The following is a 57,671-nucleotide window of genomic DNA, read 5'->3' on the forward strand; positions in this document are numbered from 1 at the left end:
GAAGTCCTGATTCACCCCGAGCAGTTCGATGTCATCGCCACGCTCAATCTCAACGGTGACTTTCTGTCCGATGCGCTGGCCGCCCAGGTCGGTGGCATCGGGATTGCGCCCGGCGCCAACCGCGGCGATGCCGTGGCCATGTTCGAGGCCACCCATGGAACTGCGCCGAAACTGGCTGGCCAAAACAGTGCCAACCCTGGATCACTGATCCTCTCGGCGGAAATGATGCTGCGCTATCTCGGCTGGAATGAGGCAGCTGCACTGATCGTCAGTGCCATGGAAGCCACGATCCAGCGTGGTGAGGTGACCGGTGACTTCCATCAGGTCATGTCAGAGGCGACGCTGCTAAGTACCTCGGACTTTGCTGACGCCGTGGTGCGCAGCATGTCGGCCTGAAAAGCCTTCCAACAGGACGTCCAGTGTCATGCAGGGCTGTGATCAAGCGGGATGACAGCCTGCATGACATGATGGATAACGCTCGACTCCCGTGTCACCGTGATGGCATGAGATACTGTTTTTATCGCCGCACGCTTGCATCGGCGGCAGGGCAGCACCATCTTTAAGGGGAACACTGAGGCTTGTTAGCGCTCAAACTGTTAGCTCGATGAGTGCATTCAATCATCTTTCCGCTTGTTTTCATCGATCCGGGCACATATGTTCAAGATAGATAGTGAAGCACTTCACTACGATTTTCGTAATACGGTTACTCATGCAGGCATGACACCTCCCGATTCCGATCCTGATCATCAGGAGCAGGGCGATGTGGCCGAGCAGACGAGCGATCCAGAGCTTGAAGAACCGCCACTTTACAAGGTGGTGCTTCACAATGACGACTACACGCCCATGGAGTTTGTCGTCGAAGTACTTCAAACCTTTTTTGCCATGGATCACGAGAAGGCGGTACAGATCATGCTGGCCGTTCATACTCAGGGTAAGGCGACCTGTGGCATCTATACCCGTGATATCGCGGAAACCAGGAGCCAGCAGGTCAATCAATACGCTCGAGAATGCCAGCATCCACTGCTGTGCGATATCGACCGGGCAGACTGAGCTGTCTGCAGCGGCCAAGAGGGGACTGCCATGTTGAGCAAAGAACTTGAATTGACCCTGAACACCGCATTTACCGTGGCGCGTTCAAAACGCCATGAGTTCATGACTGTGGAGCATCTTCTGCTGGCGTTGCTGGATAATGCCTCGGCAGCAGACGTTCTGCGTGCCTGCGGGGCAAATCTTGACAAGCTTCGCACCGATTTGCAGGATTTTATCAATACCACCACGCCACTGATCCCCGAAGATCAGGATGACCGTGAAACCCAGCCAACCCTGGGCTTTCAGCGTGTGCTTCAGCGCGCGGTCTTTCACGTTCAGTCTTCCGGCAAGTCGGAAGTCACTGGCGCCAATGTGCTCGTCGCCATTTTCTCCGAGCAGGAAAGCCAGGCGGTCTATTTCCTCAAACAGCAGAACGTGGCGCGTGTTGACGCGGTCAACTACATCGCCCACGGCATTGCCAAGGTGGCCGGGCACAATCAACAGCAGGGCCAGCATAACAGCGGTGGAGAATCGGAGGATGGTGATGAGGCATCGGGTGATGCCAGCTCACATCCGCTGACCGGCTATGCGACCAACCTGAACGAGCAGGCACGCATCGGCCGTATCGACCCGCTTGTTGGTCGTGATCAGGAGCTGGAACGTGTGGTACAGATTCTCGCGCGTCGGCGCAAGAACAACCCGCTGCTGGTGGGCGAGGCCGGTGTCGGCAAGACCGCCATTGCCGAGGGGCTTGCCAAGCGCATCGTGGAAGAAGATGTCCCGGATGTCATCAGTGACGCCGTTGTATATTCGCTCGATATGGGCGCCCTGTTGGCAGGGACCAAGTATCGGGGCGATTTTGAAAAGCGCCTGAAGGGGCTTCTCGCCGAGCTCAAGAAAGAGCCCAACTCGATCCTGTTCATCGATGAAATTCATACCATCATCGGCGCCGGTGCTGCGTCCGGTGGCGTCATGGACGCTTCCAACCTGCTCAAACCCATGCTGTCCTCGGGTGAGCTGCGCTGTATCGGGTCGACAACCTTCCAGGAATTCCGTGGCATCTTTGAAAAGGATCGGGCGCTGGCCCGTCGTTTCCAGAAGGTGGATGTACTGGAACCGACGGTCGATGATGCCATCCGTATCCTGAAAGGGCTGCGCGGTCGCTTCGAAGAGCACCATCAGCTCAAGTATACCGATGCGGCCATGGAAGCCGCCGTGCGGCTGGCATCACGCTACATCAATGACCGCTATCTCCCCGACAAGGCGATCGATGTCATTGATGAAGCCGGCGCGCATCAGCGCCTGTTGCCGGTCGAGGCTCGTCTCTCGCAGATCGACGTTGAGCAAATTGAGTCGATCGTTGCTTCTATCGCCCGCATTCCGCCCAAGAGTGTCTCCAGCTCGGACCGCAAGCTGCTGGCTGATCTGGATCGCAATCTCAAGATGCTGGTCTTCGGCCAGGATGAGGCCATCGACAGCCTGTCATCGGCCATCAAGCTGTCACGTGCCGGGCTCGGTTCACCCGACAAGCCTGTGGGCAATTTCCTGTTTGCCGGCCCGACCGGGGTGGGCAAGACCGAGGTGGCCCGACAGCTGGCCCAGATCATGGGCATCGAGCTGGTCCGCTTTGACATGTCCGAATACATGGAGCGTCACACCGTATCGCGGCTGATCGGTGCGCCTCCGGGCTATGTCGGCTATGACCAGGGAGGCCTTCTGACCGAGGCGGTCACCAAGAACCCGCACTGCGTGCTGCTGCTCGACGAGATTGAAAAGGCGCATCCGGATGTCTTCAACCTGCTGTTGCAGGTGATGGATCACGGCAAGCTGACCGATAACAACGGTCGCGAAGCGGATTTCCGCAACGTGATTCTGGTCATGACGTCCAATGCCGGGGCAGAGCTGGCCTCACGTCGCTCCATTGGCTTTCAGACTCAGGACCACTCCACCGACGCCATGGAAACCATTCGTCGTACGTTCACGCCCGAGTTCCGTAACCGACTGGACAGCATCATTCAGTTCCGTCATCTGGACATGGACATCGTGCGTAGTGTCGTTGACAAGTTCCTGGTGGAGCTGCAGGCGCAGCTGGACGAAAAGCGTGTCCAGCTTGACGTTGACGAGGATGCTCGTGGCTGGCTCGCCGAGCATGGCTATGATCCGCAGATGGGGGCGCGTCCCATGGCACGCCTGATTCAGGAGAAACTCAAGAAGCCTCTGGCCGAGATGATCCTGTTCGGCGATCTGGCGGACCATGGTGGCACGGTGCATGTCACACTGGAGGATGGAGAGCTTCAGCTGTCAGCGGCTGCCGAACAGGTCGCCTGATCGGCATGCCATGCCAGTCGTTACTGACGCCCTGTCTTCGGACGGGGCGTTTTTTCAGGCGCGAAATGGATGGCGGTTCAAGGGCTATCCATTGGATAACAGACTGTTAGTCGGCCTGAAACAGCCAGGGCGTCATGAAATGCCGAGAGACGCAAGGAGGGGGCGTGCAAAATAAGGACGCATGGCGTCCTTAGCGGGAGCGATAAACGATGCGGCCCTTGGACAGGTCGTAAGGCGTCAGTTCTACCTTGACCTTGTCGCCGGTCAGGATACGGATGTAGTTCTTGCGCATCTTGCCGGAAATATGCGCGGTCACGACGTGGCCGTTTTCAAGCTCGACGCGAAACATGGTGTTGGGAAGCGTATCGACAATCACGCCTTCCATTTCAATATGATCTTCTCTTGCCATATGATGTAGTCCCCGATAATCGTAATATGAGCACGCCATCTGAGCAGTCTTGCTGACCCAATGATCAAGCAAGGCGAATGATGGCGGACTGAACGTGCGATATTTTGCCTGATACCTGCCTGAAGCGCAAAGCCGCTGGACGTTCCCGGCACGTTAATGATGCGTCTGGGTCACCGGAATGCCTCGGCGCCAGCGATGCCCCTGCAGATACTCCAGCGGTTTGAAGCGCTGCTTGTAATCCATTTTCTGACTCTTGTGGATCCAGTAACCGAGATAAACGTGCTCGAGTCCCAGCGCCTGCGCGCGACGGATCTGCCAGATGACGGCCCAGCTCCCCAGGGATCTCGATCGAAAGACGTTATCGGGTTCAAAGAAGGTGTAGATAGCGGAAAGCCCGTGGGTCAGAAAGTCCACGGCAGCCACGGCCAGAAGACGGCCCTCCTGGCGAAACTCGACCAGGCGTGAAAAATCGTGCGCGGTGCTTAAAAAGGCCCGGTACTGCTCAATGGCCGGAGGATACATCTCACCATCGCTGTGGCGTGTCCTGATGTAGCGCTCGTAAAGCGCATAGTGCTCTTCATCAAACAGAGCCGGTCGTTCAATGACCGTCAGGTCCTGATTGTTGCGCTCGGTACGCTTGAGAGAACGATCGGGCGCGAAATCGTTGACGGGCACGCGTACGGACACACAGGCATTGCACTCCTGACAATGCGGGCGATAGAGATGCGCGCCACTGCGTCTGAAGCCCATCAGAGTCAGTGCACTGTACATGTCATGGTCCACAGGCGTATGCGGGTCCATGAACAGCGTTGTGGCCTCATGAGATCCCAGATAACTGCAATCATGTGGCTTGGTCAGGAAAAACCGTAAATCCTGAAGGGGTGAATGCATGCTTGAGTTGTTCAACGGGGGCAACATCCAAAAGGGCGAGTCATGGCTTGTGACATGAATGGTTTGATGATGTTTATCGGCGTGGTATCACGGTTTCTTGAAAGTCAGCAGGTATATAGCGCTTGAGCAGGGCATTGAACTGATCACGCGATATATCACAAGCTCCCATGCTGGCCAGATGCGATGTATGCATCTGACAGTCCACCAGTGCCAGATCGTGATGCCTGGACAACCACTCTACCAATCGAACCAGTGCAATCTTGGAGCTGTCGGGGCGTATGGAGAACATTGATTCGCCGAAAAACACTCGTCCCAGCATGATGCCGTAAAGGCCTCCTACCAGCATGTCACCTTCCCATACTTCAACACTATGTCCATGGCCCAGCTGATGCATGGTCACATAGGCGTTGATAATGTCGGACGAAATCCATGTGCCTTCCTGAGCCTGTCGCTGAGCAGCGCACTGGGTGATCACGGCCTCGAAAGCCTGATCAAACGTCGCTGTCATGCCCGAATTGCGAAGCCGTTTGGCCAGGCTGCGGCGCACGCGAAGCGACTCCGGGAACAGCACCATCCTGGGGTCGGGTGACCACCAGAGTATGGGATCGTCCTCATTGAACCACGGGAAAATACCGCGTTGATAGGCTGCTAGAAGCCACTCCGGGGTGAGATCGCCACCCGCTGCCAGCAGGCCATTGGGTGTTTCAAGCGCGTTTTCCAATGGCGGAAAATCAACGGGCCATGGGGCCAGCCATTCAATCATGGCCGCACCCTGATGTTGTACAGCCTGACCCTTCATTTCCGGATGCCCGGTAAAACATTCAAGACCTCTTAAGTTTTGCCTGCCATGGCCGACATTGATTTTCAGGAAGGTTTGCCAGGTACTGGCCGCCAGAAAAAACGACACATTACCGGATATCTACCATGGGAAACTATTTTCGGCGGATGAGCATTGGTTCGCGTCTGGCGCTGATCATCGGTCTGGTGGCCATTACTGCATTTGTTGCCCTGAGCTGGGGGCTGTCGGCATCAAGCGCCCGGGCGCTTCGCGAGCAGGCAACGAACAGCATGCAACAGCAGACGCAGCAGTTCACCGATTCGGTCGCGCTTTTCGATGAAAGTCTACAGCAGCAGAGCGCGCGTTTTTTAAAGCTGTTTCAGACCGAGGGTCTGGTCCCGCCCTTTGCGCTGGATACCAACCAGACCATGGAGATTAATGCTCGTCAGACGCCGTTGCTGATGGATCAGCGCGGTGCGCTGAATATGGATACTCAGCGAGTGGACAACTTTACGCAGCGTACCGGAACACCGGTGACCATTTTTGCCCGTACCGGTGACGACTTTGTCCGTATCAATACGTCGCTCAAGGATGGTCAGGGCGAGCGCGCTGTGGGCACCCTGCTGGATCGCAACGGTGCAAGCTACCGCGCCCTGATGGAAGATCGTGTCTACTCTGGACTGGCCACGCTGTTTGGTACGCCTTATATCACTCGCTACGAGCCCATTCATGACGCTCAGGGGCGCGTTATCGGTGCAAGCTTCATCGGGGTGGATATTACGGCAGATCTGAAAAACTTTGAGGCTCGCGTCCGTTCACTGACTATTGGAAACAGCGGCTATTTCATGATCGTGGATGCCGATAATGGCAAGGTACTGGCTGGTGGCGAGAACGAAGGGGCTTCCCTGCGCGAGCTGGCCGATGTCGAGGGCAATCCTGCCTTTGCGCCCATTTTTGAGAGTCAGCGCGGGCTTTTCGAGTATCAGCTGCCCGATACCGAGCAAGCTCATCGTACGACCTATTTCATGCAGTATCCCGACTGGCACTGGGTCGTGACTGCCACAGCCGTCAACGCCGATATTGATGACCAAATTGCCGCGGCACGTAACCGGTTTTTGCTGATTGCGCTGGGGCTGGCACTGGCGGCGGCACTGGGGGTTTATTTCATGATGCGTCGCAGCCTGAGCAGCCCTCTGGCCCGTGTGCAGGGAATGGCCGGTCATCTGGCCAGCGGTGACCTCAGGCAACGTCTTGACAGCCATCGTCAGGATGAAATCGGCTCGCTGGTAGGGGCCATGAACGGGATCAGTGACGGTCTGCGCGATATCGTCAGCCGCGTTCGCCAGTCGGTGGAAAGTATCGGCCATGCCTCGGGTGAAATTGCCAGTGGCAATATGGATCTGTCACGTCGGACCGAAAGCCAGGCCGCAAGCCTTGAGCAAACGGCGGCCAGTATTGAAGAGCTCACGGCCACCGTGCGCCAGAACACAGAGCGTGCCCGTCAGGGCGACACCATGGCAGGAGAAGTGGTGGCCTCTGCCCGGGAAGGGCAGCAGCGCCTGGGTCGTGCCATGACCACGTTGAAAGACCTTGATGCCACCGCCTCGAAAATGTCCGACATTATCGCCACCATTGACGGTATCGCCTTTCAGACCAACCTGTTGGCCCTTAACGCCTCGGTCGAGGCGGCACGTGCTGGCGTGCACGGTCGCGGCTTTACCGTTGTAGCCGACGAGGTCCGGCGTCTGGCCGTTCGCTGCAGCGAGGCGTCCGCTGACATCGGTCAACTGATTCGACATACCATCGTGGAAGTAACAACCGGAAACGCCCATATCCAGCAAAGCGGTGAGCAGATCGAAGAGATCACCACGCGAATGGAAAGTCTGAGCGTCATTGTGACCGAGATCAGCCGCGCCAGCGAAGAACAGCTCGAAGGCATCGAGCAGGTCAGCAGTGCACTGGCGTCGCTGGATGAGACAACGCAGCACAATGCCGCTCTGGTCGAACAGTCGGCTGCTGCATCAGGGCATCTGGACGAGCAGGCTCGCAAGCTCAGCGAAGTCGTGAGAGTCTTTCATCTGCCCGCCTGATATTTCTCCAATTTCCCGGCTGCAATTGCCGGGTCTGTGCCGTACCATCATCTCCAGGTATGATACCTGCCTCTGGCAGGGTGTGACCCGATGTCATTACCCTGCCAATATGCCTTTATCAGGCCTTCGAATGCTTCATCAGAGTACAGCCATAACACTCGCATGAGTGCAGGGGGGATGGCCGTTGAGCGCCAGCAAGACCAGACAATCGCAGTCGCAGTCACAGGCCCGTCGCAGCAAAAGCGGCGCCAGCCCGCGAACAACGCGTAAAAGCGCCACCATGCAGCGCTCTCGACAGCGTGTGACCAAAGCCCGGGACAACGCCCGCCACTTCAGTGCCAGACTTCAGGGTGCCGCCAAGGAAGGGGTTGCCATCATCATGCTGGCGCTTTGCGCCTTCCTGCTGCTGGCCCTTTTCAGCTATATGCCGGCAGATCCCAGCTGGTCGCATAGCGGCCCGGATCAGGAGGTCACCAACTGGATGGGGCCTGTTGGTGCGTGGCTTTCCGACGTTCTCTATTCTCTCTTCGGTGCCAGCGCGCTCTGGGCACCCGGCATGCTGGGCCTTGGCGCCTGGCGTCTAATGCGCGCCAAAGAAGCCCATGTGGTCTGGGACCCCATGGCGCTGGCCGTGCGCGGTGGCGGGCTTTTGCTGGTTATGGTGGCGACCTGCAATGTAGGGGCGCTGCACTTTCACGATGCCAGCAATGATCTGCCCTATGGTTCGGGCGGCATTGTGGGAGAAGGCGTTTCAGCGGCGCTTGCATCACTGGTTGGCAAGCACGGCACCACGTTACTGTCGCTGGCAGCCTTCCTTTGCGGCATGCCACTGCTCACCGGCATGTCCTGGTTTTCCATCATTGACGAAGTGGGCAACGGCATCTGGCGTGGTGTGCGCTGGTGCGCCCGTCGTGTGGGCATGGCAGGTGCGAGCATTGGCAGCGCCGGCTCAAGGCTTCAGGAGCGTCGTCGTGAAATGGCGCAGGAGCGCCGTGAGGCGTATCTCGCTGCCCAGTCGGAAGATGAATTCGATTTTGGCCATGACGACGATGATGAGGCCGATACCGGCCTGCGCGCGGAGGCCGAGGACGCACGTCCCCGTCGCGAGCGCAGCAGCCTGTTGGCACGGCTGGTGCCCGGCCGCCGGCGGGAAGACCATGGCGACGAAGCGTTCCTTGATGATGCCAATGAGCCGGTAGGCTCAATGCGCCATCCGCACGAAAGTGAGGCCGACGAGACACGTGAGTCAGTATCCGGTATGCGCACAGGCGATGACGATATTCCCTGGGAGCGACCCTACGAGGCACCGTCTTCGGCGCGTGATACACGTCATGACGATCGCGTGCCTGTCGAGCCTGCTCTTTCCACGGCCGGGACAGAGCGCGCTCATGATGTGAGCGTTCGCGATGCCGATACGCCGGCGGCATCTGAGCGACAGGCTGCAGGCCTCGAGCGTCGTGAATCCCATGCTGGTGCAGATGTCGCAGCAGCGTCTGCGGCAGTCTCTGTCAGGGTAGCGTCACCGCAAACACCGCCAGTTGACGAGCCGCTGGTCCGACCGGCGGAAAATAGCGGGGATGTTTCCAGCGCCGCAGAAGAGGCTACTGCCAGTGAGGCGCGTGCAGACGATGTTCCGTCACCGGCGCAGCCTTCTCAAAAGCCGGTGGAAACATCACGGACTGCCGAAACATCCTCAAGCAATGTGACGCGTCGACGGATTCCTGAAGTCATTCCCGAGCCACGGTTGGCCGAAGATGATGAGGACAGCTTCGAGACACCGGCTGCGCCAGCGTTTGAGCGTGCCGAACCGGTACGCTCTGCACCGTCTTCCGATGCGCCGCGCGAGCATGACGTGCCTTCGTCGGCACCGGCTGCCTCCATGGCATCGACTCCGGACGATATCGGCCAGCCCGAGCGGGAGGAGCCTCTCCATGAGCGTACGACACCGCTGGTAGATGACCTTCAGGACAGCGATCGCCCGGTGTTGAGCTGGGAAGACGATGAACCCGAATTCTCGACGCCCTTGAGTGCGCGGGATGAGGCAGAGCCGCCCGGGCGTGCTCCCTCGGCCACCGCGCTGACGTTCGAGGAAGACGAGGAGATGTCGGGCGCGGTCCCGGAGGCACCTGTGCCTTCAACGCCCCCGTCAGCTCGGCCGCCCCATGAGGCGCCTGCCTCGACCGCCTCCCCGACGGCAGAAGAGCGGGCACAAGAGGCGCCGCCTGCCGAGCGCATCGACCCGGTGCCGACCGAGCGTGCTGAAACGCCAGCGCCGCGCCCTGAACCCGAGGTCGATCCGGAAGACAACAGCAGTCCTACCGTCTGGACCGTGCAGCAGATGCAGACCCAGCGTCCGGTGCACGAGTCCGACGGTGAGCCGCTGGGTAAACTGCCTTCTCTGTCGCTTCTGACGCCACCGTCGTCTCACGAGCCGACCTATACGCCCGAACAGCTTCAGGACATGGCAGAACTGCTGGAAGTGCGTCTGCGGGAGTATGGCGTCAAGGCCGAGGTGGTCGACACCTGGCCCGGACCTGTCATCACGCGTTTCGAAATCAAGCCGGCGCCTGGTGTGAAGGTCTCCAAGATCAGCAATCTGGCCAAGGATCTGGCGCGCTCGCTGATGGTCAAGAGCGTTCGCGTAGTCGAGATCATTCCCGGTCGTCCGACGGTGGGCATCGAGATTCCCAACCCCAACCGGGCCATGATCCGACTGCGGGAAGTCTTTGACTCCGATGTCTATCAGGATGCCCGTTCCCCGGTGACGGTTGCTCTGGGTCAGGATATTGGTGGCAATCCGGTGGTGGCCAATCTCAACAAGATGCCGCATCTGCTGGTAGCCGGTACCACCGGCTCGGGCAAGTCGGTCGGCGTCAACGCCATGCTGATCTCGATGCTTTTGAAGGCCACGCCCGATGAAGTGCGCATGATCATGGTGGATCCCAAGATGCTGGAGCTGTCGGTGTATGACGGCATTCCACATTTGCTGGCGCCGGTTGTTACCGACATGAAGGAGGCCGCCAATGCCCTGCGCTGGTGCGTGGCCGAAATGGAGCGTCGTTACAAGCTGATGGCGGCCATGGGGGTACGTAACCTCGCCGGTTTCAATGCGCGTATCGATGAGGCCTCCGAGGCCGGTGCCCAGATTGCCGATCCGCTATGGGAACCGCAGCCCTGGGAGATGCACGAACAGCCCCCGGTGCTCGAAAAGCTGCCCTATATCGTGGTGGTGATCGACGAGTTTGCCGACATGTTCATGATTGTGGGCAAAAAGGTTGAAGAGCTGATTGCCCGTATTGCCCAGAAGGCACGTGCGGCCGGCATTCATCTGATTCTGGCCACGCAGCGTCCGTCCGTGGATGTGGTGACCGGTCTGATCAAGGCCAACATTCCCACGCGCATGGCCTTCCAGGTCTCTTCGCGAATCGATTCGCGCACGATTCTGGATCAGGGCGGCGCCGAGCATCTTCTCGGCCACGGCGACATGCTGTATCTGCCGGCCGGGGCCGGCATCCCCATGCGTGTGCATGGTGCCTTTGTCGATGATGATGAGGTGCATCGCGTGGTCGATGACTGGAAGCGCCGCGGAGAACCCGAATACATCGATGAGATCCTCTCCGGTGGGGTGTCTGCCGATGCGCTGACAGGGCTTGAGGCCGAAGGCGAAGGCAGCGACGACCCGGAACAGGACGCGCTCTACGATGAGGCCGTGGCCTATGTGACCGAATCACGCCGGGCATCGATCTCCTCTGTCCAGCGTCGCTTCAAGATTGGCTACAATCGCGCCGCACGACTGGTCGAGGCGATGGAAATGGCCGGCGTGGTCTCTTCCATGGGCAGCAATGGTGCAAGAGAGGTGCTGGCGTCGCCGCCGGCACACTGATCGGAATTCGGGGCAATGCCCTGATATCGCTCGACAAGTCTTAAGTTTCAGCTGGGGCTTGTACCGAACCTGCCACCCGGTGGCAGGTCAAAGGGACACCACGGCATGCTCTCTGCCGACAAGGACAGGATGTTTTTGATGACAATGATGACCAGGAGTCGCAAGAGCCTGACCCGTACGCTGGGACTGGCCGGCGCAACGTTGATGGCGGCCTGCATGGCCCTGCCGGCACAGGCCGCGTCCGAAGATGCCGAGCGACTGACGTCACTGCTTGAACCGCTTAAAACCTACTCTGCCGATTTCAATCAGCAGGTCGCCAGCGGCGGTGGCAGTCTGCAAAATGCCAGCGGTCACATGTGGCTTTCGCGCCCCGGTCGCTTTAACTGGGAAGTTTCCGATCCCTATCGCCAGACCGTGGTCTCCGATGGGCAGAAGGTCTACCTCTATGATCCCGATCTCGAGCAGGTCAGCATTCGCCCGCTCGATCAGCGGGTGACTCATACGCCGGCGCTGTTGCTTTCCGGCCAGGCCAGTGAGCTGACCGAGAACTACAACGTGTCGCGACGCCAGCAGGGAACCACCGAGTTTTTTGCGCTCTCGCCGCGCTCCAACGATTCCCTGTTTGAATCCCTGGAGCTGGTGTTCAACAACGAGCGCCTTTCAGGGATCGATCTGACCGATGGCACCGGCCAGAGTACGGAAATCTCGTTTCGCAACATTGAGGTCAATCCTGACATCAGTGCCTCTCACTTTCAGTTCAAGATCCCCGACGGGGCGGATGTGATGCGCGAAGGTAACTGATAGCGACCGCGTAATCTGCCATGATGAAGGCATCATCTGCACAAGGGTGCCTTTCTCATGAGTGACCTGTTTGATCGTGACGCGCCGCCCGGACAACCGCTGGCGGCGCGTCTGCGTCCTGCCCGACTTGAAGACTATATCGGGCAGTCACACCTGCTGGGGCCGGATCGTCCGCTGACTCGGGCGCTGGCGCGCGATCAACTCTACTCGATGATCCTCTGGGGGCCACCTGGTGTCGGCAAGACCACCCTGGCTCGCCTGATTGCCGGCTATACCCGTTCGCATTTCGCCACGCTGTCGGCCGTCTCGGCGGGCGTCAAGGAGATCCGTGCCGCTGCCTTTGAAGCGCAGCAGCGCGGCCAGAGTGGTCAGCGCACACTCCTGTTTGTCGATGAGGTGCACCGCTTTAACAAGGCGCAGCAGGATGCCTTTCTGCCCTGGGTCGAAGAGGGCGTGTTCACCTTTGTCGGCGCCACCACCGAAAATCCTTCCTTTGAGCTCAATAACGCCCTGCTGTCACGGGCGCGCGTGCATGTGCTTAAACCGTTGAGCGTGGAAGAACTGCGTCAGGTGATCGACCGGGCACTGATCGAGCCGGCAGGGCTTGGCGAGGCCGGCATTGAAGCACCTGACAGCGTGCGCGACCTGCTGGCACAGGCCGCCGACGGCGACGCACGCCGGGCGCTCAACCTGCTGGAAATTGCCGCTGATATGGCCGAAGCCGGCGGGGATGGCAAGGCGCCCACCCTGTCTGAAGCAGTGATCGAGGAAGTGCTGGGTGAAAGCACGCGCCGGCTCGACCGCGGTGGCGATCTTTTTTACGACCAGATTTCGGCGCTGCACAAGTCGGTTCGCGGCAGCGCCCCGGATGCCGCACTCTATTGGTACTGTCGCATGCTCGATGGCGGGGCGGATCCGCTCTACATCGCCCGCCGCGTGGTGCGCATGGCAAGTGAAGAGGTTGGCAACGCAGACCCTCGTGCCCTGCGTCTGGCGCTCGATGGCTGGGAGGTTCAGGAGCGTCTGGGCAGCCCGGAAGGCGAGCTTGCCGTCGCCCAGGCCATTCTCTATCTCGCCAGTGCGCCAAAAAGCAATGCTGCCTATGTGGCCTACAATCAGGCTCGCGCGCATGTGGCCTCGACCTCCGGGCATGATGTGCCGGTGCATCTGCGCAATGCGCCAACGTCTCTGATGAAATCTCTGGGGCACGGACACGAATATCGCTATGCCCACGATGAACCGCACGCCTACGCCGCCGGTGAAACCTATTTTCCCGATCCGCTGGTCGGGACCCGCTACTATCTGCCGGTCGACCGCGGTCTCGAAAAGCGCATCGCCGAAAAGCTTGAATGGCTGGAGGGGCTTGATCGGGCTGCGACGCATCGACGCAGCCCTGAATCGTCATGAGAAAGGATGAGCAGGGCGGCCCTGTCATCTCATGCCCGCCATGCCGGGACTGCGGCTGCAATGGGCTCTGGCGCGCGTGCTCAGGCTGTGGCGGGTATTAATTTTAGTGAGCCCGGCATGCGACCAAAGTAAGTGGCGATCGACAGCGAAAAGCACAAGACTGGTAGCTCGTCAAATTTGCCGGAGACGCCGCCATGCTCAAGTTGACTCAGCTTCGTCAGGATCATGCGCACATGGCCCGACTGCTTCATGTGCTATCGCTACAGCATCGTCACCTTGTGACCGGAGAGCGCCCCAGCTTTCGTCTCATGCGGGAAGCCTGTGATTACATCATGGACTACATGGATGACTATATCGTGCCGCTGGAAACGCTCTGCGGCAATCGTCTGACCGAGCGCGGTGCGCATACCGGGCAGGAGATCTGTGAGCTGGCCGGTGAGTATCGTGAGCTCAGGCAGCGTCTCAGGCACCTGGAAGACGATCTCGATAACATCCTGATGGACGCCATCATGCCCATGACGCTTTTCGGCGAGCGCCTCAAGGCCTATCTGGATGCGCATCGCCACGTACTGCGCATGGAACGTGAACACCTGTTCCCGCTGCTTGATGCCAGCATGGACGAAGCAGAATACGTCGAGCTGCGTGATACCCTGCCGCTCAAGGCCCGCACACAGCTGGCACGTCTGCAGCAGGAGTATCCCGACCTCTATGCCGAGTTCCGCGACATCCGCCCGGCGGTGGCCTGAGTGCCCGCAGCCCGGGTGCTTCCCCGGCATCCCGAGCAGACGATCGTGCAAACATGAGCGGGGAGGCATTCACATGCCGCCCCGCCTTTTGGTGCCGGGACTCTTGGGTGCCGGGACTCGATAAGCCTACAGTCGCTCGTAGGCGTACCCCTGGTTGCCGTAGATCGCCAGGGTACTCAGTGCCGAGGGCGTAATGTCAATCTCGTCGTTGACCTCGGAATCCGCAATCTTCCAGTGGTTGAGCACCTGTCCACACACGCGTACATGAACCCCGGCTTGTGTCAGGGCATGGACCAGCGGCTCGTTGGGATTGTCGACCCCGAACCATTGGTCATAAACGCTGGAGTTCACGACGCTGCGCGTGGCATCCCCATGAATGATGGCCACAAAGTCCAGGTTTTCCAGCGGGACGCCGGCCGCGGCAAAGACATTGACGGCACGAGCCACGCGCATCAGTCCGGGATTGATGGAGCGCGGGTCGTCGCCTCCCCTGACCACATCAAAGATGACCTTATAATGCTTGTCGGGGTCGGGCACATCCACCGTGTCATGGCGCTCGGCAATGCCGCCGAAGTTCTCTATCGCCGGATAAAGTGCATGGTCGATGCCCGCTGCCGGTTTGCGGGGAATAACCGCGGCAAAAAGCACCATGAGCACTGCAGCGAATACAAGTGCCGCCAGCATCCAGTGCCGCTTGAGAAGAGTCAGCATATCGAGTCCCTGAAAGCCAAAGAAGTTTGGGTTGTCGTAAGTCGTGGTAGTTGTGGCATGGCGCTCCCCGGTGGGGTGTTGACCGAGGTATAGCCAATGAGGTGGCAGGAGTCTACAGATTTTGCAGGAGGTTCACAGTGCCATAGTGACACGACATGATTGTGAGAGCGGCATCAATACTTGAGCTGCGATGGGTAAACGCTACACTGGCGGCCTCTTTTATCATGACCGTTATCATGACGGCCGGACCAGGTATTTTACATTGAGCGTACCCGTCGTTGACCCCGACCAGTACTTCACACAGCTTGACGCCAAGCGTCAGCGCATCGTTGATCAGTTTGCCCATTTTGGTCCGCCGGCCCTTGAGGTATTTGCCTCTCCGGCGAGCCACTACCGCATGCGCTGCGAGTTTCGCCTCTGGCATGAGGGCGATGATCTCTTTCACGCCATGTTCGAGACTGATGCCGGCGGTGTTAAACACACCGTGCGAATGGATCAGTATCCGGTGGCGAGCCGACGCATCAATGCGCTGATGACACAGCTGGTGGACGCCATTCGTGACCGTCCCGAACTACGTCATCGTCTGTTTCAGGTGGAGTATTTAACGACCCGGCAGGGCGAGGCGCTGGTCACGCTGGTCTATCATCGAAAGCTTGATGACGAATGGGAACAGGCCGCCCGCAAGCTCGAAAAAATACTGGATGCCGCCATTATTGGTCGGGCGCGCAAGCAGCGTTTGGTGCTGACGCGCGAGTCGGTCACCGAGCATCTCAATGTGGCCGGGCGCGTGTTCAGCTATCAGCAGGTCGAAAACAGCTTCACCCAGCCCAATGCCGATATTGCCGAAAGCATGCTCAACTGGGCCAGGGAGGTGACGCAGGGGGAGGATGGCCTGCGCCGTTCGACCGATCTGGTGGAGCTTTACTGCGGCAATGGCAACTTCACGATTGCGCTGGCAGACAATTTTCGGCGTGTGGTGGCCACCGAGATTTCGCGCACCTCCGTGGCCTCGGCCCAGCACAATCTGGCCTTGAATGGCATCGACAACGTGCACGTGGCCCGCATGTCGAGCGAGGAGTTTGCCCAGGCGCTATCGGGAGAGAAAACGGGACGCCGTGTCAGCGAGATGCAGCTTGAAACGCATGACTTTTCGACCGTACTGGTGGACCCGCCGCGAGCAGGGCTTGATGCCGAAAGCTGTGAACAGATCGCTCGCTTTGACGACATTGTCTATATCTCCTGTAACCCCGATACCCTTGAAGCCAACCTGGAGCAGCTCGGGCGCACCCACGAGATTCATCGCTTCGCTCTTTTTGACCAGTTTCCCTATACCGATCACTGTGAGTGTGGCGTTTTGCTCAAACGCCGGCGCTAGCCAACCGGTGTGAGACCTTTCCGGCCCTGCCATGGCAGGGTCGGCGTATTTTGAGCGCAGCCATGCCGATGGCGTCATGATCGGGGCCGGCCCATGCCGCCTTGTCATGGGGCATGATAAAAATGCGCATACAGTAGGGATAAAGCGTTGGCTGAACTAGGATGTCAGGGTGGTCATCCCATCAGGATGCATAGGCATTTGCGGTACGCGAGGAGAATCGATGCAGAGTACAGTGCCGGACAACAAGGAAGATTTTTTCAAAGCGCTCGAGACACTGCTTGAAGAGCGCCTGGCGCCCGAGCAGGCGCGCAACATCAGCGCCTTTGCTCGCCACTATTACGCCGGTGCCAGCCACGAGGACCTGCGAGAGCGTCATTTCGAGGACCTCTATGGGGCCACGCTCTCGACCTGGTTTTTCCTGCAACAGCGTGAGCCGGACAATCGGCCAAAGGTACGTGTTTTCAATCCCGAATATGAAGAGCATGGCTGGCAGTCGACCCACACGGTGGTGGAAGTCGTCAGCCCGGACATGTCCTTTCTGGTTGATTCGGTACGCATTGAGCTCAATCGCTGCGGCTTTACCGTCCACTCCATCCTCAACACGGTCATCGCCAGCGAACGCGACGAGCAGCAGCGGCTGATACGCTTTACGCCGCCACGCGCTGAAAATGCGCCCTCGACGCGTGAGTCGATCATCTATATCGAGGTGGATCGTCACTCCGACCCGGCCATGCTCGAGGAACTCAGGGTCAACATCCTGGATGTGTTGACCGATGTCCGCTCGGCCGTTTCCGACTTTGACGCCATGCGTGCCCAGGCCCATGCCGCGCTGCAAGAGATGAAAACGCATCCGCCGCGGGTCGTGGAACAGCGTGATGTTGAAGAGGCGCGCGATTTTCTGGCGTGGCTGCTGGACGATCACTTCACATTTCTGGGCTTTGAAGAGTATGAGCTTCAAACCCGGGATGGCCATTCTCAGCTGGTACGCTCAAGCGGCAGCGAGCTTGGGGTACTGACCCTGAACAGCCCGCGCTACAGCGAGGAACCCCAGCGGTTCAGCGACAGCGGCGAAGAGCAGGGGGAGTATGTTCTGGTCCCCGAACTGATCTCCTTTGCCAAGAGTGCCTGGCCGTCGCGTATTCACCGCCCGAGCTATCCGGACTACATCATTGTCGAGCGCCACAACGAGCAGGGCGAGGTCATCGGCGAGCGTCATTTCCTCGGGCTTTATACGCTGTCTGTTTACAATGAGCGTCCGGTCAATATCCCCGTGCTGCGCCGCAAGATCGATACCGTGCTCAGCGCATCGAACATCGACCCGACCGGGCATAACGGCAAGCAGCTCCAGCAGATTCTGGAAGTTTATCCCCGTGACGAGCTGTTCCAGATGGGGACAGAAGACCTTTGCCGTACGGCAATGGGTATCCTGAGCATTCGCGAGCGTCGCCGCGTGCGTCTCTTTATTCGCGAGGATCGCTCCGGTCGCTTCTACTCCTGCCTGGTCTATGTCCCGCGTGACGTGTTTTCGACCGATCTGCGGATGCGCATCCAGAACATGCTCTGTGAGGAGCTCGATGCCAGCTTTGGCGATTTCAATACCTACCTTTCCGAGTCGGTACTGGCCCGAATTCAGCTGATCCTGCGCTTTAACCACGACACGCCTGTTGACTACGACGATCGTGCGCTGGAGCAGAAGGTCATTGCCATTGCACGTGGCTGGCGCGACGATCTGCACGAGGCGCTGGTAGAAGGCTACGGCGAGGAGCCGGCCAATCGCCTGATGGAGCGTTACCGTGACGCCTTCCCGAGCAGCTATCGGGAAGATTTCACGTCGCGCACGGCCATCTACGATATCGGCCACATGGAAGGCCTCGATAACGAACGCTCGATCGGCCTGAGCCTGTATCGTCAGCTCGAGCATGAGAACGACGTCAATCTCAAGCTCTTTCATCGCGATCAGCCGGTACCCCTGTCCGACGTACTGCCCATGCTGGAACACATGGGACTGCGGGTGATCAGTGAGCGACCCTATGAGATCGAGCGCACCGACAATGTGGTCTGGATTCACGACTTCAATCTGGAAACCTCGAGTCGTGAGCATGTCGACCTTCACGGCATGCGCCACAACTTTATTGATGCTTTCACGCGTATCTGGTCAGGCGCCGCCGAGAGTGACAGCTTCAATCGCCTGATCATTTCAGCCAGGCTCGACTGGCGTGAAGTGGCGATGCTGCGGGCCTATGCGCGCTATCTCAAGCAGATTCGTTTCGGTCTTTCCCAGGACTATATCGCCACGGCATTGACCCAGCATGCCGGGATCACGCGTGAACTGGTGGCCTTGTTCAACTCGCGGTTTGACCCACAGGCCGCGCGTGATGAAGACGAACTCCAAAAGGTTCGTGAGCGCATCGAGGCCTATCTGGAAGAGGTCACCAGTCTCAACGATGACCGGCTGATCCGCCTTTATATGGAGCTGATTGGCGCCACGCTGCGCACCAACTATTTCCAGCCCGGAGAGGACGGCGAACCCAAGTCCTATATCTCCTTCAAGCTTGCCTCGCGTCAGATCAATGATGTGCCGCGTCCGCGCCCGCTGTATGAAATCTTTGTCTATTCACCGCGCATGGAAGGGGTGCACCTTCGTACCAGCAATATTGCCCGTGGCGGTATGCGCTGGTCGGACCGTTTCGAGGACTTCCGCACCGAAATCCTCGGGCTGGTCAAGGCGCAGCATGTCAAGAACTCGGTCATTGTACCCAGCGGTGCCAAGGGCGGCTTTATCTGCAAGCAGATGCCGATCGGCGGCAGTCGCGATGAGATTCAAAAAGAGGGCATCGCCTGCTATCAGACCCTGATACGCGGCATGCTGGATATTACCGATAACTTGATCGACAAGCAGGTCGTACCGCCCGAGCAGGTCGTGCGCCATGACGGCGATGATCCCTATCTGGTCGTGGCGGCTGACAAAGGCACGGCGACCTTCTCCGATATTGCCAACGCGCTGGCCCGGGAATACAACTTCTGGATGGGCGATGCCTTCGCCTCCGGTGGCAAAAACGGCTATGACCACAAGGCGATGGCGATTACGGCCCGCGGTGCCTGGGAGGCCGTCAAGCGCCACTTCCGCGAGCTGGGTCTCAATACGCAGGAAGATCCCTTTACCGTCATCGGGGTCGGCGACATGGCCGGCGACGTGTTCGGTAACGGCATGCTGCTGTCTGAAAAGATTCAGCTGGTGGCGGCCTTCAACCATCGACATATTTTCATTGACCCTGATCCCGATTGCGCGGCTTCCTTCAAGGAGCGCCAGCGTCTGTTCGGACTGGCGACGTCAAGCTGGGCGGATTACGACACCTCGCTGATCAGCGAAGGGGGCGGGGTATTTTCGCGCGATGCCAAGTCGATCGAGATCACCGACGCCATGAAGTCACGCTTTGGCCTCACGGCTTCGCGTCTATCGCCTGCCGAGCTGATCAATGCGCTTTTGAAGTCGAAGGTCGATCTGCTCTGGAACGGGGGTATCGGCACCTACGTCAAGTCGAGCGAAGAGAGTCACGCCGATGTGGGTGACAAGGCCAACGATACGCTGCGTGTCAACGGCTGCGAACTGGGCTGTCGCGTGGTCGGTGAAGGCGGCAATCTGGGCGTGACCCAGCTGGGTCGTCGCGAGGCGGCTCAGCATGGCGTGCGTCTCAATACCGACTTCATCGATAACGCAGGCGGCGTGAACTGCTCGGACCATGAGGTCAACATCAAGATCCTGCTGGATGAGGTGGTCGCGCGTGGTGACATGACCGGCAAGCAGCGCAACGATCTGTTGGCGCAGATGACCGATGAGGTCGCGGATCTGGTGGTGGATGATAACTACCGCCAGACCCAGGCGCTGTCCTTGTCACGGTTGCTGTCGGCAGAAAATCTGGGCCCCTACCGGCGCTTCATTTTTGACCTGGAAGCGACCGGCCAGCTTGATCGGGAGCTGGAAGCCCTGCCGGATGATGCCACCCTGGCCACGCGAGCCGAACGCGGTGAAGGTCTGACCCATCCGGAGCTCTCGTCGCTGATCTCGCATGCCAAGATCGACCTCAAGGGCATGCTGGTAGAGTCCGATGTGCCCAACGAGCCGGGTATCGTCAATCACGCCGAGCGTGCCTTTCCTGCCACGCTGGTGGAGCGCTATGGGAAGGAGATTGCCAATCACCGGCTGCGCCATCAGATCGTGGCGACCAAGGTTGCCGGAGATGTGGTCGATCACATGGGCATTCCGTTCGTGCGGCGGCTGATGGACATCACTGGAACCAGTGCCGGTGAGGTGGTGCGCGCCTATGTCATGGCCCGCGACAGCTTTGGACTGGCGTCCCTGTGGCAGGAGATCGAGGCGCTGGATTCACGGGTTGATACCGACATTCAGTACGACATGATGCTCTCGCTGGTGCGTCTGCTGCGTCGTGCCACGCGCTATTTCCTGCGCTATCACATGCAAAGTGATGCCGAAAGGGTGGTCGGACAGTACGCACCGGACCTTGAGCGCCTGCGGGACAACATCGGTGAGCGGCTTCGAGGCGAGGCGCAGCGTCAGTGTCTGGCGCTGCGAGACCGCTATATCGAGGCCGGGGCGCCCGAGGCGCTCGCCGAGCGGGTGGCGTCTACCGAAAGCCTTTATGCCGGGCTTGGCATTATCGATACGGCGGAACTGACTGGCGTATCGCTGGAGCGGGTGGCCGATACCTACTACCTCATCGGGGAGCAGCTCTCACTGCCCTGGATGCTGGAGCAGGTCAATCGCCTCGAAGTGAATGACAGCTGGCAGACGATCGCGCGTGAAACACTTCGTGATGATCTTGATCGCCAGCAGCTGATGCTGACGGCCAGCGTGCTGCGTGGCGAAGAGGGCCAGGACGTCGACAGCTGCGTCGAGCGATGGATGAAACAGCACAAGGCACCTGTTGAGCGCTGGTGTGCACTGCTCAAGGAGGTCCACTCCACCGACGAGCTGGGCTATGCACTCTTCACGGTTGCCGTGCGGGCACTTGGAGAGCTCTCCGAGCGCTCACCATCCGGTAGCTGATCAGGTCGATCATCGCTCAATCCTGTATGGTAAAAACGACCGGACGCCGCCCCATGGGGCGGCGTTTTTTTATGTTACATTGACTTCATTCGCTTCGAAGACTGGATGGCTTCTCATGCCTGCCTGCATCAGCTCATTGCATATTTACCCGGTCAAATCGCTGGCCGGCATCGACGTGCATCAGTCAGTACTGACTGCCGAAGGGTTGAGTCATGACCGTCGCTGGGTCATCACCGATGAGCAGGGCGAGTTCATCACTCAACGAAGCTGCGCGCGCATGGCCACCCTGGTGCCTGTGATCGATGAACATCATCTGATTCTTCAATCGCCCGACCGGCGTCATCTGTTCATTGCACTTACACTGCCGGAGGTGGCGCCCTCACGCGTGCGCATCTTCGGTAACGAGTGCCAGGGACTTGATGAAGGCGACGAAGCTGCCCGGTGGCTGAGCGCCTTTCTTGAACGCCCCGTCAGGCTCAAGCGCGTACCGCGGGACAATCAGCGCCGCGTCAGTCCGGAGCGACTGGGTGAGTATGTGGCCCATACCGGATTTGCCGATGGCTATCCATTGCTGGTGGCTTCCACATCGTCGCTGGCTGCACTCAATGTCCGTCTGGTGGCGCGTTCGCTGCCGGCTCTGCCCATGTCGCGTTTTCGTCCCAACATTGTCATTGAGGGGGCCGCCCCCTTTGCCGAACATGGCAGTACAACGCTTGAAGGGGAGAACCTGTCACTATGGCTTTGCAAGCCCTGCGAGCGTTGTCGTATTACCACCATCAATCAGTGTAGTGGCGATATCGCCGTGCCGGGTGAACCCCTGAAAACGTTGATGACGATGGATCATGTGGCATCCGGCGAGGCCTTTTTTGGTGAAAATGCGATCGTGATGCAGGGCGACGGCCAGCAGCTGCATACGGGAATGCCGATACGAATGGGCTAGTCAAAAGCATCGCCAAATACGCAGGCTTTGTTATGCTGTGGCCGTTTTGCCGACCGACCGAGATCACACCTGTTGTCCGTATCGGCATCAATGGATTCCTTCCAACGAGAGACATCATGAAAAATACAATCTTGTATCTGGCACTGGGTATGGGCGTCGGGTTGGGCACTCTCTCGGGGCAGGTACTTGCCGACAAGAGCCCGGCGCTTCAGCGTGCCGAGCAGGCCGCAAGTCAGGTCGATCTTTCCGATGCCATACAACGTGATACGGATTCCATGAGCCGTTCCATGTATCTGGGCTCGAAACCGGTATCACATGATTTCGACGTCAGGCAGGGCGGTGAGTACATTATCGAGGCGCGTGCCTTTCATGGCACCTCCGGGCGCTATGAGGTCAATGCCGAACTGCGTGATGATGCGGGACAGACGCTGGCGACAGCCAGCGGTAACAACCAGACCAACGGCCTGATGCTTCGCCATCAGCTTGAGCCGGGCACCTATCATGTCGTGATTACCGGCCAGAGCCGCAGCCCCGCACGTGATCAGACCCAGTCCGTGACCGTTTCCGTGCAGCAGGCTGATGCCAGCGTGCGCGGCGAGGGACTGGCCGATGCCAGCCGCATCGAGCGGCTGGGAAGCGCCAGTGCGGTTGCGGCCGGTAACAACGCCAGTGCTCCGGCACGACTCGGCCGCGAGGGGGCCATTCAGGGCGATGCGACGCTGGCCGGCGTTGGCGCCTCCCAGCGCAGTGCCAGCAAGACGGCAGCACCCGATGCCTCGACGCCTGCGCCCGGTCCTTCCGGCAGGGCGCTGGAGCGTGCCGCCGAGTCGGGTACTGTTGAAAATGGTGAGGGGCTGGCGGCGAATCAGGGCAGCGTCAATACCGATCAGGAACGCGGGCAGGTGTCCACGACCAGCGGAAATGACGCGTCACCGGCTCAGGTGGAGGGCAATGCCTCGCCCATTCGCGAGCGGATCCTGCGTGATGTGCCCATACGTACCGATGGGGAAGTGCTCAAGTTTGAGGTGGTCTCTGCCGGCACCGTGACCGTTGACAGCTTCACGATGGATTCCAGCGGTAACTACCGCATCTCCGGTGAGCTTGTTGACAGCAATGGCAACGTGGTGGCCAGCGACAGCGGCAGCGGTTTCCAGGGCGATTTCCACCTGCGTGAATCCCTTGAGCCCGGCATTTACAGCGTCCGTGTGCGTGGGCAGAAGTTCGGCGGCGTGCGGGGTGGGGCCAACAACTTTACGCTGCGTATCGAGCAGCCCGGCGACTGATCCTTTCTGCCCGGCCCGGGGCATGCCCCGGGCCTGATTCACCTGTTTTCAAGGACATGTTTTCATGTACAAGGCCGCTCGTGCGCTGCTGTTTCGTCTCGACCCTGAAACGGCCCATGGCCTGACGCTGTCATCGCTGGATCTGGCGCATCGTCTTCACCTGCAGCGGGCGCTGGCGTCCACTCCGGTCGAGGATCCGGTCACGCTGATGGGGCTTCGCTTTGCCAATCGGGTCGGGCTTGCGGCGGGGCTGGACAAGAACGCCGAGCATCTTGATGCACTGGGCGCGCTGGGCTTTGGTTTCGTGGAAGTGGGAACAGTGACGCCCAGGGCGCAGTCCGGTAACCCCAGACCGCGCCTTTTTCGTCTTCCCGAAAGCGGGGCGATCATCAACCGCATGGGGTTCAACAATCAGGGGGTGGATCAGCTGATTGCCAACGTGGCTCGCAGCCGTTATGACGGTGTGATCGGGATCAATATTGGCAAGAATCTGACCACGCCGGTCGAGCAGGCCGTGGATGATTACATGACCTGTCTGCGCGCAGTGCATAATCATGCTCATTATGTGACCGTCAATATCTCCTCGCCCAATACGCCCGGGCTTCGCAGTCTGCAGTTTGGTGAGCAGCTCAACGCACTTTTATCGGCACTGCAGCAGGAAAACCGGGCGCTCAATCAGCGCCATGGTCGCCGGGTCCCGCTGGCCGTCAAGATTGCGCCTGACATGAGCGAAGCAGAAACCGATCTGGTGGCCGAGTGTCTGAAAGCCTGCGAGATTGAGGCGGTAATCGGCACCAACACGACCATCAGCCGTGACGGCATCGCGGGCAGTCCTCATGCCGAGGAGGCCGGCGGACTCTCGGGGCGGCCGGTGAGAAAGGCGTCAACGACAGTGGTCAGACGCTTGCGCGAGAAGCTGCCTGACATCACCATCATTGGCGTTGGCGGTATCGACAGCGGCGAGGCGGCACTGGAAAAACAGCAGGCCGGTGCTGATCTGGTTCAGCTTTACAGCGGTTTGATTTATGAAGGGCCGGCGCTGGTCGAACAGTGCGCCCGGGCGTTGAGAGACCATGCTTCAAAAGAAAGAGAGGCAGCCCTGTAGAAGACCGGGCACGTACGTCACGTACCCGGATATCATGTCATGCGATGGGTTCAATGGTTCCGAAGCGGCTCAGGTGGTCGCCATCGGATTGACGTGCAGACCCGAGACCCCTGTCATACCGGACCATTGTGCTTCACGGCCTTCACGCCAGCCACTCATCCAGGACTCGCGCATTTCGATGCCCTGACTGGGACAGTCATCTCTGGAGCGTCCGGTGACACCGGCCTTATAACCACTGACATAGGCTTTCTGGAAGGGATCACGTTTCTGTCTTTTCATTGGATAACCTCGCTTCACACAAAAAAGTGTTTCGGCCCGTGATAGTGGCAATGTCACTACCTCAGGGGTCGTAGGTTGACAGCGATCGTGCGATCTTTCGTAGCTACCCCTATACCTTTACAGCAGCATCAAGACGCTGTCGAAAATCATTTTCATCTAAGCAAATCGCTCATTAATCTTTTCAGGAATATGACACCGCATGATGCCCTCCAGCACTGAACACCTACCGGATACGGCTCATGAGGAGCTCTCCTTTCTCGCCACCTGTCCGCGCAGCATGGAAACCCTGCTGGCCGAGGAACTGACCGGCCTTGGCGCCAGTGTGGCACGCACCAGTGTGTCCAGCGTGCATGGCAGCGCCTCTCGTGAGGTGCTCTATCGTCTGTGTCTCTGGTCGCGTCTGGCCAATCGCATCATTCTGGTCGCCGGTCGTTTCGAGGACGTGGAAGATGGCCCGGCCCTGGTGGCCGCTTCCCATGGCATCGAATGGGAGACCCTGATCACTCCCGGTGCCAGCCTGCGGGTCGATTTCCACGGCGAAAGCGCTCAGATTCGTCATACCCGCTTTGGCGCACAATGCGTCAAGGATGGCGTGGTGGACCGTTTTCAGGATCACGGGCTGGCACGGCCGGTGATCGATCCGAAAGCGGCAGATCTGCGTCTTTATTCGCATCTGCATCGTGGCCGACTGGTGCTGGGGATCGATCTTTCCGGCGACAGCCTGCATCTGCGGGGCTATCGCCTGGAGGGCGCCAATGCACCGCTCAAGGAGAATCTGGCGGCGGCGCTGCTGGTTCGTGCCGACTGGCCCGCGCGCGCCGAACGAGGCGAAAGTCTGTATGACCCGATGTGCGGCTCGGGCACGCTGCTGATCGAGGCGGCACTGATGGCCTGTGATGTGGCCCCCAACCTGCAGCGCCGGCGCTTTGGTTTTCACGGCTGGGCCGGGCATGACGAGACGCAGTGGCAGGAAGTTCACGGGGAAGCGGCGCATCGTGCGCGCGTTGGCCAGCGCGAGTGCCCAGTCACCTTTTGTGGTCGCGATCACAACATGCGAGCCGTGGAAGCGTCGCGCGCCAATGCCGAACGGGCCGGCGTTGCGTCATTAACTCGCATCGAGCATGGTGATGCGCTCTCAGCGCCTCCGGAGATGACGCCCGGACTGGTGGTCACCAATCCACCCTATGGCGAGCGCCTGGGCGAACTGCCGGCGCTGATCAGCCTGTATCAGGGGCTGGGGGCGCTGCTGCGCGAGCACTTCACGGGCTGGTCGGTCGCGCTTTTGACCGGGGATCCAAGGCTCGGCCACCGGCTGGGCATGAAGGCCCATCGTCAGTACGCCTTCAAAAATGGCAGTCTGGATACCAAACTCCTGCTGCTTGATGTGCATGAGCGGGCGAAACCGGAAGCGGATGAGCCGACGCAGGACACCCCAAAGACGGCGGACACTGCCAGCGCCGTGACCCATTCGGCCGGGGCACAGATGTTTGCCAACCGTCTCCGGAAAAACCAGAAGCGTCTGTCGAAATGGCTCAAGCGCTCGGGCGTGGAATGCTACCGGCTCTATGACGCGGACATGCCCGAATACGCGCTGGCCATCGATATTTATGGGGCCTGGATCCATGTGCAGGAATATGCGGCCCCGCGCTCGATCGATGCCGGCCAGGCCGAGCGACGTCTATTGGAAGCGGTGGGGGTGCTGCCGGAAGTGCTGGGTGTGGCGGCGGATTACATCTTCCTGAAGCGCCGCGAGCGTCAGTCGGGGCGCGCCCAGTACGAACGTCGCGACAGCACCGGTCAGCGCTTTCAGGTCAGTGAGGGTAACGCCAAACTCTGGGTCAATCTGCGCGACTATCTCGATACCGGGCTTTTTCTGGACCACCGGCCCGTGCGCCGCTGGTTGTTTGAAAACGCCGCCGGCAAGCGCGTGCTCAACCTGTTTTGTTATACCGCCACGGCCAGCGTGCAGGCGGTGCTGGGTGGGGCAAGCGAGAGTCTGAGCATCGACATGTCCAATACCTATCTTGGCTGGGCCGAGGACAACTTCCGCCTCAATCGGCTCGACATGTCACGCCATCGACTGGTGCGCGAAGACTGCATGGCCTGGCTTGAAAGATCAGGGCCGCAGTTTGATCTTATCTTCATGGATCCGCCGACGTTCTCCAACTCCAAGAAGATGGACAACGTGCTGGATATTCAGCGGGATCATGCCCACATGATCGAACGCGCCATGGCGCATCTGGCACCCACGGGTACGCTATTGTTTTCCAACAATCTGCGTCGTTTCAAAATGGATGAGAGTGTTGAGTCACGCTTTGAAGTGAAGGCGCTGTCAAAACAGATGCTGGATCCGGATTTCGAGCGGCGCCCGGACATTCATCACGTCTACGAGATTCGTCACCGCATGGCCTAGTAGCTATCCAGCAGTGAGAGCTGGCGTACGGCATCCCGGGCCTCCGGGGTGTCGTCGCTGGTTTCGAGTACCCTGGTAAATCCGCGCAGCCCCTGAATATGATCCACGTCACTGACCCAGGTCATTGCCTGGGTATAGTCTTCGGCCAGCGCGTGCTGAATGCCCCCATAGGCGGTACCGATCTGCCCCCAGGCGCGGACAAAGATCCAGTCACCGAACATGTCCTGATGGACGTGCACGAGTACATAGTCATGTTCGCTCTCCCAGCGGATGATCAAGGCAGCGCTCCTGTGTAGTATTGAAAAGGAAAATGAGGGCAGTGCTGACAGTAATGCCGACAGGGTGCCGATTGTAACGGGCGCGGGCGTTTCGACAAAGCAGAGCACACCGGCGGTCGTCTACAGCTCGGTGTGTTATTCATTCACGGCAGTGCAGGTATCGATTGAATCATGCGTATTGTGGCAGATGAGAACATTCCGCTGGCCGAGGCCTTTTTCGCCGATCACGGCGAACTGGTGCGGCTGCCCGGGCGAGAAATGAGTCGCGAGCAGGTGCGTGATGCCGACATTCTGCTGGTGCGTTCGGTAACACGCGTCAATGCCGAGCTGCTGGAAGGATCACGCGTGAAATTTGTGGGCACGGCGACCATCGGGCGTGACCATGTGGATCAGGACTGGCTGGCGGCACAGGGCATTGGCTTTGCCAGTGCGCCGGGATGTAACGCCGATTCGGTCGGTGACTACGTGATCTCGACGCTGCTGCTGTTCGGTGAGCAGGACGGCGTGGCGCTGACGGATCGGGTGGTCGGCGTTGTGGGTGCCGGCAACGTTGGTGGAAGACTGGTCGAGCGGCTTCGTGCGCTGGGCATCCGCTGTCTGATCTGTGATCCGCCGCGCGCCGAGCAGGAGGGCAGTGAGGGCTTCACAAGTCTTGATGCCCTGATCGAACAGGCCGATGTCATCTCCGTACATACGCCGCTGGTTCGAGGCGGAGACCACCCTACGTACCATCTTTTGTCCGGGTCACATATCGAGGCGCTGCGTACCGATCAGATCCTGATCAGTGCCGGGCGTGGTGACTGTGTGGATGGCCGGGCGCTGAGCGCACGTCTTGAGCGCGACCCTGATCTGCGCGTGGCGATCGATGTGTGGGAAAGCGAGCCTGATATCGATGAGGGGCTGTATCGCAGGGCCGCCATTGCCACACCTCACATTGCCGGCTACAGCTTGGATGGCAAGCTGCGGGGCACCGAGATGCTCTATCAGGCCATGAGTCGTCATTTCGGTCTGCCGGTACGCAAGCGGCTGGGGCAGCTCAAGCCCGAGAACTGGCTGCGCCGTATCGCCATCTCTCGTCGCGCGCCGCCGCAGGAAGCGCTGCTGCTGTGTACGCGCACCTGCTACGACGTGCGCCGCGATACGCTGCTGTTCGAGCGCTATCGACGTCAGTACGGCATGGCGAAAGGGTTTGACCTGATGCGCCGCGAGTATCCCACACGCCGTGAGTTCTCGACGCTGCGGGTGGAGCTCAAGCACAGTGCCGGGGCAGTGCGTGAGGTGCTGGAAAGCGCAGGCTTTGCCATACGCGCGCCGCGAAAATAGTTCTGATCATGATCCGAGAGCATGAAAAGGGGCCCGCCAAATGGCGGGCCCCTTTGATGTCAGTTGCAGCGGGTGACCGGCGATGTATTACTGCTGATAGGCGGCCTTTTTCAGGGCGGCGATACGGTCATCCAGCGGCGGGTGGCTGGCAAAAAGCTTTTCCATGAGCTTGCGGGTCTGACCGGTGGTAATGGCAAAGGCGGTCAGGGAATCCGGCATCTGATCCGGCATGTTCTGCTGCGCCTTGAGCCGTGCCAGCGCGTTGATCATGGCGCCGCTGCCGGCCAGTCTTGCTCCGGCTTCATCAGCGCGATATTCACGGTAGCGTGAAAACCAGGCAACGATGATGGAGGCGACCAGACCGAACACGATCTCCAGCACCATCACTACTGCAAAATAGCCCATGAAGCCCAGCCCGCCGCCATTGTCGTCACGGCGCAGGAAACCATCGAGTACCTGGGCCACCACACGGGCGAAGAACATGACGAAGGTATTCAAAACGCCCTGAATCAGGGACAGGGTCACCATGTCGCCGTTGGCCACGTGGCCGATTTCATGGCCCAGTACCGCGCGAACCTCTTCGGGGCGCATCTGATTGAGCAGGCCGGCCGAGACGCATACCAGCGCATCGTTCTTGTTCCAGCCGGTGGCAAAGGCGTTGGCCTGCTGTGCCGGAAAGATGCCCACTTCAGGCATCTTGATGCCGGCATCGCGCGCGAGCTCGGCCACGGTGTCGTAAAGCCACTGCTCGTTGGCATTGCTCGGGCGGTCGATGATCTGGGCCCGGGTGCTCATCTTCGCCATCTTCTTGGACAGCAGCAGCGACACCAGTGAGCCGACCATGCCGAAGACAAAGCAGAAGATCAGCAGTGAGGTCAGGTTGAGCCCGCTGCCGGCAAGGTAGCTCTCCACGCCCAGAAGGCGCAGCGTAATGCTGGCCACCAGCACTACTGCCAGGTTGGTGGCAAGAAAGAGGACAATCCTCATCATGACCGGTGGTCTCCATTGGGTAATGCGTCGATCGGTAGTCCGTCGGGACCGCGAGGGTCACCAGCGACAGACTTTAGATAAGTTCTGTCGCTGGGAGTTTCAATCACACCTTAAGGATCGTTTAGGCGATCATGCCTGACGGCGGCGGGCGAGGAACCGCCCAAGGCGCTCGATGGCGTCTTCAAGCTGCTCGGCCCAGGGCAGGGTCACGATGCGCAGATGGTCGGGCGTCGGCCAGTTGAAGGCGGTGCCCTGTACCAGCAGCATCTTCTCTTCAAGCAGTAGATCGAGCACCAGCTGCTGGTCGTCCCTGATGTCATACATGGCCGGGTCAAGCCGCGGGAACATGTAGAGTGCACCGCGTGGTTTCACGCAGCTGACACCGGGGATCTCGTTGAGCTTTTCCCACGCCGCATCGCGCTGGGCCAGCAGGCGCCCGCCCGGCAGGACCAGATCATTGATCGACTGATAACCGCCAAGCGCTGTCTGGATGGCGTGCTGTGCCGGCACGTTGGCACAAAGGCGCATGGAGGCGAGCATGTCCAGCCCCTGAATATAGTCACGGGCATGGCGCTTTTCGCCGGAGACGATCATCCAGCCGGAGCGAAAGCCGGCGCAGCGATAGCTCTTGGAAAGGCCGTTCATGGTGATGATCAAAAGATCATCGGCCAGTGACGCCGTTGGGGTATGGACCGCGCCGTCGTAGAGGATCTTGTCGTAGATCTCGTCGGAAAAGACGATCAGGCCGTGCTCGCGGGCGACCTGCAGCACGTTTTCGATCACCTGCCTTGAATAGACCGCACCGGTCGGGTTGTTGGGATTGATCAATACGATCGCTTTCGTGCGGGCCGTCACCTTTTGCCGTATATCCTCGATATCCGGCTCCCAGTCCTGCTCCTCATCACACAGGTAATGCACGGCCTGACCGCTGGCGAGATTGACTGCCGCCGTCCAGAGCGGATAGTCCGGAGCGGGCACCAGCACTTCATCACTGTCATCGAGCAGCGCCTGCATGGCCATCACGATCAGCTCGGAGACGCCGTTGCCGACATAGATATCCTCGATGCCCACGCCTTCCACACGGTTGCGCTGGCACTCCTGCATGATCGCCTTGCGCGCCGAGTAAAGGCCCTTGGAGTCACAATAGCCCTGCGCGGTCGGCAGATTGCGCATGACATCCTGCAGGATCTCTTCGGGGGCTTCGAAACCAAAGGGTGCCGGGTTGCCGATATTAAGCTTCAGGATGCGATGCCCCTCATCCTCGAGCCGTTTGGCGTGCTCAAGTACCGGACCGCGAATGTCATAGGAGACGTGGTCGAGCTTGTGGGATTTTCTGATCGGCGTGGTCATGCTGCTCAATGGGTCCGCTGAAATGAAAGGGGGCAGTCAACGGCCGGGCAAGTGGTGTCCGGTGGATCTGCCATAACCAAAAAAATAACAGACATCGTGGGATGCCTGTCATTTCAGCATACCGCGGCCTCTGCCCATGATGCCATCGCTGTCTTGCGGCGTTGAAATCACTGCTCGGGCGGGGTGTCATCGTCGGGCGAGGCGCCATTGTCGAGAAAGGTCTCGCCGCGATTGAAGCGCTCCCGCTCGGCACGCATGGCCTCGATGCCTGCCTCATCGGGAATGTCGGCCGGTGTTTCAAGCGACATGAGTCCCAGTTTGCCGCCGCGCAGATCCATCAGCAGTACTTCGGCCCCGCGGTGCATGTCGACTTCACCGCCGGCGCGCAGACCGCCGCGACGGGTGGCAATCTCGCGCACGATGGATTCACCGGTGTCACCCAGCGTCTCCAGCCTGTAACGTGATTTGAGCGCTTCGGGATAGCGTTCGGCCAGTGCCAGGGCGGCCACCGACGCAACATCGACATATTCCAGTGCGGTGTCGCGAATGGCGCCGCTGGCGGCCAGCCGGTAGGCACTGTTTTGATCCTCGATGCGCGGCCAGAGCACGCCGGGCGTGTCGGTAAGGGCAATGCGCTGACCGATTCGGATCTTTTGCTGACGCTTGGTGACGGCCGGCTCGTTGCCCGTTTTGGCAATTTTCTTGCCGGCCAGTGTGTTGATCAGTGTGGATTTTCCCACGTTGGGAATGCCCATCACCATGACGCGCACATCACGATCTTCACGAATATGGCCCGCCAGTTCATGGCAGAGCTTATAGAGCGGCTTGAGCTGGCGCGTGTCGGTGGTGACCACGGCCATGGCGCGCACGTCAGGCAGGGCGTCAAAGTGCTCGATCCATTGCTGGGTAATGGCGGGGTCGGCCAGGTCGGCGCGCGAAAGCAGTTTCAGTGACGGCTTGTGGCGGATCAGATCGGCCAGCATGGGATTGGCGCTGGAGTAGGGCAGGCGCGCATCCAGTACTTCGATGACCACATCAATTTCGGGCAGGGCTTCGCTGATCTGGCGTCTGGCCTTGTTCATATGCCCCGGGAACCAGCCCAGCATATGTCTCTCCTGTTGCTATATAATTTGGCGGGTACACCGCGCGCCCCGCGATCGTGGCCGCGCAGTGTACCCTGTCAGACGTCGATGCCGAAGCGCTCTACGCGTGAGGCGATGGGTTACTCGCCCTGATGAAAGGTCATGGCGACCGAGTTGATGCAGTAGCGAAGCCCTGTGGTGTCTCTCGGGCCATCCGGGAAAACGTGGCCCAGATGAGCATCACAGCGCCGGCAGGTGACCTCGATGCGCCTCATGCCATGGGTTTCATCAACGTGCTCTTCAAGCGCGGCATCGGCCAGCGGACGATCAAAGCTCGGCCAGCCGCAATGCGACTCGAACTTGTGCTCGTTTTCAAACAGCGGCGCATTGCAACAGATACAGTGATAAATGCCCTGTACGGGCTCGACCTGATAGTCGCCGGTATAAGGGCGTTCGGTACCTGCCTGACGCGTGACGCGATACTGCTCATCGGTGAGTTGTTCGCGCCACTCGCTGTCGCTCTTTTGTACCTTTTCCATGAAGTCCTCCTCGGTGCCTGTTCATGCCAGTCAGTCATGTCAGCCAGACGGCTGCCCGGACAGACCGGCATCCTGACAGGATAGAACGGTACGCGCTTGAGCGCGGTCGTGACATGAAAAAGGCTATCATTTCGCGTGGCGCCGAGTGGCAAAAAAACAACCTGTAGACCTGCAAACGATCTAGAGGCTCGCAGCGCCGCCATCGCTTCGCGGGTCGTGCGCGCTTTCGATCAGACCGTCAGGATGGTGCACGATAGCGCCAGCATGCCCCATGGTGTCCGTAAAGGTTTCTGGCAGCACTTCTACATCGTGGCCGGCCTTTTGAAGTTCATCCACGAGGGGAGGATGGACGCGTGACTCCAGCTTCAGATTGGTGCTGTTGTCACCCCAGGTGCGCCCCAGCAGCCAGCGGGGCGCCGCAATCGCCTGCTGAAGCGGCATGCCGTGCAGGGCGTAGCGTGAGAAAACGGCCGCCTGGGTCTGCGGCTGGCCTTCCCCTCCCATGGTGCCATAGACCATGGTGCGCCCGTCCCTGAAGCGTGCCAGGGCAGGGTTGAGGGTGTGAAAGGGCTTGCGACCCGGGGCAAGGCTTCGCGGATGGTCAGGGGTAAGGCTTCGCGGGTGATCAGGGGCAAGCGAAAAGCTGATGCCACGGTTTTGCCACAAAACGCCGCTTTCAATCCTGAGGCGATCATGGATCCCCAGAATCATGAGTGACGCCATGCCCTGGGTGGGGGCGGGCAGGTTATAAAGCGTGGCGTCCTTCAGCGCCACTTACAGCGGCGTCACGATCTGTGCCTGATAGTCATGGAAATCCTTCAGGCGCAGGGGGGGGCTGCCCAGCGCTTCGAGATCCATCGCCATGCTTTGGGCCAGTTCGCCTCGATAGAAATCATCAAGTCCTGCGCTGGCAAGACGCCTCGGCGTGGCGGCTAGACGTGGCTGACGCAGCCGCTGGCCTTCAAGAGGAATCTCGCCGTCAATCAGAAAGGATTCATTGAACCCGGGGCTTTGAGACAGGCGCTCGACATGCTTGCGTGTCAGGGCTGCCTGACTTCTTGAAACAGCGATGCCCTGTTCGGCATAACGGATGGCGTCACGCAGAATGGTGCCCAGGGGCAGGGGCGTCCCCCAGTCTGCACCAATGTCGAGCGCTTTCTGCCAGCCACTGAAAGTGGCTGCCATGGTGAGAGTGGCTTCGGCACCGCGTTCCGGAGTGTCCCGTTTGCCGGCATAAAAGTCGGGAGTGGCCAGCTGCGCTGCGCCACCGCAGGTATCGATGGCAACCGGCGCCTTGCCCGGCTCGTTGATCAGCCAGAAGCCGTCACCGCCCAGTGCATTCATGTGCGGGTAGGCCGCCGCGGCCGCCACGATGGCCTCGACCGCATTGCCGCCCTGCTTAAGAACATCCCGCCTGGCATTGACTGCCAGGTGATGAGGGGCGACACAGCTGCCGCCCCCATAACTCCGCTGGGTGTTGAAGGCAGCATCGACCTGAAAGTTTGTAGTGGCCGGACTTGTCGAATGTGCCAGAGCACCGACCCTGTTTGCAGGTATGCGGGCCGAGCCGGCGGTGGACAGATCGGCCGTCAGGGGCGCTGCTTCAGCGCTTGACGCTTCGGGACGCATAAGGACATCAGACACCCGCCATTTGGAAATGAGTATCACTGGATACAAGAAACGCGCCGGATATCAGGCGGGTAGGGCTGGGCACCGCTCGGGCGGGATTTGTTGCGTTGCTTTTATCGTGCCATGGAAAAAATCAAAAAATGATTTTGATGTGAGTCACATGCTTGACACGTCTGTCGTGCGTGGGTAATATGCGCGCCACTCGGTGAGGCGAACTGGATACGTCCCATTCGTCTAGTGGTCCAGGACACCGCCCTTTCACGGCGGTAACAGGGGTTCGAACCCCCTATGGGACGCCACTCGCTTCATTGATGACCGGTGCGGGAATAGCTCAGTGGTAGAGCATCGCCTTGCCAAGGCGAGGGTCGGGAGTTCGAATCTCCTTTCCCGCTCCAATGCGTCCCATTCGTCTAGTGGTCCAGGACACCGCCCTTTCACGGCGGTAACAGGGGTTCGAACCCCCTATGGGACGCCACTCGCTTCATTGATGACCGGTGCGGGAATAGCTCAGTGGTAGAGCATCGCCTTGCCAAGGCGAGGGTCGGGAGTTCGAATCTCCTTTCCCGCTCCAACTTTTGGTAGCGCAAGTCAGGCAGCATGGGTCGTGAGCTGGAACGCCAGCCCGGTCGATCTCCTTTCCCGCTCCAATTTCGATATCCAGAACGGATCCTCCGAATCGTTGCCTGACAGGCAAACCCGATCGGTTTTTCTGCTCGTATTGATACGTCCCATTCGTCTAGTGGTCCAGGACACCGCCCTTTCACGGCGGTAACAGGGGTTCGAACCCCCTATGGGACGCCACTTTCTCTCTGAATCCTGCGCCCTGCATACCACGGGCGTGATGTGACAGCCTCCTGTTTAACCCTGGCTCATGACGACGCTTGATATCAGCCAGACGGTATAGGCGATATAGATCAGCAGCAGCACACCACCCTCCAGTCGGTTGATACGACCCCGGCGTTTTGATCCAAGGCCGAACAACCACAGAAGTAGTGTTAACGCCGCCATGGTCGGCCAGTCGCGTATTAACGCATCGGGTTCCACGGCAATGGGATGAATGACACCGGCGAGACCGACCACGGCCAGGGTGTTGAAAAAGTTTGAACCCACCATATTGCCCAGCACCATATCGTGCTGTCCCTTGCGTATTGCACTGAATGATGACGCCAGTTCCGGCAGGGAAGTGCCGACAGCGACAACTGTAAGGCCAATCACCAGATCGCTGACGCCAAAGGCACTGGCGATGTGTGCGGCGCCCCAGACCAGTAGTCGAGAGCTTGCCAGCAGCACCACCAGGCCAGCGAGCGTCCAGAGCAGCCCGCGTCGGAGCGACATCTGATGGGCCGCTTCATCAGCCTCGGGAGCCTGTTTCGAGCGCAATAGGCTCCACGCCAGCGAGACGATCAGCAGTCCCAGCAGCAGTAAAGCCTCCGGGCGGGAGATTCGGCCGTCCCACAGGGACCAGAGAGAAACCAGTGTGGCCAGACACAGCAGCGGCAGCTCGCGCCTGACGATCTGCGGGCGCATCACCAGTGGGCTGACAAGGGCCACTGTACCGACCACAAGCGCAATATTGGCAATATTCGAGCCGTAGGCGTTACCCAGGGCCAGCCTTGGCGTGCCCGCGGCCGCCGAGAACGCCGAGACCATCAGCTCCGGTGCCGAGGTGCCAAAGCCGATCACCAGGATGCCCACCGAAAGGGGCGATAACCCTAGGTGTCGAGCACTGGCGGCAGCGCCATCCACAAAGCGGTCTGCACTCCAGGCGAGAACGATCAGCCCCGCCAATACTGCGCCTGTTGCCATCAGCACGTTATCTGCCTCCTTTCTCCAGTGCGGCGTGACACGCGCCGATCGATGTGGCGCGCAAAGCATAGACAATGCTGGAAGCAGAACGTGGATAGCGGGTCGATGACCGAGGGGCAGGCGGCTGCCCAAAGAGCCATGGAGATGCCCTGAGCGTACGAATGGCGGGGCGTCCGGAATTCTTTTTTATGACTGAATAGTGCTTGAAATCATGGGTTCAGCTATCCTTTTGACGCCAGCATGCGGACTCGTTTCCGCCGCACTCATTTTCCGCATCTTCTAACAGATGCTTCGCTGGTCATCGTCCTTTTCCCCGTTCTTTCCTGGCGCGCGGTCTCCCTATGTGAAGAGGCGATTGTCCGCTGGTGATACCCCGACTGACCATGGAGTTTCAAACGTGCACGCTGCCCTCTCCATAAGAGGCCTGACCAAGGTTTACGACAACCGTTTTCACGCCCTCAAGGGGATCGACCTGGAAGTGCCGCAGGGCGATTTCTTTGCACTGCTGGGTCCCAACGGGGCCGGCAAGTCCACCACGCTGGGTGTGGTCAGCTCGCTGGTCCGCAAGACAGCCGGCGAGGTGTCGATTTACGGCATTGATGTTGATCGCGACTTTGCCCGTGCTCGCTACCATCTGGGCGTCGTGCCCCAGGAGTTCAACTTCAACCAGTTTGAAAAGGTTGAAGACATCATACTGACCCAGGCTGGCTATTACGGCATTCCCCGTCGCCAGGCCGAAGACCGTGCCCGCCAGTTGCTGGAAGACCTCGGGCTCTGGGACAAGCGTCATGACGCGGCACGCATGCTTTCCGGCGGCATGAAGCGACGCCTGATGATTGCGCGTGCCCTGATTCACCGCCCAAGGCTTCTGATTCTTGATGAGCCCACGGCCGGCGTGGATATCGAACTGCGCCGCAGCATGTGGGAATACATGAAGCGCATCAACGAGCAGGAAGGCACCACCATCATCCTCACCACACACTATCTGGAAGAGGCAGAAAGCCTGTGCCGCAATATCGCCATCATCAATCATGGCGAAATTGTGCATAACACCAGCATGCGCGAGCTGCTGGGCCAGCTCAGTCGCGAGACCTTCGTGCTGGACCTGGCCTCCCCGGTAGCGCAGTGTCCTGTTATTGAAGGGTTTGATGTGGAAAGACTTGATGATGCTCAGCTGACCTTGTCGATCGACAAGGGTCAGCGTATCAATGACGCCTTTGCACGCCTGAGTGAGCAAAATATCGAGGTGGTCTCGATGCGCAATCGAGCCAACCGGCTCGAGGAGCTTTTTGTGCGCATGGTGGAAGGCAGCAACAAGACAGAAGGGCCGCAGGGGGGCATTCGCTGATGAACACTCGACAGATGATGGTGGCGCTCTGGACCATCGTGCGCAGCGAAATTCGCCGCTTCATGCGCATCTGGCCGCAGACGCTGCTGCCGCCTTCCATCACGATGACGATGTATTTCATTATCTTCGGCAATCTGATCGGTTCGCGTATCGGGAAGATGGATGGCGTGGATTACATGGACTATATCGTGCCCGGCCTGATCATGATGTCGGTCATCACCAACAGCTACTCCAATGTGGCGTCCTCGTTTTTTGGCAGCAAGTTTCAGCGCAGCGTGGAGGAGATGATTATCTCGCCCATGCCCAACTGGCTGGTGCTGTCGGGCTTTGTCATCGGTGGCTCGGCGCGCGGGCTGGCGGTGGGCATTATCGTAACCGCCGTGTCGCTCTTTTTTACCGACCTGGACATCCAGCACCCGATTCTGACCACACTGGTCGTGATCATGACCGCGCTGCTCTTTTCAATCGGTGGCTTTATCAATGCCCTGCTGGGCAAGAAGTTCGATGACATCTCGATTGTGCCCATTTTTGTGCTGACTCCCCTGACCTATCTGGGCGGCGTGTTCTATTCGATTCACACGCTACCGGAGTTCTGGCAGAACGTTTCCCTGATCAATCCGATTCTGTATATGGTCAATACTTTCCGATACGGTATCCTTGGCGTTTCCGATATCAATGTTGGCGCAGCTGTCGGAGCCATTGCGGTGTTTATCGTGATTTTCTTCTCCGCGGCCATGTGGCTGCTGCGCCGTGGCAAGGGGCTGCGTAGCTGATCATGAGCGACGACCTGAAGGATGCACCACTGGGACAGACCAGTGCCTACATCACCGAGTACGACCCGTCACTGCTTTTTCCCATCGCGCGCAGTGTCAACCGGGCGTCGCTGGATCTTGACGAGGATGATCTCCCCTTTGAGGGCGAGGATGAATGGCAGGCCTTTGAACTTTCCTGGCTGACGCCGACCGGCAAGCCGGTCGTGGCCATTGCGCGCTTTCGCGTGCCTGCCAGCTCGACGTATCTGATCGAGTCCAAGTCCTGGAAGCTCTATCTCAACAGCTTCAATCAGACCCGGTTTGCCTCCTCCGTTGAGGTGCGCCGGGTGCTCAGGCAGGATCTGTCACGCGTGGTGGATGCCGAGGTGGAAGTCACGCTGTTTGGCGTGGATGACATGGCGCTGGCTCCCGGGCGCTTGCCTGGTCTCTGTCTGGATGATCTCGAGGTCGAGGTGGATACCTATCAGCCCGACCCCGAGCTGATCATCACCGACAATGAAATCGTTGAAGAGACCGTGCACTCGCACCTCTTGAAGTCCAATTGCCCGGTCACGGGGCAGCCCGACTGGGGCAGCGTGCTGATTCGCTATCGCGGCCCGGCGCTCGATCATCATGCGCTGCTGGCCTATATCATCTCCTTTCGCGAGCATCAGGAGTTTCACGAGCACTGCGTCGAGCGCATGTTCATGGATATTCTGCGTGAGGCCGAGCCGGATCAGCTGCTGGTCATGGCACGTTATGTGCGCCGGGGCGGGCTGGACATCAGCCCATGGCGAGCGCTGCCGGGTGAGACACCCCTCAAGACACTGCGCCTGATGCGCCAGTAGGGCAGGAGAGCATTATGGACGCCATGGCACTACTGCTGGATCGTGAGTCGCACGGCAAGCTGGAAGGACCGGCCCCCACGGACGAGCAGATGGAGCTGATCTATCGCGCCGCCCTGCGCGCACCTGATCACGGTGAGCTGCGGCCCTGGCGCTTTATCGAGTACACCGGCGCCGGGCGAGAGACCCTCGGGGCGCTGTTTGCGCGCGCCGAGCAGGCCGATAATCCGGAGGTCAGTGATAAAACGCTTGAGAAGGCGTGTGGCAAGCCCCTGCGTGCCCCCGTGGTGATTGCTGTCATCGCGGCGGTAAGGCCGGATCACAAGGTGCCGCGTATCGAGCAGGTCATCTCGGCCGGCTGTGCAGCCCACGCCATGCTTTACGCAGCGCATGCCCAGGGGCTTGGCGCCATGTGGCGTACCGGCGGTTTCGCGCACCATCACATTGTGCACAAGGCAATGGGGCTTGAGCGCGAGGATGAGCTCGTGGGCTTTCTCTATCTGGGGCATTGCGCCATGGGAGACCGGGTACCAAAACCGCTCGACCCTCGCGATTTTGTCGAGCGTATTGACGGCTGAGACTTGCAATTATCGGGCCGTCATGTCAGGATATGCGCCGTTCTCGCAGACAAGTCTGCGCGGACGACAATGCGGAGAGGTGTCCGAGTGGTCGAAGGAGCACGCCTGGAAAGTGTGTAAGCCGCAAGGCTTCGAGGGTTCGAATCCCTCCCTCTCCGCCACGCATTCAGAATCAGCCGGCTCTTGTAGCCGGCTTTTTCGTGTCTAAAAAATGGCATGAGGCAACAAGCATTGTCTGGGTCATGCTGAAGGGCAGGGCGCCCGGGTCAGCAGGCTTTCGATACCATCGCTTCAAAACATCAAAGGGGAATCAGGCCAAAGTCTGGTTTCCCTTTTCGTTTTTGGTAGGCAGTCACTCGATATCGATGATGCAGAAAATCGACCTGTCCGGCAGCGCGTTTCCGGTCCATCCTTGAAACAGCAAACAACTCAGGAGAGACCATGCGCTATTTTTTCAATTACCAGTACCTTCCCATGGGTGCCGAGCAGCCGATAGATACTGGCGACGCCGTTCAGATTACTGATGAACAGACCGCCAAGCCGCCGACCCTGCCGGCCGTGGGCGATTACGTGCGCATCAACCATGTCGGCGTAGAGGAAAAGAGCTTTGCCGGTCGGGTAAAAAGCCGCCTGTTTGAATATCAGGTGAGTGATGAGCAATCGGATCTTCATCGCTGCATGATCAATATCGTTGTGGAAGAGACCGACGAAGACTGGGGAAAGCTGATCAAGCAATAGGGGCAGGGCTCAAGGGCGCTTGGTAATTCGCTGAGCGCCCTTGTATGAGTTGATGTCTACTTCGTTTCTCGCGCTCTAGCGATTGACGTCGACCACCAGCCGCCCGCGAATTCTGCCGGACAGAAGATCTTCAGCGGCGTCGATGGTCTTTGAAAGGCTGATCTCCCTGATGGCCGTTTCCAGCATGTCGGTATCGAGGTCGCTGGCAAGTCGCGACCAGGTAATGTCACGTTCGGCTTGTGGCCTCGTGACGCTGTTGATGCCCAAAAGCGTGACGCCTCTCAGGATGAACGGCGCCACGGTGGCCGGAAAATCCATTCCCTGAGCCAGGCCGCAGGCCGCGACCAGTCCGTCTTCATGGGTATGGGCACAGGCGTTGGCCAGCGTATGGCTGCCGACCGAGTCGATCACGCCTGCCCAGCGCGATTTTCCCAGCGGCTTGCCCGGTGCGGAGAGTTCGTCGCGATGAATAATCCTTGATGCGCCCAATGCCTTGAGATAGTCCTGCTCTTCGGTGCGGCCGGTGGCAGCAATCACGCGATAGCCTCGCTGCGCCAGCAGCATGACGGAGAAGGTGCCCACGCCGCCGCTGGCACCGGTGACGAGCACGTCACCCTGGTCAGGTGTCAGACCGTGACGCTCTAGTGCCATGAGACTCAGCATGGCGGTATACCCCGCGGTGCCGATTGACATGGCCTGTCTTGATGCCAGATTGTCGGGAAGACGCGTCAGCCAGGAGGATTGTACGCGTGCCTTTTGCGCCAGCCCGCCCCAGTGCTTTTCGCCAATGCCCCATCCATTGATCAGCACATGATCACCGGGAGACCAGTCAGCGCTGTCGCTGTGTTCGACGACGCCGGCAAGGTCAATGCCCGGCACCATCGGGAATTGACGGACGACCATCCCCTTGCCCGTGATGGCCAGTGCATCCTTGTAGTTGAGCGTGCTCCAGTCAACACGCACCTGCACGTCACCTTCGGGAAGTGCCTCGGAGGCGAGCTCGGTCACCGTTGCGCTGGTGGATTGATCTTCTGTCCTTTGAATCACAATGGCACGAAACATGGCGCGCTCCCTGGTCGTGAATATGGATTGGCCTGGGCATTGGCTATACATGCCCGGGTTGCGGGCATCGAGCCACGCACCCGTCATTAATCAAGCCCTCAAGCGTATCATTGAAGTCGTTTCAACAGGCGAGACGCGTTATGACCCGGGCAGGGGCATCACCATGTCTGGCAGCTCAAGAGCGATAGAAATGGTCAGCAGGGTGTGTTCTGAAAATGCCCTGGATAGTAACGCTTTGTGTCATCTTGACGTGTATCAAATATAGCTAAAGCAAATACTGGATACTGCAAATGGGCAGGATGCCTGGACGGTCACGGAATACCTTCTGCACAGGGATGTGCCTGTTTTCGTGCCGGTTTGTCCAGGTCTTGAGGCGAGGCCCTTTCGATTTCCTGCGGGCATAAAAAAAGGCCGGTTGCGAGGGTGCGTGACCGGCCTGAAAATGTCGTCGTGGTTGTTCACCCGCAACGTTGCTCTATTGCTACACAAAATGTGTTTTTTGGTAACAAAAGTTTAGTTCGCGATCCTTGCTTTCCGCGTGCCCGGCATGTTGCAGTTTCTTGTGACGTGCATGCCTCAGGCATGCCCGTGAAACATATCGGAACGGGCGCGCTTTTGCCTGTTCAAGAGCCTTTCCTGAATGGCCATGCGCATTCGGTTCACCAGCTGCTCCTGAAACAGCAGGCATACCGCCACAACCCCTGCCAGAAAAAACGGGTACATCCAGAGTTCCCGCGTTTGCTCTCCTGCCAGCTGGATCAGTGACGATACGGAAATGGGCGCCTGGGTGGTGAACATCTCGATGGTGCCCTGCATCAGTTTTTCGATTTTCGAAGAGACCATGTTAAGCGGCGTATGCAGGGCAAAAATGGACAGCGAGGCCACGCCCAGACGTGCTGCCAGTCTTGCCTGCGCCGTATTGCTGTCGGGTTGAAACCAGGCGCACATCAACACCAGCAGCAGTTGGGAAGGCAGCAGCAGCCCGTTATGCAGCAGGTAATACCAGCTGCCCCGAACTTCAGCATGAATCCAGGCGCTGAATGCAAAACATCCCAGGATAAAGGCGAGACAGGCCATTGTGCCGCGCGCGCTGAAAAGCGTCGCCATCAGCAGTTTGTGGCGCAAATAAATCTGATGCAAAACGACGCCGGCAAGAAACTCCGGCAGGCGGAAAAGAGGGTTACGGTGCATAAGACCGTGCGCAATGACGTTGTCATTGGTGCCTGTCAAAAACATGTATAGCGCCGGCAGGGCGTAGATCAGACCAATGGCAGCAAGGGCCAGCAGGGGGCGATGAATGCGTGCCAGCGCAGGGCCAATAAAGGGAAACACCAGATAAAAGAAGAACAGGGCCGACAGGGACCAGGTCGCAAAGTTGAAGGTGGTGTAAAAGGGGTTCCAGGCATGCAACAGACTGACATGCAGCAAAAGGTTGCTCATAAAGCCGCCCATACCCAGCACATGGGACGCCATGCTGCCGCCTTCCGCCCAGTCGTTGGTATTGGGAGTGACCGTGATCTGGGCAATGCCGCCTGCATTGATGACCACCAGCGGCAGCACAATGATCAGGGCAAGGATATGTATGGGGTAAAGTGAGGCAAAGCGCTTGATCCAGAAACGCTTGTAATCAAGATGGCGCCCCTGATCCCTGCCGATATAGACATGTGCCAGCAAAAAACCGGACAGGATAAAAAAGGTACTTGTGGAGTAAAAGCCCAGACTCATGCTGCTGTATATCCACTGTACTGCCTTGATATCGCCATACTCCTTAAGGGTATGGAAAAGCACCAGGTATATCGCCAGTGCGAAACGCAGCCAGTCCAGAGCAACAAATTTTTCCCGGTGCATGGAATAATACTCCCTGTTGGGCTTGTAATGACAGGCATGTCAGCAAAATGTTACTTAATGATTTTTTAGGTCATTACACGTAAGCTTGGGGGTTCACAGTAATGGATAGACTGCGCTATATAAATGTTTGCTCTGTGCCATATTGAGCGCCCATGAGTCCGCCTTAAGGCTGATGTAAAAGCCTGAGCACATCGGCATAACGAAGGATTAAAAATATAGTTTTTAGCTATCAGGGTTTGGCTGATATAAGCCTGTGGCAAGAGGCAGAAAACAGACTCCTTTGTTAAACTCGTGATCACGATATTGATGTTGTCGGGCTTGGCGGCCTGACTGGCAACGAGACAGGAGCGCGATAGTGAAACTAGGAATTGTTGGTCTTGGCAGAATGGGCGGCAATATTACGCGCCGCCTGATGGACGCCGGTCACGAATGCGCCGTGTTCGATACCAGTAATGAGACAAGAGAAGCCCTTCAAAAGGATGGCGCCGACAGCGCAGATTCCCTGAAGGCTTTAGTGGAAAGGCTCCCCGCACCGCGCAATATCTGGCTGATGCTGCCGGCAGGCGAGATTACTGAATCCACCATCAGCAAGCTGTCGGAACTGCTTGAGCCGGGCGATACGTTGATCGAAGGTGGCAATGCCTTTTTCAAGGACGATGTCCGTCGCGCTCGCGAGCTTGGTGAAAAGGGCCTGCATTACGTTGATGTCGGCGTATCCGGCGGCGTATGGGGTCGTGAACGTGGCTATTGCCTGATGATTGGTGGCGAGAAGGACATTGTCGAGCGTCTGGACCCCATTTTCGATACGCTTGCGCCCGGCTCCGGCGATATTGAAAAGACGCCCGGTCGTGAAGATGAGCGTTTTGATGGCCGCGCCGAACAGGGCTATCTCCACTGCGGTCCTGTCGGTGCCGGTCACTTCGTCAAGATGGTTCACAACGGCATTGAGTACGGCATGATGCAGGCCTATGCCGAAGGTTTTGACATTCTCAAGAATCGTAACCTTGAGACGCTGCCCGAAGGCGAACGCTATGAGCTTGATCTGGCAGACATTGCCGAGCTCTGGCGTCGCGGCAGTGTGATCTCCTCCTGGCTTCTGGATCTCACTTCGATCGCCCTGTCCGAAGATCATGATCTCGAGCAGTATAGCGGCCAGGTCAACGATTCCGGTGAAGGACGCTGGACGATCGAGGCGGCCATTGAAGAGGCCGTGCCCGCCAACGTGTTGACCAGTGCGCTCTTTACGCGCTTTCGTTCGCGCAGCGATAATACCTACGGCGAAAAACTGCTGTCTGCCATGCGTCAGCAGTTTGGCGGTCATGTGGAAACACCCATGTCGCCCACCGAATGAGTTTTCAACGTATTCGATGAGCAGGGGCCGCTTTTGCGGCCCTTTCTCTTTTTCGGAAAGGCCCATATGGCAACTGATGGAGATACGAAAAGCGAATGAATCACTGGGATGTCGTGATCATTGGTGCCGGTGCCGCAGGCATGATGTGCGCTTTACAGGCCGGCTATCGCGGCAGACGCGTTCTGCTGCTGGATCACGTTAAACGCCCCGGCAAGAAAATCCTGATGTCGGGTGGCGGGCGATGCAACTTTACCAATATGGCAACGGCCCCCGGTCATTTTTTCTCGCGTAATCCGCACTTCACCATTTCTGCCCTCAGGCGCTATACGCCAAACGACTTTGTAGAGATGGTCGAACGCCATGGTATTGAACCGGTCGAAAAGGCACCGGGACAGCTTTTTTGTGCCGATTCCAGTCAGCCGATCGTGGATATGCTGTTGACCGAATGCCAGTGGGCCGGTGTAGAGCTCAGGCTGTCGACGTCGATCGAGCACGTGGATGTCCAGGGCGAGGGCGTTGTGCTATCGACCTCAACCGGGCAGGTACTGGCGGACAAGCTGGTTATCGCGACCGGTGGGCTCTCGATTCCAACGCTTGGTGCGACCGGTTTTGCCTACGACATCGCCCGTCAATACGGCCTTGAGGTCATCAAGCCTCGTCCGGCGCTGGTGCCACTGACGCTTGATATGCCATGGAAAGAGCGCATGGCGGCGCTGTCGGGTGTGTCTGCCCCAACCATCGTACGATGCGGTGAGGGGAGCTATCGGGACGCGACGCTCCTGACCCATCGTGGACTTTCAGGCCCGGCCATTTTGCAGGCGTCGAGTCACTGGCAGGGCGGTCACGAGCTTTACATCAACTGGCTGCCGGACGTGGATGATCTTTCTGCCACGCTTAAAGGCGTACGTCAGGACGCGCCCAGAAAAACGCCTGGCGGCTGGTTGAGTGAGCATCTGCCCAGGAGACTGGCGCAGGCGCTGGAAGAGTGGCTGGGACTTTCCGGCGTCATGGCAGACTACAGCAATCAGAAGCTTGAAACGCTTGCCCGACAGATCACGGACTTCACGATCAAGCCGGCAGGAACGGAAGGGTGGCGCACGGCCGAGGTGACCATTGGCGGCATCGACACCCGTGCCATTTCATCAAAGAGTTTCGCCGTTCATGGCAAACCCGGGCTGCATTTTATCGGAGAAGCCCTTGATGTGACGGGCCAGCTGGGCGGGTTCAACTTTCAGTGGGCATGGGCTTCGGGGTATGCCTGCGCGCAGGCGCTTTAGTGCCTGTGCGCAGGGAAAAACGGCTGCGACTTCATGGCCATGACTAGCGCCCAATCATTTTTTTGGCACGGCGCGCCATCGTGTAGACAACGATGGAGCGCTTGAACAGCCTGCCGACTCGGCCCTTGTTGCGTGACAGCATGGTTACCAGAAGTCCAGAGCCCAACAGGATTGGCCCCTTGTAGCGAGAAACCTGCTGCCACCCATGGTCAATCGGGGCAGTGGCCTCATTCCAGTCACGAACCGCACTCGTAATCTGGAGACGCTCCTGCATGATGCGCTGTTCGAAGCGATGGCGCCGGGCAGCCAGTTCATCTTTCTTCATGGCGTTCTCCCACACGGGTGTGGTCGATGCGCGTTTGATCCAGCAATTCCTTGTCTTCACTAAAGCGGGCAAGCGTTGAGCGCAAAAGGCTTGGCTCGCGCGAAATGGAACGCACACGCAGCGCCACCAGAAGCCCCGAGACGATCAGTACGCCGGCAGCAATGCCAATGGCCAGCAGACGGTGATCCTGCCAAAAGGCCACGATGATCAAAAGCATCAGCATGCCGATGCCAAAGGCAAAAAGCATTAGCGCAATGCCCGAGAGCAACAGCAGAGAAAAAAGTCTTGCGCGTTCTTCCTGAAGCTCGATAACAGCAAGACGCAAACGTGTCTCGCCGGTATCCAGAAGGTTTCTTAGAAGACGTCGCGCGGCCAGAATAACGCGTTCGGCCGGGCCGCTACCGGAAGACATTAGCTGCGACCGAGAATCAGACCTACGACAACACCAAGGGCCGCACCGTAGCCGACACTCTTCCATGGATTGCTGCGTACGTACTGGTCGGCACATTCCATGCTGTCCTGTGCCTGATGTCGAACGCGTTCGCCACTGGTCGACAGGCGCTGACGGGTTTCTGTCAGCCTGGCTTGTGCACGTTCACGAAGGCGAGCCACGTTTTCACGAGAGTCATCAGCAGTGGCATGCATCAACTCCTCGATCGTGCTGGATAACTGACGCAAATCCTCGCGCAGCTGATCCTGAGTGTCGTTTTCATTACCTCTAATCGGCTTCATGGCCATGCTATGTCCCTCCGTTGACAATAAAATTGCATACTCATCATAGCAGCATGGCCGAAGGCATCAATGTAAAGAGATCATGCGTTCCGCAAGAGACCTAAATGGTATTCGGAATCCCCAGAAATGACGTGTTCAGCGAAAAGCCGAGGCCGATACGGCGAGTGTAGTGATCATAATCGATCAGGCTTTCCCCGTAGCCCTCGTAGTACTGTACAAAACCGCGGATCTTGCCGTGCAGCGGGAAGGAATAATCAATCTGATTGCCGAAATTGCCCTTGCCCGGATTGCCACGTGCAAGCCAGGTAATCTCGTGCTGGTTGCTGAAAAGATAGCTTGTCGTGATATCGGCATAGCCCACGTAATTTTCGATATCCGGGTTGTCATCGTCCTTTTCGGATTCAGGGATACGCCAGAAGGGCGCCACTGAGACAGTCCAGTTGCCCTTTTGCCAAATACTGTCGAGATAAATGCGATTCCAGCTGCGTGACAGCGGATCGGAGCGACCATTGGACTGATGCACCAGGCCCACGCGATTGGCCGTGTTGGTCCAGCCCCCGAGAACGGTACTGTTATCGAAACTCATGAACAGTTCCGGCTCATAATTGGTCTCGCGAAATGGCGAAGAAGCGTCACTGTTGTAGGCCTGCCACCAGGAGCGCTGGGTATAGGCAAAGTACAGATCACCATTGTCGCCAAACACGTCATCAATCAGCCCGACCTTGACGCTGAACTGAAACTTTACCTCGCCGCGATCAATATCGCTGTCTTCACTGATTTCTCTGAAGGCCTCGCCATTGGGACGTGCATTATAGGTATAGGGCATTAGATAATTGCGCTTGTATACGGTAATGGCTACCGGGTTAAGCGTCGCCTGCCGCTCAAGTGCTTCCCTGCCACGATCCCGTTGCATGGCGAGGGTATCGGTATCGTTTTCCGCGGCACCGGCCAGCGTGCTGCCTGTCATGAGACCCAGTAGAAGGGACTTCACTACCAGACGTTGAATACGATGAGTCATAAAGATCCATTCCAGAGATGACAGACGTCACGATGAGCTTATCATGGCGCCCTGAATTCGACATGCCCAGGGGTGGGGCAGGCGCTATCGGGATGACTGTCATTATCGGCAATCCCGGGCGACGTTTTAGTTATTACCTGGTAGATCGATATTATGTCTGCGCAGGAAGTTCTAATCCAGAGATGTTCGTTCATGTGAGGTAGGGTCAGCGTGGGAAAACCTGTCAGGGGGTCAGCATGCCGGGTCATGTTGTTGGTAATGATACTGATGTTGTGGTTGATGCCTCTGTGGGCACTGGCCAGCGATCAGGAGATGCCGACTCGTCAGTCCATCGACGAACAAATACAGACGCTTGAGGGCAATGACCCCAAAAGCGCGGTCGAACAGCGGACGCTCGAAACGCTGAAAAAGACCCGCGAGGCGCTTGAGGCACTTGATAAAACGCAGCAGGAACAGGCCTCGCTCGAAGAGAGAGTCAATCAGGCCGGCCGACAGCGGCGTCAGTATCAAAGTCAGCTACAGGGGCTGGAAAGTGATCGAGCGCTGGACAGTGAGGCACTGGGCAGGAGTTCTGTCGAACAGCTGGAGCAGCGGTTGGGCACCACTCTTGAGGACCTCAAGCGTCAGCAGGAGCAGCTCAGCGAAGTCTCTCGTGCCCTGATCAGCGCACAGACCCTGCCTGAGCGGGTGCAGGCCACCATCAGCGATGCACGTCGTGAGCAACAGCAGCTCAGCGATTCACTGGAATCCGGCGACGGCAATGCGCCCAGCAGCGAACAACGACAGCTGGTCGACGTGCGCATGGCTCTGCTGGATGCCCGAATCGAGCTGGGTCAGCGTCAGCTGGCCAACAGTACGGTACTGCGCGACGTCAATCAGGTGCATCGAGAGCTTCTGGCGCGCCAGATTGATATCAATCAGAACACGCTGCTGGTGCTGCAGGAAGCGATTAACCAGAAGCGACGGGACGCCTCCGAACAGGCCATCGCCGAGGCCGCTCACATCGGGGACAACGATCGGATCAGCAATCCGGTCGTAGATGAAGCGCGTGCCGAAAATCAGGCGCTGGCCCAGGAGCTTTTGCGCACGACCGATCGCGCCAACACGATGATTCGTGCCGGGATCAATACCCGTGCCCGGCTTGAGCAGGTGCGCCAGGTCGAGCGCACGCTCAACGAGCAGATCGAGGCGCTTCGAGGCAGCCTTTTGCTGTCGCGCGTGCTGCGTCAGCAGCGTGGATCGCTACCCGATGTTCAGAATCAGAACAGCCTTCAGGAAGAGATTGGCGACCTTCGCCTGCGTCAGTTTGATATCGGCCAGTTGCGCCAGGCGCTGGCCAACCCTGAAAGCTACATTGATACCCAAGTGGAAAGCGATGAACCCTTGACGCCTCAGGCACGTCAGGTACTGCTACAAACGCTCGAGATGCGGCGTGACCTGCTGGATCAGCTGGATCGCGAGTACGGCAGTCTACTGAGCCGGGCCATCGATGTTCAGCTTAACCAGCAACAGCTGGTCGACATCAGCCGCTCGGTGCGTGACACCATTGAAGAGCAGCTGTTCTGGGTTGCCAACGGACAGCCGCTGGGCCTGTCATGGCTCAGGGAGCTTCCGGAGCGCCTCGGGCAGCAGCTGCTGGGTGGACAATGGTTTCAGACGCTGGGGTCGCTCTGGGCCATCCCTTCCCCGCGAGCCCTGTTGGCCGTACCGCTTTTGATCGTGGCCGGACTGGTGGCCTTTTTTCGTCGTCGCATCAAGGCCTATCTGCTGGAGCTGCATGACCAGATCGGTCGTCTCAAGCGGGATACTCAGCTGCATACCCCCCGTGCCATCCTGCTCAATCTGGTCCTGTCCTCGACACTGCCGCTGACCCTCCTGACTGCCGGGATAGCCCTGTGGCTGGGCGGCGAAGGGTTTGCCGTCTCGCTGGGACGAGCGCTTTTGCAGCTGGCGCTTGCCGTACAGGTGTTCGGGTTGATTCGACGTCTGCTGGTGCCCGACGGGGTGGCGATACGCCATTTTCACTGGCCTTCTTCCTATGTCGAACAGTTGCGTCGCAATATCTTCTGGCTGGGGTGCAGCGTGAGCCCGGTGGTCGTGGTGGCCAGTATTGCCGAACAGGCCGATAGCCGACTGGCCGAGCAGCCGCTGGCGCTTTTGATCATGCTGGCGGGGCTGGTCGGCATGAGCGTTTTCATGCTGCGCCTGATTCTGGCGCATGTGCCCTGGATGGGGGTACGTCTTTTCCGTCTGCTATTGGGCGTTACGCTTTCCATGGTGCCGCTGGCACTGATCGGCATGATTCTGTTTGGCTATGAATACACGGCGCTGCGGCTGTGTAGCCGCTTTATTCTGACGCTTTATATTCTGGCATTGTGGCTTCTGGTTGAGGCCAGCGTGGTCAGGGGACTGGCCGTAGCGGCCCGGCGGCTGGCGTACCGACGTGCGGTGGCCCGTCGCCGCGCACAGGGGCGTGACAGTGCCGCCGAAAGCGGTGTTGAGCTTGTCGAGGAACCGCCGCTGGATATGGAACAGGTCAATCAGCAGTCACTGCGTCTGTCCAAATTGATCCTGTTTCTGATCTTTATCAGCGTGCTGTATCTGGTCTGGGCTGACCTTCTGGGCGTGCTGTCGTATCTGGATAACGTCAGCATCGGTCAGATCAGCGAAAGCGATGCCGCTGGTGGCGACGTCAACGTGGTGACGCTGGCCGATGTGATGACGGCATTGATCATTGTCGGACTGATGGTGGTCATGGCACGCAACCTGCCGGGGCTTCTGGAGGTCATGGTGCTGTCCCGGCTCAATCTCAAGCAGGGCAGTGCCTACGCGGTTACCTCGCTTTTGTCCTACACCATTGTCGGCAGCGGTATCGTGGCAGCGCTGGGCACGCTGGGCGTGACCTGGGACAAGCTGCAGTGGCTGGTGGCCGCCCTGTCGGTCGGGCTGGGTTTTGGTCTGCAGGAGATCTTTGCCAATTTCATTTCAGGTCTGATCATATTGTTCGAGCGACCGATTCGTATCGGCGACACCATTACGCTGGGTAATTTGCACGGCACGGTCAGCCGGATTCGTATCCGAGCCACCACGGTGACGGATTTTGATCGCAAGGAGATCATCATCCCTAACAAGACGTTCGTGACGGATCAGCTGATCAACTGGTCATTGACCGACAACATCACGCGCGTGGTGTTGACCTTTGGGGTGGCGCACGGCACCGATCTCGATCTGGCCCATCGCATTCTTCGACGCATTGCCGATGAGCACCCCAAGGTGCTTGCCGATCCCGAGCCGCAGGTGTTTTGCATGGCCTACAGCCAGAGCGCCTTCAATTTCGAGCTGAGGGTGTTCGTCAACGAACTGGTCGATCGTCTGGTGGTCACCGATGAGATCAATCGCCGGGTCGATGCCGAATTCAAGACCAGCGGTCTACGTGTGGCCTTTCAGCAGATGGACGTCTGGCTGCACAACGAAAAGGGCGAAAAGCGTCTGGTTCAGCAGCGGGCGACGCGGGATGGACGCCCGAGCCCTCATTCCAGAAGCGCCCATGACGGTGATCCGGGCGATGTCTCGCCCGGCGAGCTGACCTGATTCCGGTCAGCCGAGATCGCGGGTGGCATGCATCACGAACTCCCGGTTGCCGTCTGTGCCGGTGATCGGGCTGTCACCCCAGTAGTGCAAAGTGAATCCGGTCTGCTTACAGCACTGTCGCAGACGGGTTTCCACCTGCGCGTAGTGCCGTGCATCGCGCACGATGCCGCCGCTGCCGATCTGCTCGGGGGAGAGCTCAAACTGTGGCTTGACCAGACTGAGCAGATGCGCGCCGGCCGGTAACAGACGCGAAAGCTCCGGCAGAATCAGCGTCTGGGAAATGAACGACACATCCATCACGGCACCGGCCAGCCCGTCAGGGGTCAGCATCATGATCTGCTCGTCCGGCAGGTGGCGCGCATTGATGCCTTCCAGACAGTGCACCCGGTGATCGTCGCGCAGCAGCGCATCGAGCTGGTCATGGCCGACTTCGATGCCGATCACTCGTGCCGCCCCATGCTGGAGCAGACAATCGGTGAACCCGCCGGTCGACTGACCTACATCCAGCAGCGTCAGCCCCTTGGGCGTCATTTTGGTGGCGGCCAGCAGTGCTTCGAGCTTGAGCCCGGCTCGTGAGACGTAGCGCTCCTCCGGGTCCTCAATGACATGAAACTCACTCTCTTCGGGCAGCTTTTCGCCTGGGCGGGTCAGGGTGCGTGGCTGCCCCTGCTGGATCAGCTGTACCCGGCCGTGACGAATCAGGCGCTGGGCACGTGTGCGTGAACGTACCAGTGCCTGGGCGACCAGAAGCTGATCGACACGTACCATCCTGCTCATGTTCATGTCCTGCGGTGCAAAAAAGGGGCCCGATGCCAGGCATTCGGGATCTTCTATAGGGCTATTCTACCTCGCCTTCAACGGTGTACGAGACGAAGTGCCGGTCACTTTTAAAAATCGTCTGCCAACGGTGGAGCAGAGCCTGCCGCTTGAGCGGGTCGATCAGCGCCAGCAATCCCGGTGTCAGTCGAATGGGCTCCAGTGATGTTTCGCCTCCAGTAGCGTCATGAACGGCCAGCGGGCTGCCCAGCGGTGTCCGGGATGTCATGACGGCCTGCCCCTCGTTTGAGGTGATAAAGGCCAGAAAGCGTCTGGCCGTGTTCGGGTGCTGGGCAGTCCCGGGAATCAGCGCCAGCCTCTGCAGGGCCAGCGCATAATCATCGGGGGCCTGCATCACCAGTTCGGGATGATGTTGAACCGCGCGTCGCGCGTAGGAGCCGATCAGGTTGTAGCCGATCAGATAGCGTCCCTCGATCAGCCCCTGAAGCATCGCAGCGGTAGAGTCCACCAGTTGTGTGTCGGCCTGACCCATGGCCTCGAAAAGTGTCCATGCCTCCGTAGAGCGCGCGACATCCTGGGCTACGGCCATGAAACCAGTCGGGCTTCGGGCGGGGTCATAGGTCACGACGCGACCGGTCAGCGCATCACGGTGATGGTTTAAAAGGGCCAGCAGACTGGCATGATCCGTTGGCGGCTGGGCGCGATCGGCCAGCTCCCGACGGTAGACCATGACCAGGGGTTCCTGGGTCAGGCCAATAAGCTCATCACGCCAGCGGGCGTCCTGCGGCCAGGCCGGGTTGATCACTCCCTCGCCCAGTGGCTGTGCCAGACCCGCGTTGGCCAGACGGTACTGCTGTGCCATGGCCGAGGACATCAATAGATCGACATCGGAGGGTATGGTGGTGAAGGGGTGGGGCTCGCCACGTGAGGCGTCGCGATAGTCCAGCGTGATGCCCGGGTAGCGCTGATGAAAGGCTTCAAGTACGGGGCGCAGAACGTCGACTTCCACCACCCCCTGAATATTGAGACGCTCAACGCCATGTCCCTCAAAGTGCAGATGGCCCGGTGAGGTTGTTCCGGTGCCTTCAGCACCAGAGGCTGCGGTTGCAAGGATCAGCAGCATGATCAACACCGTGCGGCACAGGGCCTTGAAGGAAGCTGGCATCAGCATCAATCGGGTAGCCATAGACCGATCCTGAAATCACCGCTGTCCGTGTGGTCCATGACCACGTGCCCACCATGGGCTCGGGCCACGCCATCGACAATCGCCAGCCCAAGACCGCTACCGGGCCCCTGCTCCTGACAGCGATGAAACGGACGCAACACGTCCGCCTGCTCGGCGGCGCTAATGCCTGGGCCATCGTCTGCGACATAAAGCACTCTGGTGTGGGCATCGATGCCAACGGTCACTTGGGTGCGGGCGTAGCGCAGGGCGTTATCGATCAGGTTGCTCAGCGCTTCTTCGAGCTGCCAGCCATCGCCCTCTACGGCCAGCGCCGGACAGGGCTCGGCAAGTCCGAGATCGATGCCGGCGCGGTCGGCAGCCGGTAGCAGGCGAAGCAGCGTGTCGCGAGCCAGCGTCTTGAGCGCTATCGGTTGTCGATTTACCGGCACTTGTGGAGCGTCAAGACGCGTCAATGACAGCAGCTGTTCGGCCAGGCGAGTCGCGCGGCGAGTGCCGCCCTGTACTTCCTGCAGGGCCTGCTGCCAGCAATGCGGGTCATGGCTTCTAAGTGCCAGTTCTGCGCTGGCGGCAATTCCGGCCAGTGGCGTCCGCAGTTGATGGGAGGCGTCACCGATAAAGCGCTGTTCATGAGTGCGCACCTGTTGCTGGCGGGCCAGCAGCGCGTTGAGAGCTGCAAGCAGTTCTTCTAGCTCGCGTGGCACGCGGGCATTGATGGGGGAGAGGTCATGCGCCGAGCGGGCCTTTAAGCGCGTGCGCAGATGTTCCAGTGGTCGCAGGGCCAGACGCAGGGTCATCAAAAGCCCTGTCAGCGCCAGCACCACGATACCGGCCAGTCGCAGGCTGCTGTCGCGAAAGAGCGCTATCGTCATCGCGCGTCGTGCCTCCAGTGTGTGGCCCACGAGCAGTGTATAGGGTTCGCGGTGTTGCCAGGCGGTCAGACGCGCCCCCAATGCGCCAATACGCAATGACAGACCATTCAGATGAGCCGAATCGGCCTGGAAGGTGCCGGTGGCTGGCAGTGGCGTGACCAGATTTTCAAGATCGGCGTTGCCGCTGACCGTCTGCCCCCTGTGATCGACCAGCGTATAAAAGACGCGTTCATCACCGTTTGGCGCCAGCATGTTCAGTGCCGAGGCCGGCACATCAAACCAGAGTCTACCGTCGCGCCAGCCGACCTGATCGCTCATGACCTGGGCGGCGGATGCCAGCAGGCGATCATGGACACGATCGGCGCTGCGCTGCGCGCTGTACCAAGACTGCAGCAGCAGCAGCACACAGGTCAGCAGCAACAGCACGGTGAGCCCGCCCAGCAGGCGCCGATGAAGACTGGCGGCAGGTGCCACGGCCTAGTTCAACTCCAGACGATAACCCAGGCCGCGGACAGTACGAATGCGCACATCACTGCCTTCAAGGCGTCGGCGCAGACGGTGCACATAGACCTCGAGCGCGTTGTCCCCCGGTGGGGCATCGCCGCCAAAGGCCTCACGCATGAGATCGGCACGGCTGATGACCTGTTCGCCATGACGCAGCAAACAGGCCAGCAGACGCTGTTCGCGGCCCGGAAGCGACAGCGGCGTCTGATTGAGCTCGAGTCGCTGGGTCGGGACATGCAGCATCAACTGGCCCAGAGTGAGGGTGTCATTGGCGACTGGTCGCGCGCGGCGCAAGAGCGCACGTACTCGGGCTTCGAATTCGTCGAGCGAGAAGGGCTTGGTCAGGTAGTCATCGGCGCCCAGATCAAGACCGGCCACGCGGTCCTCGATTGAGGCGCGGGCGGTTAGAATCAGCACGGGTGTCTGATGGTCGTGCCGACGCAGCGTGGTAAGTACTTCAAGGCCGCTGCGATGTGGCAGATTGAGATCCAGAATCACCAGGTCGAGTTGGCGAGGCGTGGCAAGATAATCACAGGCATGATCGCCGCGTGTCATGATCTCCAGCCGGTCATCATGATCACGCAGCAGGGTTTCAAGAATCTGTGCCAGCAGCACGTCATCCTCGATGAGCAGTAGTGCCATGAAGGCTCCGCAGCGACCGTACGCAAAAGAGGGGCAGTCTACCCTGGACGGCCGGCGCATCAAGACTGTTGTGATCGTTTGTCGGCATCGCTTGCGATTCCGGGAGTCGTGCTGCTAAGATGCGCGCTCGGTTGATTGGGGGCTGGCCAGCGGCCGGCACATATCATGCCCTGATCTCCGGTGATGGTGACCCTCGATGGTCCTCTCGCAACGCGATATCGCGAACCCCGCCAGGCCCGGAAGGGAGCAACGGTAGTGATGGATGCGTGTGCCGGGATGTGGCTGTCGAGGGTCGCCACCCTCTCTTCGAAGTATCCTCTCCATACTGATCTGATCATGCCGACCCTTCCGGTTATGTTGTGCTGTCCGTCATAACGCTATTTCCCTTGAAAGACTGTCCCCGGTGATCATGACAAGAGTCGTTGTCATGGATTGATTGGCGCATCTACGCCCAGCCGATAGAATGGTCGGCCTATCCATCGGTCGACGATCTTTCTCATGCGTCGACACTTCACCGCTTTGAATACAGGCTATCGCGCTGCATGAGCTATCAGGTACTGGCCCGCAAATGGCGGCCGCGCACATTTCATGAGCTGATAGGGCAGGAGCATGTCAGTCGTGCGCTGGTCAACGCGCTTGATCAGGGGCGGCTGCATCACGCCTACCTGTTTACCGGCACGCGAGGGGTGGGCAAGACCACGCTGGCACGCATTCTGGCCAAGTGCCTGAACTGTGAAACCGGCGTGACGTCGCGCCCGTGCGGGCAGTGCCGGACCTGTCAGTACATCGATCAGGGGCGTTTCGTCGACCTGATCGAGGTGGACGCTGCCTCGCGAACTCGGGTTGAAGATACCCGTGAGCTGCTTGATAACGTGCAGTACGCGCCGACTCAGGGCCGTTACAAGGTGTACCTCATTGATGAGGTGCACATGCTGTCGACCCACAGTTTCAATGCGCTGCTCAAGACGCTGGAAGAACCGCCGCCGCACGTGCGTTTTTTGCTGGCCACTACCGACCCGCAAAAGCTTCCCATTACGGTGCTGTCGCGCTGCTTGCAGTTTGCGCTTAAGCGTATGACCCCCGAGCGGATCGTTGATCACCTGGGACATGTGCTGACTCAGGAGCAGACGGCCTTCGATACTGCCGCGCTCTGGCTGCTGGGCCGTGCCGCCGATGGTTCCATGCGCGATGCCATGTCGTTGACCGACCAGGCCATCGCCTTTGGTCACGGAGAAGTGCGCGAGCAGGATGTCATTGCGATGCTCGGTACACTCGATCATCGACAGATTCTGGCGCTGGCTGAATCACTGGCCGGCGGTGACGCTGCCGATGTGCTGGCAAGAGTGGCGCAGCTGGCCGAACAGGGCCCTGACTTTGCCGGCGTACTGGATGCCCTGTGTGGCGTCTTTCATCGTCTGGCGATTGCGCAGATGGTGCCGGCGGCACTGGATAATGCCCAGGGCGACCGCGAGGCGCTGGTCGCGCTGGCCGCGCACTTCACGCCCGAGGACGTGCAGCTTTACTATCAGATTGCGCTGAACGGCCGCGGTGACATGGACAATGCTCCGGAGCAGCGAACGGCGCTGGAGATGACGCTGCTGCGCATGCTGGCCTTCCGCCCGCAGGGCGCCCCTGCTCCGGATCACAAGCCGCTGCCGATACGCGGTAATGTGTCGCCGACACCCCCTTCGACGGATA

The 57,671-nt window shown here is 59.1% G+C and carries 47 protein-coding genes, 6 tRNA genes and 1 other RNA gene (2 of these 54 cut by a window edge); 31 read left to right on the forward strand and 23 right to left on the reverse strand.

All coding sequences use genetic code 11. The features are described 5' to 3' along the window. From icd to clpA, 3 genes are all read left to right on the forward strand, one after another. A protein-coding gene (icd, locus tag Q0931_RS02915) for an NADP-dependent isocitrate dehydrogenase (protein WP_299257087.1) crosses the window boundary here: on the forward strand, positions 1–396 show its 3' end. It extends 867 nt beyond the left edge of the window; only the last 396 of its 1,263 coding nucleotides appear in the window; the start codon falls outside the window, past its left edge; the stop codon is at positions 394–396. A gap of 258 nt (positions 397–654) precedes the next feature. Then, positions 655–1,050 (forward strand): ATP-dependent Clp protease adapter ClpS, encoded by a 396-nt coding sequence (clpS, locus tag Q0931_RS02920; protein WP_299257089.1) that lies wholly within the window; start codon positions 655–657, stop codon positions 1,048–1,050. 30 nt (positions 1,051–1,080) lie between these two features. Beyond that, positions 1,081–3,357 (forward strand): ATP-dependent Clp protease ATP-binding subunit ClpA, encoded by a 2,277-nt coding sequence (clpA, locus tag Q0931_RS02925; RefSeq protein WP_299257091.1) that lies wholly within the window; start codon positions 1,081–1,083, stop codon positions 3,355–3,357. Between the two features lie 190 nt (positions 3,358–3,547). Here clpA and infA read toward each other — a convergent pair whose 3' ends face one another. The 3 genes from infA to aat all read right to left on the reverse strand — a co-directional run bounded on the left by infA (position 3,548) and on the right by aat (position 5,420). Continuing rightward, positions 3,548–3,766 (reverse strand): translation initiation factor IF-1, encoded by a 219-nt coding sequence (infA, locus tag Q0931_RS02930; RefSeq protein WP_007111068.1) that lies wholly within the window; start codon positions 3,764–3,766, stop codon positions 3,548–3,550. A gap of 153 nt (positions 3,767–3,919) precedes the next feature. After that, positions 3,920–4,684 carry an arginyltransferase gene (locus Q0931_RS02935; RefSeq protein WP_366941561.1) on the reverse strand — a complete coding sequence of 255 codons (765 nt, stop codon included), beginning with the start codon at positions 4,682–4,684 and terminating at the stop codon, positions 3,920–3,922. Positions 4,685–4,730: 46 nt separating this feature from the next. Then, entirely contained in the window at positions 4,731–5,420 is a 690-nt protein-coding gene (gene aat, locus Q0931_RS02940; protein WP_299257095.1) for a leucyl/phenylalanyl-tRNA--protein transferase, read from the reverse strand. Positions 5,421–5,581: 161 nt separating this feature from the next. Here aat and Q0931_RS02945 point away from each other — a divergent pair, with 161 nt between their 5' ends. From Q0931_RS02945 to Q0931_RS02965, 5 genes are all read left to right on the forward strand, one after another. After that, positions 5,582–7,525 (forward strand): Cache 3/Cache 2 fusion domain-containing protein, encoded by a 1,944-nt coding sequence (locus Q0931_RS02945; protein ID WP_299257097.1) that lies wholly within the window; start codon positions 5,582–5,584, stop codon positions 7,523–7,525. Between the two features lie 184 nt (positions 7,526–7,709). After that, a complete protein-coding gene (locus tag Q0931_RS02950; RefSeq protein WP_299257099.1) occupies positions 7,710–11,408 on the forward strand; it encodes a DNA translocase FtsK in 3,699 nt (1,232 codons plus the stop codon). A 138-nt stretch (positions 11,409–11,546) separates the two neighbouring features. Next, positions 11,547–12,209: an outer membrane lipoprotein chaperone LolA gene (gene lolA, locus Q0931_RS02955; RefSeq protein WP_299257100.1), complete on the forward strand. Its 663-nt coding sequence runs from the start codon at positions 11,547–11,549 to the stop codon at positions 12,207–12,209. A 57-nt stretch (positions 12,210–12,266) separates the two neighbouring features. Next, the gene (locus Q0931_RS02960; RefSeq protein WP_299257102.1) at positions 12,267–13,616 is read left to right on the forward strand and encodes a replication-associated recombination protein A; all 1,350 of its coding nucleotides are present in this window, start codon (positions 12,267–12,269) and stop codon (positions 13,614–13,616) included. 194 nt (positions 13,617–13,810) lie between these two features. After that, on the forward strand, positions 13,811–14,362 hold the full coding sequence (locus tag Q0931_RS02965; RefSeq protein WP_299257104.1) for a hypothetical protein: 552 nt from the start codon (positions 13,811–13,813) through the stop codon (positions 14,360–14,362). 126 nt (positions 14,363–14,488) lie between these two features. Here Q0931_RS02965 and Q0931_RS02970 read toward each other — a convergent pair whose 3' ends face one another. Then, entirely contained in the window at positions 14,489–15,073 is a 585-nt protein-coding gene (locus Q0931_RS02970) for a DsrE family protein (protein ID WP_299257106.1), read from the reverse strand. Between the two features lie 262 nt (positions 15,074–15,335). Between Q0931_RS02970 and trmA the strand changes: the two genes are divergently transcribed. From trmA to Q0931_RS02995, 5 genes are all read left to right on the forward strand, one after another. Continuing rightward, positions 15,336–16,448: a tRNA (uridine(54)-C5)-methyltransferase TrmA gene (gene trmA / locus Q0931_RS02975; protein ID WP_299257108.1), complete on the forward strand. Its 1,113-nt coding sequence runs from the start codon at positions 15,336–15,338 to the stop codon at positions 16,446–16,448. A gap of 220 nt (positions 16,449–16,668) precedes the next feature. Further along, positions 16,669–21,513, forward strand: coding sequence for an NAD-glutamate dehydrogenase (locus tag Q0931_RS02980; RefSeq protein WP_299257110.1), 4,845 nt, complete (start codon positions 16,669–16,671; stop codon positions 21,511–21,513). Positions 21,514–21,628: 115 nt separating this feature from the next. Further along, positions 21,629–22,453: an MOSC N-terminal beta barrel domain-containing protein gene (locus Q0931_RS02985; protein WP_299257112.1), complete on the forward strand. Its 825-nt coding sequence runs from the start codon at positions 21,629–21,631 to the stop codon at positions 22,451–22,453. A 116-nt stretch (positions 22,454–22,569) separates the two neighbouring features. After that, the gene (locus Q0931_RS02990; protein ID WP_299257114.1) at positions 22,570–23,736 is read left to right on the forward strand and encodes a hypothetical protein; all 1,167 of its coding nucleotides are present in this window, start codon (positions 22,570–22,572) and stop codon (positions 23,734–23,736) included. Between the two features lie 64 nt (positions 23,737–23,800). Continuing rightward, on the forward strand, positions 23,801–24,841 hold the full coding sequence (locus tag Q0931_RS02995; protein WP_299257116.1) for a quinone-dependent dihydroorotate dehydrogenase: 1,041 nt from the start codon (positions 23,801–23,803) through the stop codon (positions 24,839–24,841). Positions 24,842–24,910: 69 nt separating this feature from the next. Here the strand turns inward: Q0931_RS02995 and Q0931_RS03000 are convergent, their stop codons facing one another. Beyond that, entirely contained in the window at positions 24,911–25,120 is a 210-nt protein-coding gene (locus tag Q0931_RS03000; RefSeq protein ID WP_086901243.1) for a ribosome modulation factor, read from the reverse strand. A 202-nt stretch (positions 25,121–25,322) separates the two neighbouring features. On the opposite strand from Q0931_RS03000, the gene rlmKL reads away from it, so the two are divergent. Then, a complete protein-coding gene (gene rlmKL, locus Q0931_RS03005) occupies positions 25,323–27,533 on the forward strand; it encodes a bifunctional 23S rRNA (guanine(2069)-N(7))-methyltransferase RlmK/23S rRNA (guanine(2445)-N(2))-methyltransferase RlmL (protein WP_299257254.1) in 2,211 nt (736 codons plus the stop codon). Here the strand turns inward: rlmKL and Q0931_RS03010 are convergent. Continuing rightward, the gene (locus Q0931_RS03010; protein WP_299257120.1) at positions 27,530–27,811 is read right to left on the reverse strand and encodes a hypothetical protein; all 282 of its coding nucleotides are present in this window, start codon (positions 27,809–27,811) and stop codon (positions 27,530–27,532) included. The two genes, rlmKL and Q0931_RS03010, sit on opposite strands and share 4 nt — an antisense overlap. A 171-nt stretch (positions 27,812–27,982) precedes the next feature. Here Q0931_RS03010 and pdxB point away from each other — a divergent pair, with 171 nt between their 5' ends. Next, entirely contained in the window at positions 27,983–29,134 is a 1,152-nt protein-coding gene (pdxB, locus tag Q0931_RS03015) for a 4-phosphoerythronate dehydrogenase PdxB (protein WP_299257122.1), read from the forward strand. Positions 29,135–29,221: 87 nt separating this feature from the next. On the opposite strand, the gene htpX is transcribed toward pdxB, so the two are convergent. The 6 genes from htpX to Q0931_RS03045 all read right to left on the reverse strand — a co-directional run bounded on the left by htpX (position 29,222) and on the right by Q0931_RS03045 (position 34,724). Next, complete coding sequence (gene htpX / locus Q0931_RS03020) at positions 29,222–30,124, reverse strand: protease HtpX (protein WP_299257124.1); 903 nt, start codon at positions 30,122–30,124, stop codon at positions 29,222–29,224. Positions 30,125–30,253: 129 nt separating this feature from the next. Continuing rightward, positions 30,254–31,474 carry a pyridoxal phosphate-dependent aminotransferase gene (locus Q0931_RS03025; protein ID WP_299257126.1) on the reverse strand — a complete coding sequence of 407 codons (1,221 nt, stop codon included), beginning with the start codon at positions 31,472–31,474 and terminating at the stop codon, positions 30,254–30,256. 167 nt (positions 31,475–31,641) lie between these two features. Then, complete coding sequence (ylqF, locus tag Q0931_RS03030) at positions 31,642–32,580, reverse strand: ribosome biogenesis GTPase YlqF (RefSeq protein WP_299257128.1); 939 nt, start codon at positions 32,578–32,580, stop codon at positions 31,642–31,644. Between the two features lie 116 nt (positions 32,581–32,696). Beyond that, on the reverse strand, positions 32,697–33,095 hold the full coding sequence (gene msrB, locus Q0931_RS03035; RefSeq protein WP_299257130.1) for a peptide-methionine (R)-S-oxide reductase MsrB: 399 nt from the start codon (positions 33,093–33,095) through the stop codon (positions 32,697–32,699). Positions 33,096–33,275: 180 nt separating this feature from the next. Then, positions 33,276–33,869, reverse strand: coding sequence for a gamma-glutamyltransferase (locus Q0931_RS03040; protein WP_299257132.1), 594 nt, complete (start codon positions 33,867–33,869; stop codon positions 33,276–33,278). Then, positions 33,870–34,724 carry a gamma-glutamyltransferase gene (locus Q0931_RS03045; RefSeq protein ID WP_299257134.1) on the reverse strand — a complete coding sequence of 285 codons (855 nt, stop codon included), beginning with the start codon at positions 34,722–34,724 and terminating at the stop codon, positions 33,870–33,872. A gap of 223 nt (positions 34,725–34,947) precedes the next feature. Here Q0931_RS03045 and Q0931_RS03050 point away from each other — a divergent pair. The 5 genes from Q0931_RS03050 (at position 34,948) to Q0931_RS03070 (ending at position 35,525) form a co-directional block, all read left to right on the forward strand. Next, a tRNA-Glu gene (locus tag Q0931_RS03050) sits at positions 34,948–35,023 on the forward strand. A gap of 21 nt (positions 35,024–35,044) precedes the next feature. Beyond that, positions 35,045–35,119: transfer RNA gene (locus tag Q0931_RS03055), tRNA-Gly, on the forward strand. A 4-nt stretch (positions 35,120–35,123) separates the two neighbouring features. Further along, a tRNA-Glu gene (locus Q0931_RS03060) sits at positions 35,124–35,199 on the forward strand. Positions 35,200–35,220: 21 nt separating this feature from the next. Next, positions 35,221–35,295, forward strand: a tRNA-Gly gene (locus Q0931_RS03065). 154 nt (positions 35,296–35,449) lie between these two features. After that, positions 35,450–35,525, forward strand: a tRNA-Glu gene (locus Q0931_RS03070). Between the two features lie 57 nt (positions 35,526–35,582). Here Q0931_RS03070 and Q0931_RS03075 read toward each other — a convergent pair. Next, positions 35,583–36,530: a calcium/sodium antiporter gene (locus Q0931_RS03075; protein WP_299257255.1), complete on the reverse strand. Its 948-nt coding sequence runs from the start codon at positions 36,528–36,530 to the stop codon at positions 35,583–35,585. A 397-nt stretch (positions 36,531–36,927) separates the two neighbouring features. On the opposite strand from Q0931_RS03075, the gene Q0931_RS03080 reads away from it, so the two are divergent. The 6 genes from Q0931_RS03080 to Q0931_RS03105 all read left to right on the forward strand — a co-directional run bounded on the left by Q0931_RS03080 (position 36,928) and on the right by Q0931_RS03105 (position 40,791). Further along, a complete protein-coding gene (locus tag Q0931_RS03080) occupies positions 36,928–37,878 on the forward strand; it encodes an ABC transporter ATP-binding protein (RefSeq protein WP_299257136.1) in 951 nt (316 codons plus the stop codon). Next, positions 37,878–38,651: an ABC transporter permease gene (locus tag Q0931_RS03085; RefSeq protein ID WP_299257138.1), complete on the forward strand. Its 774-nt coding sequence runs from the start codon at positions 37,878–37,880 to the stop codon at positions 38,649–38,651. Before Q0931_RS03080 ends, Q0931_RS03085 begins: the two co-directional genes overlap by 1 nt. A gap of 2 nt (positions 38,652–38,653) precedes the next feature. Beyond that, positions 38,654–39,478: an NADPH-dependent 7-cyano-7-deazaguanine reductase QueF gene (gene queF / locus Q0931_RS03090; RefSeq protein WP_299257140.1), complete on the forward strand. Its 825-nt coding sequence runs from the start codon at positions 38,654–38,656 to the stop codon at positions 39,476–39,478. 14 nt (positions 39,479–39,492) lie between these two features. Continuing rightward, complete coding sequence (locus Q0931_RS03095; protein WP_299257142.1) at positions 39,493–40,053, forward strand: nitroreductase family protein; 561 nt, start codon at positions 39,493–39,495, stop codon at positions 40,051–40,053. 73 nt (positions 40,054–40,126) lie between these two features. Continuing rightward, positions 40,127–40,214 (forward strand) — tRNA-Ser (locus tag Q0931_RS03100). Between the two features lie 280 nt (positions 40,215–40,494). Beyond that, positions 40,495–40,791, forward strand: coding sequence for a hypothetical protein (locus tag Q0931_RS03105; protein ID WP_299257144.1), 297 nt, complete (start codon positions 40,495–40,497; stop codon positions 40,789–40,791). Between the two features lie 75 nt (positions 40,792–40,866). Here Q0931_RS03105 and Q0931_RS03110 read toward each other — a convergent pair whose 3' ends face one another. Together Q0931_RS03110 and Q0931_RS03115 are read right to left on the reverse strand one after the other, a co-directional pair. Further along, entirely contained in the window at positions 40,867–41,853 is a 987-nt protein-coding gene (locus Q0931_RS03110; protein ID WP_299257146.1) for an MDR family oxidoreductase, read from the reverse strand. 576 nt (positions 41,854–42,429) lie between these two features. Beyond that, entirely contained in the window at positions 42,430–43,701 is a 1,272-nt protein-coding gene (locus tag Q0931_RS03115) for an acyltransferase (protein ID WP_299257148.1), read from the reverse strand. A 355-nt stretch (positions 43,702–44,056) separates the two neighbouring features. Here Q0931_RS03115 and gnd point away from each other — a divergent pair, with 355 nt between their 5' ends. Continuing rightward, entirely contained in the window at positions 44,057–45,052 is a 996-nt protein-coding gene (gene gnd, locus Q0931_RS03120) for a phosphogluconate dehydrogenase (NAD(+)-dependent, decarboxylating) (protein ID WP_299257150.1), read from the forward strand. A 95-nt stretch (positions 45,053–45,147) separates the two neighbouring features. Beyond that, a complete protein-coding gene (locus tag Q0931_RS03125; protein ID WP_299257152.1) occupies positions 45,148–46,329 on the forward strand; it encodes an NAD(P)/FAD-dependent oxidoreductase in 1,182 nt (393 codons plus the stop codon). Between the two features lie 43 nt (positions 46,330–46,372). Here the strand turns inward: Q0931_RS03125 and Q0931_RS03130 are convergent, their stop codons facing one another. From Q0931_RS03130 to Q0931_RS03145, 4 genes are all read right to left on the reverse strand, one after another. After that, the gene (locus Q0931_RS03130; RefSeq protein ID WP_299257153.1) at positions 46,373–46,654 is read right to left on the reverse strand and encodes a YqjK-like family protein; all 282 of its coding nucleotides are present in this window, start codon (positions 46,652–46,654) and stop codon (positions 46,373–46,375) included. Next, positions 46,641–47,066 carry a phage holin family protein gene (locus Q0931_RS03135; RefSeq protein WP_299257155.1) on the reverse strand — a complete coding sequence of 142 codons (426 nt, stop codon included), beginning with the start codon at positions 47,064–47,066 and terminating at the stop codon, positions 46,641–46,643. Before Q0931_RS03135 ends, Q0931_RS03130 begins: the two co-directional genes overlap by 14 nt. Further along, positions 47,066–47,386 carry a DUF883 family protein gene (locus Q0931_RS03140; RefSeq protein ID WP_299257157.1) on the reverse strand — a complete coding sequence of 107 codons (321 nt, stop codon included), beginning with the start codon at positions 47,384–47,386 and terminating at the stop codon, positions 47,066–47,068. The genes Q0931_RS03135 and Q0931_RS03140 overlap by 1 nt, the downstream gene beginning before the upstream one ends. Positions 47,387–47,486: 100 nt before the next feature. Beyond that, positions 47,487–48,404 carry a phospholipase A gene (locus Q0931_RS03145; protein ID WP_299257159.1) on the reverse strand — a complete coding sequence of 306 codons (918 nt, stop codon included), beginning with the start codon at positions 48,402–48,404 and terminating at the stop codon, positions 47,487–47,489. A 246-nt stretch (positions 48,405–48,650) separates the two neighbouring features. Here Q0931_RS03145 and mscK point away from each other — a divergent pair, with 246 nt between their 5' ends. Next, positions 48,651–51,995 carry a mechanosensitive channel MscK gene (gene mscK, locus Q0931_RS03150; RefSeq protein WP_299257161.1) on the forward strand — a complete coding sequence of 1,115 codons (3,345 nt, stop codon included), beginning with the start codon at positions 48,651–48,653 and terminating at the stop codon, positions 51,993–51,995. Between the two features lie 6 nt (positions 51,996–52,001). Here mscK and Q0931_RS03155 read toward each other — a convergent pair whose 3' ends face one another. The 4 genes from Q0931_RS03155 to Q0931_RS03170 form a co-directional block, all read right to left on the reverse strand. After that, the gene (locus Q0931_RS03155; protein WP_299257256.1) at positions 52,002–52,763 is read right to left on the reverse strand and encodes a TlyA family RNA methyltransferase; all 762 of its coding nucleotides are present in this window, start codon (positions 52,761–52,763) and stop codon (positions 52,002–52,004) included. Between the two features lie 70 nt (positions 52,764–52,833). Further along, entirely contained in the window at positions 52,834–53,958 is a 1,125-nt protein-coding gene (locus Q0931_RS03160; RefSeq protein ID WP_299257163.1) for an ABC transporter substrate-binding protein, read from the reverse strand. Next, entirely contained in the window at positions 53,943–55,301 is a 1,359-nt protein-coding gene (locus Q0931_RS03165; protein WP_299257165.1) for a sensor histidine kinase, read from the reverse strand. Before Q0931_RS03165 ends, Q0931_RS03160 begins: the two co-directional genes overlap by 16 nt. 3 nt (positions 55,302–55,304) lie before the next feature. Further along, entirely contained in the window at positions 55,305–55,973 is a 669-nt protein-coding gene (locus Q0931_RS03170; RefSeq protein ID WP_299257167.1) for a response regulator transcription factor, read from the reverse strand. Between the two features lie 194 nt (positions 55,974–56,167). Between Q0931_RS03170 and ffs the strand changes: the two genes are divergently transcribed. Further along, an RNA gene (gene ffs / locus Q0931_RS03175) (signal recognition particle sRNA small type) lies at positions 56,168–56,264 on the forward strand. A gap of 251 nt (positions 56,265–56,515) precedes the next feature. After that, positions 56,516–57,671, forward strand: the 5' portion of a protein-coding gene (gene dnaX, locus Q0931_RS03180) for a DNA polymerase III subunit gamma/tau (protein ID WP_299257258.1). 1,025 nt of this gene lie beyond the right edge of the window; 1,156 of the gene's 2,181 nt are visible here — the first part of the coding sequence; the start codon lies at positions 56,516–56,518; the stop codon falls past the right edge of the window.

Source organism: uncultured Kushneria sp. (assembly GCF_947497025.1).
Classification (GTDB): domain Bacteria; phylum Pseudomonadota; class Gammaproteobacteria; order Pseudomonadales; family Halomonadaceae; genus Kushneria.

What these genes read in the sequence shown, in the direction of transcription:
- clpS (WP_299257089.1), top strand. Translation starts at nt 655, where the DNA reads ATGTTCAAGATAGATAGTGAAGCACTTCACTACGATTTTCGTAATACG.
- clpA (WP_299257091.1), top strand. Translation starts at nt 1,081, where the DNA reads ATGTTGAGCAAAGAACTTGAATTGACCCTGAACACCGCATTTACCGTG.
- infA (WP_007111068.1), bottom strand. Translation starts at nt 3,766, where the DNA reads ATGGCAAGAGAAGATCATATTGAAATGGAAGGCGTGATTGTCGATACG.
- Q0931_RS02935 (WP_366941561.1), bottom strand. Translation starts at nt 4,684, where the DNA reads ATGTTGCCCCCGTTGAACAACTCAAGCATGCATTCACCCCTTCAGGAT.
- aat (WP_299257095.1), bottom strand. Translation starts at nt 5,420, where the DNA reads ATGATTGAATGGCTGGCCCCATGGCCCGTTGATTTTCCGCCATTGGAA.
- Q0931_RS02945 (WP_299257097.1), top strand. Translation starts at nt 5,582, where the DNA reads ATGGGAAACTATTTTCGGCGGATGAGCATTGGTTCGCGTCTGGCGCTG.
- lolA (WP_299257100.1), top strand. Translation starts at nt 11,547, where the DNA reads ATGACAATGATGACCAGGAGTCGCAAGAGCCTGACCCGTACGCTGGGA.
- Q0931_RS02960 (WP_299257102.1), top strand. Translation starts at nt 12,267, where the DNA reads ATGAGTGACCTGTTTGATCGTGACGCGCCGCCCGGACAACCGCTGGCG.
- Q0931_RS02965 (WP_299257104.1), top strand. Translation starts at nt 13,811, where the DNA reads ATGCTCAAGTTGACTCAGCTTCGTCAGGATCATGCGCACATGGCCCGA.
- Q0931_RS02970 (WP_299257106.1), bottom strand. Translation starts at nt 15,073, where the DNA reads ATGCTGACTCTTCTCAAGCGGCACTGGATGCTGGCGGCACTTGTATTC.
- Q0931_RS02980 (WP_299257110.1), top strand. Translation starts at nt 16,669, where the DNA reads ATGCAGAGTACAGTGCCGGACAACAAGGAAGATTTTTTCAAAGCGCTC.
- Q0931_RS02985 (WP_299257112.1), top strand. Translation starts at nt 21,629, where the DNA reads ATGCCTGCCTGCATCAGCTCATTGCATATTTACCCGGTCAAATCGCTG.
- Q0931_RS02990 (WP_299257114.1), top strand. Translation starts at nt 22,570, where the DNA reads ATGAAAAATACAATCTTGTATCTGGCACTGGGTATGGGCGTCGGGTTG.
- Q0931_RS02995 (WP_299257116.1), top strand. Translation starts at nt 23,801, where the DNA reads ATGTACAAGGCCGCTCGTGCGCTGCTGTTTCGTCTCGACCCTGAAACG.
- Q0931_RS03000 (WP_086901243.1), bottom strand. Translation starts at nt 25,120, where the DNA reads ATGAAAAGACAGAAACGTGATCCCTTCCAGAAAGCCTATGTCAGTGGT.
- rlmKL (WP_299257254.1), top strand. Translation starts at nt 25,323, where the DNA reads ATGCCCTCCAGCACTGAACACCTACCGGATACGGCTCATGAGGAGCTC.
- pdxB (WP_299257122.1), top strand. Translation starts at nt 27,983, where the DNA reads ATGCGTATTGTGGCAGATGAGAACATTCCGCTGGCCGAGGCCTTTTTC.
- htpX (WP_299257124.1), bottom strand. Translation starts at nt 30,124, where the DNA reads ATGATGAGGATTGTCCTCTTTCTTGCCACCAACCTGGCAGTAGTGCTG.
- Q0931_RS03025 (WP_299257126.1), bottom strand. Translation starts at nt 31,474, where the DNA reads ATGACCACGCCGATCAGAAAATCCCACAAGCTCGACCACGTCTCCTAT.
- ylqF (WP_299257128.1), bottom strand. Translation starts at nt 32,580, where the DNA reads ATGCTGGGCTGGTTCCCGGGGCATATGAACAAGGCCAGACGCCAGATC.
- msrB (WP_299257130.1), bottom strand. Translation starts at nt 33,095, where the DNA reads ATGGAAAAGGTACAAAAGAGCGACAGCGAGTGGCGCGAACAACTCACC.
- Q0931_RS03045 (WP_299257134.1), bottom strand. Translation starts at nt 34,724, where the DNA reads ATGCGTCCCGAAGCGTCAAGCGCTGAAGCAGCGCCCCTGACGGCCGAT.
- Q0931_RS03075 (WP_299257255.1), bottom strand. Translation starts at nt 36,530, where the DNA reads ATGGCAACAGGCGCAGTATTGGCGGGGCTGATCGTTCTCGCCTGGAGT.
- Q0931_RS03085 (WP_299257138.1), top strand. Translation starts at nt 37,878, where the DNA reads ATGAACACTCGACAGATGATGGTGGCGCTCTGGACCATCGTGCGCAGC.
- queF (WP_299257140.1), top strand. Translation starts at nt 38,654, where the DNA reads ATGAGCGACGACCTGAAGGATGCACCACTGGGACAGACCAGTGCCTAC.
- Q0931_RS03095 (WP_299257142.1), top strand. Translation starts at nt 39,493, where the DNA reads ATGGACGCCATGGCACTACTGCTGGATCGTGAGTCGCACGGCAAGCTG.
- Q0931_RS03105 (WP_299257144.1), top strand. Translation starts at nt 40,495, where the DNA reads ATGCGCTATTTTTTCAATTACCAGTACCTTCCCATGGGTGCCGAGCAG.
- Q0931_RS03110 (WP_299257146.1), bottom strand. Translation starts at nt 41,853, where the DNA reads ATGTTTCGTGCCATTGTGATTCAAAGGACAGAAGATCAATCCACCAGC.
- Q0931_RS03115 (WP_299257148.1), bottom strand. Translation starts at nt 43,701, where the DNA reads ATGCACCGGGAAAAATTTGTTGCTCTGGACTGGCTGCGTTTCGCACTG.
- Q0931_RS03125 (WP_299257152.1), top strand. Translation starts at nt 45,148, where the DNA reads ATGAATCACTGGGATGTCGTGATCATTGGTGCCGGTGCCGCAGGCATG.
- Q0931_RS03130 (WP_299257153.1), bottom strand. Translation starts at nt 46,654, where the DNA reads ATGAAGAAAGATGAACTGGCTGCCCGGCGCCATCGCTTCGAACAGCGC.
- Q0931_RS03135 (WP_299257155.1), bottom strand. Translation starts at nt 47,066, where the DNA reads ATGTCTTCCGGTAGCGGCCCGGCCGAACGCGTTATTCTGGCCGCGCGA.
- Q0931_RS03140 (WP_299257157.1), bottom strand. Translation starts at nt 47,386, where the DNA reads ATGAAGCCGATTAGAGGTAATGAAAACGACACTCAGGATCAGCTGCGC.
- Q0931_RS03145 (WP_299257159.1), bottom strand. Translation starts at nt 48,404, where the DNA reads ATGACTCATCGTATTCAACGTCTGGTAGTGAAGTCCCTTCTACTGGGT.
- mscK (WP_299257161.1), top strand. Translation starts at nt 48,651, where the DNA reads ATGTTGTTGGTAATGATACTGATGTTGTGGTTGATGCCTCTGTGGGCA.
- Q0931_RS03155 (WP_299257256.1), bottom strand. Translation starts at nt 52,763, where the DNA reads ATGGTACGTGTCGATCAGCTTCTGGTCGCCCAGGCACTGGTACGTTCA.
- Q0931_RS03160 (WP_299257163.1), bottom strand. Translation starts at nt 53,958, where the DNA reads ATGGCTACCCGATTGATGCTGATGCCAGCTTCCTTCAAGGCCCTGTGC.
- Q0931_RS03170 (WP_299257167.1), bottom strand. Translation starts at nt 55,973, where the DNA reads ATGGCACTACTGCTCATCGAGGATGACGTGCTGCTGGCACAGATTCTT.